The sequence below is a fragment of the Rhizobium terricola genome (genome assembly GCF_012927355.1).
Taxonomy (GTDB): domain Bacteria; phylum Pseudomonadota; class Alphaproteobacteria; order Rhizobiales; family Rhizobiaceae; genus Allorhizobium; species Allorhizobium terricola.
Genome location: NZ_JABBGK010000006.1, coordinates 115343 through 171547, shown reverse-complemented (window position 1 = coordinate 171547; position 56205 = coordinate 115343). Strand labels below are relative to the sequence as shown.

Genomic DNA, 56205 nt, shown 5'->3' with positions numbered 1-56205 from the left:
ATCCTTGCCCGGCAGCCCCGGCACGCGCCCGAAGCTCGGGCGGAAACCGACGACATTGTTGAACGCCGCCGGATTGCGCAGCGAACCCATCATGTCCGACCCGTCGGCGACCGGCACCAGGCGAGCCGCCAGCGCAGCCGCCGCGCCGCCACTCGATCCACCCGCGCTGCGGGTCGTGTCATGGGGATTGCGCGTCACGCCGAACACGGGATTGTAGGAATGCGAGCCGAAACCCCATTCCGGCGTATTTGTCTTGCCGATGAAGATCGCCCCGGCCGCCCGCATTCGCTCGACCTGGATGTCGTCGAAATCCGGCACGAAGTCGGCATGGAGCGGCGAACCATAGGTGCAGCGCACGCCCCTGACCTCGCTCAGATCCTTGACCGCGACCGGGAGGCCGTGCAGCCAGCCCGACCGCCGACCCGCCGCCAGTTCCCTGTCACGATCGCGTGCTTCGTTGAGAAGTGCGTCAGGATCCCGCAGACTGACAAGGGCATTGAGCCGCGGATTGTGGCGTTCGATCCGGGCGAGGTAAGCGCCCATCACCGCCTCGCAACTCAGCTCCCCTCTCGCAATCGCCGCGGAAAGCGCGACGGCGGACATCACGGTCGGATCAGTCATGGGAAACCTCGCATCGGACGGGAACGGATCGTACGGAGCATCAATCCGCCGCCCGCCATCTCAATGCCTGCCGCAGGCGCCGTCAAGGCGCCCGGACTGCGCTGACGACCGTTCCGGCTATGCCTTCAGCAAAAGCGTGGGGATGCCTGAAATAAAAATGGTCAAACGACCAATTTTGAGGCAACATGCCAAAATCCTGCCCTCGGGCTGGATCGGACTGGAGGGTCCGGAAGGAGAAGCGGCACCGCCGATCGCGTGGATTAAGATCGCGAACAGCAGGAAATGCCGCGGGGAACGGGAATGAACGGGAGGATCAGGTCATTTTGCAGCGCGTGGCACACTTATTGCGTCGTTCGTAACCGGTAAACGGAGCCGTTCCGCTCTCTTGTCGGAACCCGCCGGAAGTGAAACAGTGACGGAAATTCCATTAGAAATTGGGGATATTTCTTGAGTTCGACATCGAAGAAGGCCGCGATTGAAATCCGGGGCGTCAGTCGCGTCTACGGTTACGGCAACGCCCAGGTGACCGCATTGGACTCGGTCTTCCTGACCATCCGGGAAAACGAATTTTTCACGCTGCTCGGACCTTCCGGCTGCGGCAAGACCACCCTCCTCCGGCTGATCGCCGGCTTCGACTTCCCGACCAAGGGCGAAATCCTGCTCAACGGCGAGGACATCGCACCGCTGCCGCCGTTCAAGCGCCCGGTCAACACCGTCTTCCAGTCCTATGCGCTTTTCCCGCACATGACGGTGGCGGAGAACATCGGCTTCGGCCTGAAGATGCTCGGCCGGCCCGCAGCGGAGATCAAGGCGCGCGTCGACGAGATGCTCGCCCTCGTGCACATGGAACGGATGAAGGACAGGCAGGTCAGCCAGATCTCCGGCGGCCAGCAGCAGCGCGTGGCACTCGCTCGCGCGCTCGCCCCAAAGCCGAAGGTTCTCCTGCTCGATGAACCGCTTTCGGCCCTCGACTACAAGCTCCGCAAGGAAATGCAGATCGAACTGAAACGCGTCCAGGCCGAAACCGGCATCACCTTCATCTTCGTCACCCACGACCAGGAAGAAGCGCTGACCATGTCGGACCGCATCGCGGTCATGTCGAACGGCGAGGTCCGCCAGGTCGGTTCCGCACACGAGATCTACGAGCGTCCGGCCGATCGCTTCGTCGCCGACTTTATCGGTGAATCAAATTTCCTGGCCGGCGAGATCGTCGAACTCAAGGAAGAGACCGGCACCGTGCGGCTCGCCTCCGGTTCGGTCATCGATGCCTCGCTGCCCGGTGAAGGCTCGCCATCCGGCAAGGTCACGGTCGTCATCCGGCCGGAACACGCCTCGCTCGGCGATCCCGGTACCGGCAGCTTCGACGGCGAGCTGGTGGATGCCATCTATTTCGGCACGGACACCCATTTTCATGTCCGGCTCGACAACGGCGAGACCTTCGTCGTGCGCGAGCAGAACATGCGACAGGGCACGGTACCGCACGACAAGGGCTCGCGCGTCGCGGTTCGCCTCGGGCTGCGGGCAGCCCAGATCCTGAGGGACTGACGGTATGAGCACCGCAGCCGAAGCCGCTGCAGCGGCAAAACGCAAGGACATCGTCAATCGCTGGCTGCTGAGCACGCCGGCCCTGGCCCTGATCGCCATCGCCGGCGTCGGCCCCCTCCTCATCGTCCTGGTCTATTCCTTTCTCGCTCCCGGCAACTATGGCGACGTGAAATGGGAATTCTCGACGGAAGCCTGGTTCAAGGTTTTCCTCGAGCGCGACATCTTCGACAACACGCTGTCGCTCGCTGACGCCCATGTCAGCATCCTCTGGCGCTCGATCAAGCTGGCGACCGCCACCACGATCCTGTCGCTGGTTCTGGGTTTCCCGACGGCCTACTTCATCGCCAGCCGTCCGGCCCATCTGCGCCAGGTCTGGCTCTTCCTGATCACCATTCCGTTCTGGACCAACATGCTGATCCGCGGCTTCGCGATCCAGGAAATGATCCGCAACGAAGGCCTGGTGAACACCCTCCTGATGAAGCTCGGCATCATTTCCGCGCCGATCCAGATGCTCTACACCGACTTCGCCATCCTGCTCGGCATGGCCTATGTGCATCTGCCGCTGATGGTGCTGCCGCTCTATGCCAGCATGGAAAAGCTCGACTTCCGGCTCGTCGAAGCGGGCTACGACCTCTATGCGACCCGTTTCCAGGTGCTGCGCCGGATCATCATCCCGCTGGTCAAGCCCGGCATCATCGCCGGATCGATCCTGGTCTTCATCCCGGCGCTGTCGTCCTACGTCATTCCGCGCATCCTCGGCGGCGGCAAGAACCTGATGATCGGCAACCTGATCGAGCTTCAGTTCGGCCAGGGCCGCAACTGGCCACTCGGCGCCTCGCTCTCCATCACCCTCGTCATCATCGTGCTGGCAGCAATGCTCTACTACGTGAAGAATGCCGGAAAGACGGGAGGCGGCCATGCATAAGCGTTTCGACGTCCGCGTCCAGCCGGGCTTTGCCACCATCGCGATGATCTGCTTCGCGATCCTCTACGTGCCGATCTTCACCCTGGTCGTCTTTGCCTTCAACTCGGGCACGTCGATCGCCAAGTGGGAAGGCTTTTCGCTGCGCTGGTTCGCGGCGGCCTGGAACAACAGCCAGGTGATCGAATCCTCGATCCGCTCGGTCGAGATTGCCGGCATCGCCGCGATCGTCGCGACGGCCGCCGCCACGCTAGCGGCGATCGCCACGACCCGGACCGCGCCCTATCGCGGCCTGACCTTCAAGTATTCCTTCATCAACATGCCGCTGATGGTGCCGGAAATCGTCACCGCGGTCGCCCTGCTGATCTTCTTCTCGCGCATCAAGGTCTGGAGCGGCTATTCCGGCCTCGGCTACCTGATCATGGCCCATACGGCCTTCTGCATTCCCTTTGCCTATCTGCCGATCCGTGCCCGTCTCGAAAGCATGGATCTCGCCCTCGAACGGGCTGCAGCCGATCTCTACGCTACCCCGTTCAAGGTCTTCCGCTATGTCACCCTGCCGCTTCTCTGGCCCGGCATCCTCGCCGGCGTGATGCTGGCTTTCGTCATCTCGCTGGATGACGTGGTGATCACCGAATTCGTGAAATCCGGCGGTCAGGACACCCTCCCGACCTACATGCTGGGCCAATTGCGCCGGTCCATCACGCCGGAAATGAATGCCATCTCGACAGTGTTTCTGCTGCTGTCGCTGGCGGTTGTCACGATCTTCTTCTTCCTCAGCAGACCCAATCAAAAAACCGAGTAAACACAGGAGTGGGAACCATGAAGCATACCCTGAAGCTTGCCGCCAGCCTGGTGGCCCTGATGGCCTCCGCGGCGATCGCCCACGCGGACGGCGAACTCAACATCTACAACTGGGGCAATTACACCAACCCCGAGCTCATCAAGAAGTTCGAGGAGGCCTACAAGGTCAAGGTGACGCTTACCGACTACGACAGCAATGACACCGCGCTTGCCAAGATCCGCCAGGGCGGTCACGGCTTCGACATCGTCGTTCCCTCAGCCAGCGCCATGCCTATCTTCATCGGCGAAGGCCTGCTGCTCGAATCCCGTCCGGACCAGCTGGAAAACTTCAAGAATGTCGATCCGCAGTGGGTTGACGTGCCGTTCGATCCGGGCCGCCACTACTCGGTTCCGTGGCAGTGGGGCACGACCGGCATCGCCGTCGACAAGTCCGTCTACTCCGGCGACCCGAACACGTCTGCCATCTTCCTCGACCCGCCGGCTGAGCTGGTCGGCAAGGTCAACGTCGTTCCGGAAATGTCGGACGTCATGCACATGGTCGTCACCTATGCCGGCGGCGAGCCCTGCACCGGCGACCTGACCGTCCTGAAAAAGGCCCGCGACCTGCTGGTCGCCGCCAAGCCGAAGTGGATCTCGATGGACTACGGTACGGTCGAGAAGTACACGAAGGGCGACCTCGCCGCTTCGGTCGACTGGAACGGCGCAACCTTCCGCGGCCGTCTCGCCAACCCGAACATCGTCTACGGCTACCCGAAGGAAGGCTACCCGATCTGGATGGACAACGCCGCCATCCTGAAGGACGCCAAGAACGTCGACAACGCCAAGCTGTTCCTCAACTTCATCATGGACCCGGAAAACGCCGCCATGCTCTCGGCCTTCGCCCGCTATGCGAACGGCATCAAGGGCTCGGACGCTTTCATGCCGGAAGACATGAAGACCGCTCCGGAAGTCAACATTCCGGAATCGGCCAAGGCAGCAGGCAAGTTCAACCTCGCCTGCAAGCCGGAAGTCCAGGAACTCTACACCAAGATCTGGACCGAAGTTCAGAAGTAACCCGGCCCATATCGATATTTGCATGAAGACGGGGGAGCCTCGCGGCTCTCCCGTTTACGGGAACACGCTCCATGACCACCGAATTCAAGACGACCCACGGCTTCGAACGCCGCGACGTGACGATCGCCAACTGGCGCACCGCCCCGTTCAGCCGGTGGAGCTTCCAGAACCTGCGCGAGATGGTGCCGACCACCGAGATCCGCGCCGCTGCCGAAACGCCCGAAACAGCGCTTTCATCCTCTCCCTTGCTCGACCTGCCGCTCGAGACCGGGCTTGCCGGCACGACCAATGCCCGCGCCTTCCTCGACCACGCCCATACCGACGCCTTCGTGCTCATGAAGGGCGGCCGGATCGTCGCAGAACACTATGCGCCGCACGCCGACGTCAACGCCCGCCACATCGTCTTTTCCGTCAGCAAGTCGCTAACCGCCCTCGTCTCGGCCGGCCTTGAAGAACAGGGCATCGTCGATCCGGACCGCCCGGTCGTCGATCTGGTGCCCGAAGCGAAGGGCTCCGCCTATGGCGACTGCACCTATCGTGACGTGCTCGACATGCGCGTCAGCCTCGACTTCGACGAGGCCTACCTCAACAAGGACGGCGCCTTTGCCCGTTATCGTCGCTCGACGCTGTGGAACCCGTCCGAGCCGGGCGCTCCCGTCGAGACGCTCACCGAGTTCCTAATGACCCTGCAGAAGGCCGATCGCCCGCATGGTGGCCCCTTCTACTACGCATCGCCCAATTCCGACCTGCTCGGCATCCTGATCGAACGGGCGAGCGGCCGGCGCTATGCCGACCTGTTTTCGGACTTGCTCTGGAAGCCGCTCGGCGCGAAGAACCACGCCCTCGTCAGCGTCGACGGTGCGGGAACGGCCCGCTCGGCCGGTGGCGTCTGCGTCACGGCCCGCGATCTCGCCCGCGTCGGCCAGATGCTGCTCGACGGCGGCCGCGCCGAAGACCGTCAGGTCGTCTCTACGGCCTGGGTCGAGGACATGAAGACCGCCGGCGATCCGAAGGCCTGGGCCGCGAGCCAGCCGACGATGCTGCCGAACGGCCGCTACCGCAGCAAGTGGTACCAGACCGGGGAAGCGGACGGCGCCTTCTGTGCCATCGGCATTCACGGCCAGTGGCTCTATGTCGACCCGTCGACCGAGACTGTCATCGTCAAGCTCTCGTCGCAGCCCAATCCGCTCGATGACGAACTCAAGCAGGACAACTTCGCCTTCTTCCGCGCTCTCAGCCGCATCAGCGCCTGACCGCCAGACACCTATTCATCCAGGACTGACATCATGCCCAAGACCGCCGATCTCATCATCCGCAATGCCCGCGTGCTGACCATGGACGAAGCCGCCCCGAGAGCGGAGGCCGTCGCCCTTGCCGGCAATCGCGTCCTTGCCGTCGGCAGCAACGATGAGATCAGGGCGCTGGCCGGCCCTGAAACGCAAGTGATCGATGCCGGGGGCAAGACGGTCCTGCCGGGCTTCAACGAGGCCCACATGCACATCTTCCCGGGCTCGGTTTCGCTGCGCCAGCTCAACCTCCACGGTGTCCATGGCTTCGAGGCCCTGAAGGAAGCGATGCAGGCCTATGCCGCGGCCAATCCCGACGAGCCGCTGCTGATGGGCTTCTCGGCCGACTACTCGATCATCTCGCTTGACGAATCCGTCACTCGCCATCATCTCGACGCGATCCTGCCGGATCGCCCGTTCATGATGTTCGCCCCTGACCATCACACGGCCTGGGCCAACACCGCCGCGCTGGAAAAGGCCGGCCTGCTGCATGGCAAGGATGTCGGCGTCGGCAACGAGGTGGTGATGGGCGCCGACGGCATGGCCAGCGGCGAACTGCGTGAAGGCAACGCCTTCGGACCGGTGTCCGCACTCGCCTCGACCGGCGGCCGCGAGGAACTCGGCATGGTGACCGGCATGGATCCGGAAAACGTCACGCCCGAACAATATGCCCTCGACCGGGCGATCCTCAAGAGCGGCCTGGAATACTGCGCCTCCTGGGGCGTCACCTCGATCCAGAACTTCGACGGCAACCACTACCAGCTGCGCCTGATGCGCGACCTGGAGCAGTCGGGCGAACTGCCCTGCCGCATCCGCATTCCCTTCCACATGAAGAATTTCATGGATCTCGCCGAACTCGACAAGGCAGCGGAATGGAAGAAGGAGTTCGCCACCGACATGGTCCGCGGCGACTTCGTCAAGGTCTTCATGGACGGCGTCCTCGACAGCCAGACCGCCTTCATGCTGGAAGGCTACGGCGATCGTCCGGGCTACACCTACGAGCCGCTTTTCACCGCCGAGGCGTTCAATGCCATCGCCACGAAGGCTGATGCGCTCGGCCTGCAAATTGCCGTCCATGCGATCGGCAGCGCCGCCATCCGCCAGACGCTCGACGGCTACGAGGCCGCCATCAAGGCGAACGGCAAGCAGGATCTCCGCCACCGCATCGAGCACATCGAGATCATCGATCCGACCGACCTCCCGCGTTTCAGGGAGCTCGGCGTCGTGGCCTCGATGCAGCCGGTTCACGTCCCTGGCGGCACCTGCTTCCCGCTGGAGCCGACCGATGCCCGCATCGGCGAGGACCGCTGGGAATATGCCTATGCCTGGCGCACGATGAAGGAGGCCGGCGCGCCGGTCGTCTTCGCCTCCGACTGGCCGGTATCGCCGGTTTCGCCCTTCCAGTGCATCCAGGATGCCATGACCCGCAAGCTGTGGAAGGAAGGCCTCACCGACCAGCGCTTCACGCTGGAAGAGTCGCTCGAAGCCTATACCGCCATCGGCGCCTGGGTCGAATTCATGGAAGACCGCAAGGGCAAGCTGAAGCCCGGCTTCCTCGCCGACGTCGTGGTCCTCACCCACGACATCGAGCAGGTCGCACCGGAAAAGATCATGGACACGGTCCGCGCCGCGGTCACGATCTGCGACGGCCGCATCACCCACCAGGCGGCCTGACCGCCCGCGATCGGAGCACGGGATGCGTCACCGCTCCCGTCCCCGGCTGAATTGCCGCCATTGCGCGCGGCCGGCCCGGCGCGCCGCCGGAACAACAAGAAGAGACGAAACGGAACAGCGCCATGGATATCATCATTCGCAATGCCCGCGTGCTCACGATGGACGACGCCCTCCCCCGCGCGGAGGCCGTGGCGATTGTCGGAAACCGCATTGCGGCGATCGGCGGCAATGCCGAGATCGAGGCGATGGCGACACCGTCGACCCGGATCATCGATGCCAAAGGCGCAACCGTCATGCCGGGCTTCAATGAAGCCCACATGCACATCTTCGGCGGCTCCGTCTCGCTCAACGAATTGTCGCTGTTCGGGGTCAATGGTTTTGACACGCTGAAGGAAGCCGTCACCGCCTATGCCGCCGCCAACCCGGACCTCGAACTGCTGGTCGCGCAGACGGCCGACTACACCATCCTCTCCGAGGAGGAACGGGTTACCCGCCATCATCTCGACCGCATCATCCCCGATCGACCCTTCATGATGGTCGCGCCCGACCGCCATACCGCCTGGGCCAACACCATCGCGCTCGAAAGGGCCGGGATCCTGCACGGCCGTGACGTCGGCGTCGGCAATGAGATCGTCATGGGCGAAGACGGATTGGCCAACGGCGAATTGCGGGAATCCAACGCCATGCGCCCGGTTGCCGTGATGAGCCGGACCGGTGGCCGCGAGGGTCTCGGCGTCGGCACGGGCGGCGAGCCGGAAAGCGTGACGGCGGACCAGCGTGCCGGCGATATCGCCGTCCTGAAGCAGGGGCTCGCCTACTGCGCCTCGCTCGGCATCACCTCGTTCCAGAACATGGACGGCAATCTCTACCAGCTGGAACTGCTGAAGGAGATCGAGGAGACCGAAGGTCTTCCCGCCCGCGTGCGCATGCCCTTTCACATGAAGAATTTCATGCCGCTCACGGACATTGAGGACAAGGCCGCCGCCTGGCGCGCGCGGTTCGACAGCGACAAGCTGCGCTGCAACTTCGTCAAGGTCTTCATGGACGGCGTCACCGAAGGCGAGACGGCGGTCTTCGTCGACGACTATGCCCACAAGCCCGGCTGGAAAGGCGACCCGCTTTTCTCCGCCGAACACTTCAACCGGGTTGCCGTCGAGGCAGACCGTCTCGGGCTGCCGGTCGCGGTCCATGCGATCGGCGACGGCGCCGTGCGAATGGTGCTCGACGGTTACGAAGCCGCCCGCAAGGCCAATGGCCCGAGCGACCGGCGCAACCGCATCGAACACATCGAGGTCGTCCATCCGCAAGACGTTCCTCGCTTTGCCGAGCTCGGAACGATTGCCTCCATGCAGCCGACCCATCCGCCAGGTTCCGCCGGGCTTCCGCTCGAACCGTATCTGACATACATTGGCGAGGAACGCTGGCCGCATGCCTTCGCGTGGAAGACGCTTGTCGATGCCGGCGCCACGATCGTCTTTGCCACCGACTGGCCGGTCTCGCCCCTTCCGCCGCTGTCGTGCATTCGCGATGCGATGACGCGGACGCCGTGGCGCGAAGACATGCCGGACCACCGCCTGACACTGGATGAAACGCTGAAGGCCTATACCCGGACCAGCGCCTGGGTCGAGTTCATGGAAGACCGGAAAGGCGTGCTGAAGCCGGGTTACTACGCCGACGTCGTGGTTCTCTCGGGCGACATCGAGGATCGTCCCTCCGAGGGGATCGCCGACCTCGCGCCCGTGTTCACCATCTGCGACGGCCGCATCACCTATGAGGCGAACTGACACCAAGATGGACGACGACCCGACAGAGCCTCAGGCAGCCGCCCCCTCCCGCCCGGCGGGAGCGACCCGCAAGGGCGCAGAAACCCGTGCGCGCATCATCAAGGGCGCGCTCGAGGCGCTGGAAAACGGCGGCATGGAAGCGCTGACCACCCGAAAGATCGCCGCCAGCGCCGGCGTGCAGCTCGCCACGCTGCACTATTACTTCGACAGCAAGGAAAGCCTGCTGCTCGCCGTGCTCGAAGACCTGATCGAGGACATGGCTGCCACCTATCAGGCGGAAATCCCCAGTTCGCCGGATCCGGAAGAGCGGATTGAAACCGTCATCCGTTCGATGTGGCGTTACGTCCAGCGCACCCGCAACAAGCAGATCGCCCAGACCGAGCTGACGCTTTACGCGCTCCGGACGCAAGGGGCCGAGTGGCTCGCCAAGCGCCAGTACGATGCCTATATCGATTTCTACGCTAGGCTGATCTTCGACGGGGTTGGCGAGATCAGCGAAAACCACCAGCGCATCGGCAAGGCAGTCGCCGGCTTCATGCTGATCGGCATTGACGGCTTGATCCTGCAAAACTTCGCCCTGCATCACAACGAGGATGCTGAAGACGGCCTTGATGCGCTCGTCGTGGCGACACGCGACTATCTTCACCGTCTGCTCGCACAGGCTGCCCCGACGGCCGGCTGAGTGGGAATTGCGCGACCTGCGTGCTACAGGTCTGCACGAGACTCACCGAAAGCCAGAACCGAACCACCCATGCCCGCCGACCAGACTTCGTCGCTGCCGCGTCCCCGGCCGAACCGCGTTACGCCATTCGGCGTTCTGGAAGCCACCCCGATAAGGGGCGCCCTGATGGGCAACCGCGGCGACCTGCACGGCCCCGATGGCGACATTCGGAGGAACTATCTCGACAAGGCCTGGATCTGCTGCACCCTGGAAGCACGCAATGGCCGTCGCGTCACCTTCGACCGGAAGGGCCGTTACACGCCGCTGTTCTTCTGGGACGAGGCCGTTGCATTCGCCGCCGGCCACCGGCCCTGCGCCGAATGCCGCCGCGCCGACTTCAGACGTTTCAAGTCGTCGTTCAATCGGGCCCGGGGCGCTGAAGAAGACCATTTTGTGCCCGTCCGCGAAATCGACCGCCTGCTGCACGCCGATCGCCTCCACAGGAAAAAAAGCCAGCAGCGCTTCTCCGCTGCGCTCGGCGACTTGCCGTCCGGCACTTTCTTCGTCACGCACCGATCGCCGCAAACGCCTGCCTTGCTCTGGCAGGGCAAAGCCTATCCGTGGAGCCACCAAGGCTATGGTCCGGCAAGCCATGCCGATCTGCACGAGGAAGTCTCCGTACTGACGCCCCGGCTGCTCGTCGATGTGCTGCGTGCCGGCTATCAGGTAGAACCGAGGTTCTGACCAGCCGCAAGCGTCTTACTCAAAGGGCCGGCTCGCCCGAACGAAAAAGCCGGGCGTCTCCGCCCGGCTCCTTCAACGTCAGTGAAGGCGAATGCCTTACTTGATCATCGGCAGCAGTTCGGAAACCGACTTCTTGGCATCGCCGTAGAACATGCGCGTGTTGTCCTTGTAGAACAGCGGGTTCTCGATACCCGAATAGCCTGTGCCCTGGCCGCGCTTCGACACGAACACCTGCTTGGCCTTCCACACTTCGAGAACCGGCATGCCGGCGATCGGCGAGTTCGGATCTTCCTGTGCGGCCGGATTGACGATGTCGTTCGAGCCGATGACGATGACGACGTCCGTGTTCGGGAAGTCCTCGTTGATCTCGTCCATTTCCAGCACGATGTCATAAGGCACCTTGGCTTCGGCGAGCAGCACGTTCATGTGGCCCGGAAGGCGACCCGCCACCGGGTGGATGGCGAAACGCACTTCCTTGCCGGCCGCGCGCAGCTTGCGGGTCAGTTCCGAGACCGCCTGCTGTGCCTGGGCCACCGCCATGCCGTAGCCCGGCACGATGATGACCGAGTCCGCCTCGTTGAGGGCCGCAGCGACGCTTTCGGCGTCGATCGCCACCTGTTCGCCGGAAATCTCCATCGCCGGACCCGTAACGGTGCCGAAGCCGCCGAGGATGACCGAGATGAAGGAGCGGTTCATCGCCTTGCACATGATGTAGGACAGGATCGCACCCGAAGAGCCGACCAGCGCGCCGGTGACGATCAAGAGATCGTTGCCGAGCGTGAAGCCGATCGCCGCCGCCGCCCAGCCGGAATAGCTGTTCAGCATCGACACCACCACCGGCATGTCGGCGCCGCCGATGCCCATGATCAGGTGGTAGCCGATGAAGAAGGCGAGCAGCGTCATCAGGATCAGCGTCCAGATGCCGGCACCGCTGAAGAACATCACCAGAAGGATCAGCGAGCCGATCGCCGCACCGGCATTGAGCAGGTGCCCGCCGGGCAGTTTCTTTGCCTTGCCGTCAACCTTGCCGGCCAGCTTGCCGAAGGCAATGACCGAGCCGGTAAAGGTGACTGCACCGATGAAGACGCCGAGGAAGACCTCGACCTTGAGGATGGCCACCAGCGCTCCCGTGGGATCGGCCAGCTTGTGCGCGAGCACGGCGGCAAATCCGGTCAGCGCGTGGCGGGCGGCCTCGTCCATACCGGCGACCCGGCCGAGTTCGATCTCGGCATTGTAGCCGATGAACACGGCGGCGAGGCCGACGAAGGAGTGGAGTGCCGCAACCAGCTGCGGCATCTCGGTCATCTGCACGCGGCTGGCGACATAGTAGCCGAGCACGGAGCCGCCGGCGATCATCAGCAGGATGATGAACCAGTTGCCGACATCCGGTCCGAAGACGGTTGCCGCGACGGCAAGGCCCATACCGACGATGCCATACCAGACGGCGCGCTTGGCGCTTTCCTGGCCGGAGAGCCCGCCGAGCGAGAGGATGAAAAGAACGGCCGCGGCAATGTAGGCGGCGGAAACGATACCGATCGTCATGATTTAAATCCCCTCCCCGATCAGGATTTCTGGAACATGGCGAGCATGCGCCGGGTGACGAGGAAGCCGCCGACGATGTTGATCGTGGCGATCAGCACCGAGATTGCGGCGAGGATGACGACCAGCCAATTGCCGGAACCGACCTGCAGCAGCGCGCCGAGGATGACGATGCCGGAAATCGCGTTGGTCACGGCCATCAGCGGCGTGTGCAGCGAATGGCTGACATTCCAGATCACCGAGAAGCCGATGAAGCAGGCGAGCACGAAGACAATGAAATGCGCCATGAACTCGGACGGCGCATAAGCACCGACCAACGCCATCAGCAGGCCGCCGACCACGAGCAGGCCGACCTGGCTCCGGGTCTGCGCCTTGAAGGCGGCCGCTTCCTGGGCGCGCTTTTCCTCGGGCGTCAGTTCCTTGGCCTTCTCCTTCGGCTTCGCGGCCGCGATCGCCTGGATCTTCGGCGGCGGCGGCGGGAAGGTCACGGCCCCTTCGAAGGTGACCGTCGCACCACGGATGACGTCGTCTTCCATGTTATGGACGACCTTGCCGTCCTTGCCCGGCGTCAGGTCCGTCATCATGTGGCGGATGTTGGTCGAGTAGAGCGTGGACGCCTGGGCGGCCATGCGGCTCGGGAAATCGGTGTAGCCGACGATCGTCACGCCATTGTCCGAGACGATCTTCTGGTCGGGAACGGTCAGGTCGCAATTGCCGCCGCGCTCGGCGGCAAGGTCGATGACGACCGAGCCGGGCTTCATCGAAGCCACCATGTCGGCGAGCCAGAGCTTCGGCGCGTCGCGGCCAGGGATAAGCGCCGTGGTGATGACGATGTCGATCTCGGGCGCCAGCTCACGGAACTTGGCGAGCTGCTTCTCGCGGAACTCCGGCGAGGACGGGGCGGCATAACCGCCGGTGGCGGCGCCGTCCTGCGCGGCCTCGAATTCGAGATAGACGAATTCCGCGCCCATGCTCTCGATCTGTTCGGCCACTTCCGGACGGACGTCGAAGGCATAGGTGATCGCGCCGAGCGAGGTTGCCGTACCGATCGCCGCGAGACCCGCGACGCCGGCGCCGATGACCAGAACCTTGGCCGGCGGCACCTTGCCGGCGGCCGTCACCTGGCCGGTGAAGAAGCGGCCGAAATTGTTGCCGGCCTCGATCACCGCGCGGTAGCCGGCGATATTCGCCATCGACGACAGGGCGTCCATCTTCTGGGCACGCGAGATGCGCGGCACCATGTCCATGGCGATGACGTTGGCGCCCTTGTCCTTGGCCTGCTCGAGCAGGTCCTTGTTCTGCGCCGGATAGAAGAAGGAAATGAGCGTTTTGCCGGGGGCGAGCCTGTCGAGTTCCGCCGTTTCCGGCGGACGCACCTTGGCGATCACGTCGGCGGCCGCATAAAGCGCTGCGGCCCCCTCGACCACCGTCACGCCGGCGGCCCGATAGGCGTCGTCGGAAAAGCCGGCGGCCTTGCCCGCTCCCGCCTCGACGACGCATTCATAACCAAGCTTCTGTAGCTGAAGCGCGCTGTCGGGGGTCATGGCAACGCGTGCCTCCCCTGCAAACAGCTCCCGTGGCGAACCGATCTTCAAACCCATCTCCCATCTCGCATTAGGCTAAAGTCGAAATTTAGCGGCGTGAAACCGAGCAGAATGTGTGGTTACTGTCCAGCCCACTTTCCCCCTCAAGTGAAGGTTTCGCGCGCCGGAGGCGGCTCCGTCAACGATTAAATCGCTTACCGGGCCGCCTGCGGCGTTTGGCCGTTTTCACCGGCAGGCGCCGCAATGGAACAAATTGGCCCGGCTGTTGTTTACGACAGGAATTCGTAAACGGAGAACATCATGCTTCATTGGATCCTGATCTTCCTGCTGATTGCCGCCGTGGCCAGCCTTCTCGGCTTTCGTGGCGTGGCCGGCGCATCGGCAGGCATTGCCAAAATCCTGATTTTCATCGTGCTGGTGATCCTCATCATCGCGCTTTTCACGGGGGTGCTGGTCGTCGCCTGACGACCTCGCCTATCCAGATCTGTCCTCCCCACGAAAGGAAGGGCCGGTTCTCACGAACCGGCCCTTCTTTTATGCTGCAGCATCGCCACCATTCAGATGAACGGCCTGAGTTTGGGGTCGCCCGGGCTCCAGTTCGCCACCGCCTGGAGACCTTCCGGGTCGAGGACCTCGCAGCCGCGGTCGAGCCAGCGGATAAGTCCACGCTCGGCAAGTTTCTTCAGCGTCTTGTTGGTGTGCACGATGGAAAGACCGAGCGTGTCGGCGACATGCATCTGCGTCACGGGCACGTGGCGGCGCTCCTCGTCCAGAAGCCCGGCGACACGGCCACGCTCGAACAGAAAGGCGAGCAGGTAAGCCGCTCGTTCCGTGGCCGTCCGACGACCGATGCTGAGCAGATGCTCGTCGAGAATGCTCTCCTCGCGTGCCGCGAGCCACGTCAGGTCGAAGGCCAACCCGGCGTGTTTCTGGAACAGCGTGAACAGCCGGTTTCGCTCGAAGACACAGAGCGTGATCGGCGTCAGTGCCTCGACCGAATGCTGCATCTCCGACATCACGGCCCCCTGCAGCCCTACCATGTCACCCGGAACCACGTAGTTGAGGATCTGCCGACGGCCGTCCTCCAGGATCTTGTAGCGGAACCCCCAGCCTTGAAGCACCGTATAAAGGTGAGCGCTATGCGAGCCTTCGACCAGCACGGTCGACCCCGGATCTGCATTGAGCTCACCGCGCTTGAAATGGGAGACGAAGTCCAGCTCCTCGGAGGAGAAGGGACGGAAATGACTTCTCAGCCGGAGGGGACATTCATGGCAACTGACACGGACAGGATTGTTGCGGAATTCGCTCGCCATGCAATGTCCTCTTTTTGCGGTCAGGGTGCGGCCCGTGCCGGACCGCTCTCGATCACATGTCTTTTTTAAATGACGTTCTGCGCATGCGCGCCCATAACGCCACTCGGCAAAAAAGGAAAAGCCATGCACAACCCGTCGCTGCGTGTTCTCGTCGCGGAGAACCAGTACCTGATCGCGATGGAGGTCGAGCGCATTCTCCTCGACGCCTTCGGCTGCGACGTCACAATCACCCCGCTATCGCAACTCGAGCGGCAGCTTGCCATCTCCCGTTACGACCTTGTCGTCGTCGACAGCGCCCCGTCCGGAACGCTCAACCTCAAGCGCGCGGAGATGATCGCCACCGCCGGCGCCTCGGTGATCTTCCTCACTTCCTATGACGAGGAAGCCACGGAAAATCCGAATCTCCTCAGCTTTCCCGTCATCGAGAAGCCGATCCATCCCGAGGAATTGACGCGCGCCGTGCTTGCAGCCACGGCCCAGCCACGGGCCTGATCGGTCATACCGCGAAGGCGCGCTTGGTGACGGCTGAGCTGTGCGCGTCGGGGCCGTAGTCGCCCTCTCCGCTCACCCCGAGAAGCTCCTGAAGCTTGTTGCGCGCCCGGTTGATGCGGCTCTTGATCGTGCCGACCGCGCAACCGCAGATCTCCGCCGCTTCCTCATAGGCAAAGCCCGACGCTCCGACCAGGATGATTGCTTCGCGCTGGTCGCTCGGCAGTTGGTCGAGCGCCCGCTTGAAATCCTGGAGGTCGAGTGAGCCGTACTGTTGTGGATGGGTGGAGAGCTGTGCGGTGAAGATGCCGTCGCTGTCGGACACCTCGCGGCCGCGCTTGCGCATCTGGGAGTAGAATTCGTTGCGCAGGATGGTGAAAAGCCAGGCCTTCATGTTGGTGCCCGGCTCAAAATGGTCCTGCTTGGCCCAGGCCTTCATGATCGTGTCCTGCACGAGGTCGTCGGCAACATGATGGCGCCCGGTCAGGGAGACGGCGAAGGCACGAAGATTCGGAAGAGCAGCAAGCAGCTCTCGCTTGAACGAGCGTTCTACGGACGTTGCATCAGAGGTCATAGGGCGGAATCCTTGACGCGAACACTGGACTCGGCCTGCTTCTCAGCCTGATCGAGCTTTTCGAGCAGGCTGAGAAACCGGTCGGGAATTTCTTCATCCTGCACCGCTTGATAGAGTTCGCGCAACTGGGTGGCGATACCCGGATGAACACCAGCAAGGTTCATCTTCTGCAGGACTGATGGATCATTGTCGAATTTGGTCATGCTTTTCCATCGGGGTTGGGTTCGTTCGTTGCGTCACAACGGACAAACGGTCAGAAGGTTCCAAACTCCCGTATTATTTTGATTGTTATTTTGACGCCCACTACGAAAATCTGTGCCGTGACCATCGATGTTGGCCGATGGAACAAATTGTCGGTCCCGCCGTTTTCCTGCCATCGGAAAAAGGAGAGAAACCCATGCTGTATTACGCACTTGTCTTCCTCGTCGTCGCCCTGATCGCCGGTGTGCTCGGCTTCGGCGGCATCGCCGGTGCTTCGGCCGGTATCGCCAAGATCCTGTTCCTGGTCTTCATCGTGCTTTTCCTGATCTCGCTCGCGTCGCGCCTGTTCCGCCGCGCCTGATTCCCGAAGAATTGACCTGAAAGGAGCCAGCATCCCCGGCTCCTTTCTTGTACGCTCCGGACCACTCAGTCTAACGCCACGCAAAAAGGCCGCCCCTTAACGAGGCGGCCTTCTCCATGTCTATCGTATGGCGAGATACCAGTTGATCAGCGTTGAGCCGATCATGACCCCCAGCGCGGCGAGCACGAGGAGCAGGGCTATGATCGTTGCATTGGAGAAGCGGGGCGGAACTGCGGAAAGATCGGAATCCAGCTGCGCCTCGTTGGCGATTTCACGCATTTCCTTATCGATTGACCGATCACGTTCTCCGGGCGACACGGTCATCGGTTGGCCTCCCCGACCATACCCGGGACAGCGGGAAAGCGCGCAAAAGGATCCTCGACGAACGCCTTGGCGGTCACCCCGGCCGGGACAGCCGTCTTGAGCTCGGCGAGCCTGACCGGATCGATCGTTTGGCGGATCTCCCGGCCGGCGAGAAGGTCGGCATCAACGGGCACGCAGTCTCCATAGATCAGACCCGCCATCTTGCGGGCCTTTTCCATTTCGGACGGCAGGGCGGCACGGCAATCCGCACCGGAGCTGTAGGAAATCACGGCGACCGGCTCTTCCAGACAACTGGATTGCTGGGGATGGCAAGCAACGAGTACCATGAGTGCAGCAAGCGTGTTCATCGTCGTTCTCCTTGTGAAAAGGTTAACGTCAAAAGACGATGAATGTTCCTTAAACCCCGCAATTCCGGCCTTTTGGCTGACGATCGGAGTGCTTCACATGCTGGTCGCGCCGTGCACGAGGTTGTGCACGTATTGCAGCTTCTTGAACACCGGCACCGACAGTACAAAGGGGTAAAGGTCGCGCTGTCCCATGCTGCGGTTGATACTGTTGAGCGCGACCGTCAGCGGAACCCAGGCATCGACGAGCACCTTGGCGTCGACCGCTCGATAAGCGTCGAAGGTTGTGCTCAGCGTCAGTTCCGGAGAGGCGATTTCCGGCCGCGTCCGAAGGCCGAACGCATCGGCTGTGTCCAATGCATCGACGATGTGGAAATAGTGCGCCCAGGTCTCGGCGAAGTCCTCCCAAGGGTGGCTCGCGGCATAGGCGCTGATGTAGCTCTGTTCCCATCCCGCCATTGGCCCGTTGGCATAATGCAACTGCAGTGCCTCGCCATAGTCCCTCCGTTCGTCACCGAAGAGCGCGCGGAAAGACTCGAGGTCGCCGCGCTCCTGAACCAGCCGATCCCAGTAGTAATGGCCGATCTCGTGGCGGAAATGACCGACGAGCGTGCGGAACGGTTCTCCGAGTGACACGCGACGCGCTTCCCGCTCCGCATCGCTCGCCTCCGCGATGTTGAGCGTGATCAGTCCGTCGGCATGCCCCGTCAACACTTGCTGTCCGCTCGTGACGGCATCGTCTGCGAGAAACTCGAAGCCGAGCCCCGTTGCCGGATCCTCGGCTCTGGTGACCAGCGGCAGGCCGAAACGCAGCAGGGAATAGAAGACATATCGCTTGGCAGCCTCGATCCGCTGCCAGTTGGCGACATTCTCCTGCGTGGAAAGATCGGGAATGGTAAGGTTGTGGCGACAGGCAAGACAGAGGCCAGAGGCATGTCCATCCTCCACCAGCCAGTTGCATCCACCCGCTTCGGCATTGCCGCACGGCTGCAATAGGTTTGCCGGCTCCGCGGGATCGCGAAACATTGCGCCGTCGGCGGCTATCGCCACCATGTCGAACCGGCTCGGACGCCATGCAAGCCGCATCCCGCACGTCACGCAGCCCCCATTGTCGAAGTGGACGATGTTCGCGCAATTCGAACAGTTGAAGAGACGCATAAAAGGCTCCCTGCGCAGAGGCTTGTGATCGAACTCGTCATTTGCCCGCCGCAGCGGCGTGCAAGGTGCGTGGTCGGCGGCGGGAGAACGGTAAAATCCACAACTCGTTCCCGCGCTTGCCGGCGCCTACTCGAAGATTTCCTGAGGAAAGACGAGCTCGTAGCGGAGTTCCTTGTCGTCCAGCTGGTGCGTGGCGCGCCCGTTGACGGAGGACGGCACAACCCGTTCGAGCACCGTGCTGCCGAACCGGGCGCTACTGGCGGCGCTCAGCGCCTCCTTGTTGATGTTTCCGACCGGCTCGACCCAGCGGATACGGATCTGCGGTCCTGCGTCGGTCTGGAACCGCTCGCAGCTGACCTCGATCGGGCGGCGCCGCTGAAGGAAATCGCCATGGCTCACGGCATTGACGACGAGCTCGTGCAAGGCCAGGCCGATATGCAGCGATGCGTTCGGCGTCAGCATAACATCCTCGCCCGAGACATGCACAAGACTGCCGTTTTCCTGCACATAACGATCGACCTGCTGCTTCAGCAGGTCGCGGAAGTAGGCGCCGCGCCAGCTGGAGTCGGTGATCAGGTCCTGCGATTGCGAGAGCGCGTGCAGACGACCGCGGAACTTGCCGAGGAACGCGTCGAGCGTACCGGAATAGCGCGCGGTCTGGGACGCGATGCTCTGGATGATCGCGAGAAGGTTCTTGGAACGATGGCTGACCTCGCGCAGAAGCGCCCGCAACAGCCGCTCGCGCCGCCGGTCCTCCGTGCGGTCGAGAACCACCGTCATCAGGTTGATCTCGTGATTGCCCATCTCGACCATCCGGCAGCGGAACTCGAAGAAGGTGTCGTCGCCGGCCTCAATTTCCAGTTCAGCGCGGTCGCCCGGCTTGACCAAGCCGGCCTTCAATTCGCCGAGCCTTGTCCCAAGCTCGGGGCCGAAGATCGCCTCGTCGCTCGGCTCCACTCCGGGTTTCAGCATCCAGCGCGCGGGCAAAGTGGTGATGCAGATATACTTGCCCTGCTGATCCTGCAGAGTGAGGGTGGCACTCATGTCGATCAGGGCGGTAATGAAGAACTCACGGAGCTTGTCTTCAGCTCGCGCGGGTTCGAACCATGTCAACCGGTGTACCAACTTCTCACTCCGCCGCTGATCGGCAATCCGTAAATGACCCCCTTGGGCCTCGCTCCGAACGTGCGGAGCGGGACCCTTCCCCGGTACGCTCTTTCCTCGTCAGGCCTGCTCGACCACCCGCTCGTTGAAGAAGAGCGCCTGGCTGATCAGGGCCTTGACCATGTCGGGATTGAAGGGCTTCGTGACGAGGAAGGCCGGTTCGGGCCGTTCGCCGGTCAGGAGCCGCTCGGGAAACGCGGTGATGAAGATGACCGGCACGGAATCGACCTTGAGAATGTCGTTGACGGCGTCGATGCCCGAGCTCCCGTCCGCGAGCTGGATGTCGGCCAGCACCATCTTGGGATTCGTGCGGTTGTAGAGTTCGACGGCCTCGCCATGGGTGCGGGCAATGCCGGTAACCCTGTGTCCGAGATCTTCCACCATCTGTTCGATGTCGAGGGCGATCAGAGGCTCATCCTCGATGATCATGATGTCGGTCGCCACCTGGCGCGAGATCTCCACGGAAGCCTCGTTGAACAGCTTGTTGAACGCCGCCTCGTCGACGCCCAGCACTTCGGCGGCTTCGGAATTGGAAAAGCCCTCGACGGTGATCAGCAGGAAGGCATGGCGTGCACGCGTCGGAACGGACGCAAGGTTGGCGGCCGCGCGCTTCTCCCAGGCGAACGGCGATGAAACCGCGGGGATCTCCACATTGGTGCTGTCGAAAAGCTTGACGAAGAGCTTGTAGAGCGAGACGCGATCATTGGCGCCCTTCGGGAAGATGGAGATGTCCGCGATCAAGGCTTCGAGCACGGCCGCGACATAGGCATCCCCGGACGTCTGGGACCCGGTGACGGCTCGGGCATAGCGCCGCAGGTATGGCAGATGGACGGCAACGCGGGCAGTAAGAGACATGCGATTTCTCCAATTGGATACAATATGGGTGCGGACTCGGCGGAAAACGTGCCTCGCGGAAGAAAGTTCCCCCGGGGATGGAACTTTTTTACGTTGACCCACTTAATAGAATAATTTCAATTCCGCCTAGGGGAAGACCAGGGGTTTCATGCCATGCGCGGCAAGCAGAACGACGAGGGCGACTTGCCGGAAACGGCACAACCGGAGACGCAGAATGCGAACGCGCTGATCGCGATGAAGCTCCGGGGCTATTATGACAGCATCATCGAGGAAGGCACTCCACCACAATTCCTCGACCTGCTGGAACGCCTCGACAAGGCAGAACGCGGACAGAAGGACTGACGGCTGTCGACCATTCGTCTGCCTTTCCCCTCCAACCATCCTCCGCCCAGTCTTGAGATCATTGCTCTTCAGATCACGCCTTGGGCCTTCTTCCAAATCCCTGGCTGCGCGCCAGCACGTAGGCAAAGCTGCTCACCATGACAGCGGCGGCGATCGGGCTGGAGCGGATCATCGACGGCAGTTCCTGGACCAGGCGCGCCGTGAGCGGATCCGGCCGGGCCGCAGCAAGCGCCGCCTGGCGGGCGAGCACCAACTGCTCTGTCCGCCGATTGAGCACGGCGACGACAGCAAGCACCACCAGCGCGCCAGCCATGGCCGCGGCGGCGACAACGAGCGCTGCCGCGACCGCCCCGGCCTCCGTGGCAACGTAGAAGGCCAACGCCATCACCAGCGCCACATAGGCAGTCAGGAAGAATACGCCGGCGATCAGTCCGCCGACCGCCTTGCGTTTCACCTCGACCGCGGTGGAACTCATGTTGACGAGCCCCAGCCCGATCATCTGCTCGACCAACCCGCGCATCCGTCACCGCCGGCTGAGAACGGCTGCCAGGAAGCCGATGCCGGCCGCGACCGCAATCGACTGGAGCGGGCGACTGCGGATATGGGCCTCGAGATCCTGCTCGGCCGTCGCCAGGCTGGAGCGGGCGCTTTCGACATACTGGGCCGATACATCGGCGACATCGGCACCGAGCTGGGTCGCCCGGTTGCCTGCTTCCTTGAGCTTGCCGTTGCCGAACGATGCAAGGGCCTGCGTGAGAGCGGCTACGTCACGACGCAGGTTCTCCAGCTCCGCCTGGACGTCGCTCGCCGAAGCGCTCGACGAAGCCTCCACCTCATCGACCAGGCTGTCGGCCTTCGCACGCGCCTTTTCTGCCATGGATACGGTCGCCATCGGATGTCTCCTTGCTGATTGGTTCGACTTGAGAACGCCCGGAAGACCGATCGGTTCCCCGCTTTTTTTTGCAGCGCGCGGCGCCTTCACCGCCCCGTCGAGAGGAACTTCCGAGACGAACCGGCGTTTATCAATCCGAGGACAACGGCCTCTATCGCAACGAAACCAGGAAGGAGTTCGACATGAACTGGAATCAGATCGAAGGCAATTGGGAGCAGTTCAAGGGCAAGGCCCAGGCCCAGTGGGGCAAGCTCACCGGCGACGACATGGACGTAATCGCCGGCAACCGCAAGCAGCTCTCCGGCAAGATCCAGGAAGCCTATGGCAAGACCCAGGAAGAAGCCGACCGCGAGATCGACACCTGGATGAACAGCCGCCACTAAGGCGCTGGCCAGAGAATGCAAAAGCCCGGAACATGACGTTCCGGGCTTTTTTCCGTTATTCGAAGACCCGTCAACACAATCGCGTCAGCCACGTTCGGCGACTGCGCGTCTCCATTTCGCGCAATAGGCGGCAAGCTCAGGCTCCGGAACAATGAGGCGTTCCTCGCCGGGCGCAAGTGCGATCCCGGTCAGCAGCCCTGCACCCTGCGCGGTACCTGTCGGTGCGCCGCCCGGAAGAACGATCACGTCGCACCCGGCAGCGGTCGCGAGAGCGCGGAGATAGATCGCATTGCCGGCGAACGGCCCCTCGACGATGATCGGGCCACGATTGCCAATCAGGACGAGGCAGGTCGCGGTCATCAGCGCTGCATATAGGGAAGCGGCAACCTGCCGCTCGGCTGCCGTTTCGGCCACCCCCAGCCACTCGGTCTTCCGTCCCGGGAAAGGCCCGGAGCCTGATGCGATATTCGGAAGCACCATGACCCCTCGGCCGAGGACAGCGGCAAGCGCCTCTTCAAGCTCCATTGCGCTCGCCGGAGAGAGAGCCTCCGTCAGCATCTCGTATTCCCGTCCGCCCATGAAGCGGGCAGACGGAACAGCGCGACCATAGGCATCCACATTGGCCAGCGTGTCCCGCGTGGGGTCGAGCCCGTCGAGATCGCCGCCGACAGCAAAACACACCACCCAAGTCCCCGTCGAGACGACGGCAAACGGCGCCTCGCGGCGAAGGAGATGCGGTAGCAGCGAGGCGTTTGAATCGTGGATGCCGCAATGAACCGGCACTGGCGCGGCAAGGCCGATCCGGTCGCAGATTTCCGGCAGGAGCGGACCCAGCGCATCGAAGGCCGGACGCACCGGGGCCATCAGCGAACGAATGTCGAGCCGGTCGACGAGAGCGGAATACTGTCCCGCACCGGGCCGCCAGAGATCGGTATGGCAACCGAGCGACGTCGCCTCGTTGGCTGCAACCCCGGTCAGTCGGAAGGCCCAGTATTGCGGATAGGTCAGGATGGTGGCGACGTGGCCGAAATCTTCCGGAAAACTCGCCTTCTGGAAATGAAGCTGCGCCCCGAGATTAAGCCCGCCCGAAAGCCGCGGCGAACAGGTCTCGGCGAAATCCGGCCGAAGCCGGTCATAGTCGTCGCGGACGGCCTGCGGGTATTCGAACTCGTAGTCCAGCACCGGCAGTGCCAGTTCGCCTTTCGCGTGGAGAAGGGCGGCACTCGCGCCATGCGTGGTGATCGAGATGGCCTCGAAACCCGGTGTGGCGGCAAATTCCGCAAGCGATGCCAGAATGAAGGTCCACAGCGCCTCGACGTCGTAGTGCGGATAGTGCCCGGTCGCGACTACCTTGTTCGGAGTCTTGCGGACCGCGATCTCCGCGCCGGTCGCCCCGTCGAGCACGACCACCTTGGCATTGGTCTTGCCGATGTCGATCACGGCGACGCGGGCATGGTGCGGTGTGCTCATTTGAGGTGGAACACCGTAACGAGATCAACGGCAACGGGCGAGTTGTCCGGATTGCTTTCCATGATGTCGGCCATGTGCGCCCACCAGCGCTTCATCACCGGGTGATCCGGCAGGCTTGCCATGCCATGGTTCTTCGGCCGGCTGAGAACGCCGAAGAGCGTGTTGGTCTCGCGGTCGAGATGGATAGTGTAATCGCTCACGCCCGCGTCGTGCAGCAGGTCGACCAGCTCCGGCCAGATCTCGTCATGGCGCTTCCTGTATTCGGCCTCCATGCCCGGGAAGAGCTTCATCTTGAAGGCATGCCGTTCCACTTCGCTCATCTTGCGGTCCTCGCCTGCTTGATGCGACGGCCGATGATCGGCAGCGCGATGGTGACGATCAGAAGCAGGCCGATGAAGATCGACATGACGATGCCGGGCACGTTCAGAAGGCCGAGGCCGAAGGTCACGAGGCCCATGACGAAGGCCGCGATCACCACACCGGCGATCGTTCCGGCGCCGCCGAGGATCGATACGCCACCGAGGACCACCATGGTCACGACCTCGAGCTCCCAGCCTTGCGCGATCGAAGGCCGGGTCGAACCGAGACGCGAGGTGAGGCAGACGGCTGCAATGCCGCTCATCAGGCCGGTCAGCAGGAAGAGGATGAACTTCACCCGCTCGACCGGGATGCCGGAAAAGCGCGCGGCGAGCGGATTGTTGCCGATCACATAGACATGACGGCCGAAATTGGTCTTGTGCAGGAGGATGGCAAACAGGCCTGCCATCACGAGGAACAGCACGAACTCGAAGGAAAACACCCAGAAGACATAACCCTGGCCGAAATAGGCGAAATCGGCCGGATATTTCCCGTAGGCCTGGTCGCCGAGCACGATGTAGGAAATGCCGCGGAACAGGCTCATCGTGCCGATCGTGACCACGATCGACGGAAGCTTCAGGCCGGCGATCATCAGCCCGTTGAAGGCGCCGCAGGCAAGGCCGGTACCGATGCCGATCGCCACCAGCCCCGGCGCGCCGACGCCCATCTGCGCCGCGTAACCCATGGCGGTGGAGGCAAGCGCGATGATCGCGGCGACCGAGAGGTCGATCTCGCCGGCGATGATCAGCAGCGCCATGGCAAAGGCGATCATCGCCTTTTCGGTGAAGTTGAACGTGGCGTCCGAAAGATTCCACGCATCGAGGAAATAGGGCGAGGCCAGTGAATTGGCGATGAAGATCGCCACCGCCACGCCGAACAGAAGCACTTCCCAGCTTCCGAGCAGCCGCTTCAGCGGCGTGCCCAGACGATCGGGGATCTGGCGACGGGTTGACACGGTTTGAGACGTCGCGGTGCTCATGCGGCCACCTCCTGGCTGTCCTTGGCTGCGCGGTCGCGCAGGATGATACGGCCCTTCTTGGCCTCGGCACGGGCGTTGAAGATGACGGCGAGCACGATGACCACGCCGGAGATCGCCATCTGGGCGAACGGCGAGATGCCGATGACCGGCAGCGCGTTCTTGATCACGCCGAGGAACAGGGCGCCGAGAACCGTGCCGATCACGGTGCCGATGCCGCCGGCGATCGACACGCCGCCGATGACGTTGGCCGCGACGCTGTCGAGCTCGAAGCCGGCGGCGATGTCGACATAGGCGACCGCGTAGCGCGACACCCAAAGATAACCCGCGAGCCCCGCCAGCGCGCCCGACAGCACGAAGGCGAGGAACCGGGCCCGGCCGACATCGATGCCCGCATAGACCGCGGCGGTCGGATTGCCGCCCGCCGCATAGGTCGATCGGCCGAACGGCGTGCGGCTCAGCAGGAACCAGATGAGGAAGACGATCGCGATCGCCACCCATGACAGGATCGGCAGGCCGAGGACGGCGATGCGCGGCAGGTCGAGGAAGTCGGGCGTCATCTGGTGCGCGTTGACCCAGCTGCCTCCCGACAGCACGAAGGCCATGCCGCGATAGATGGTGAGCGTGCCGAGCGTCACGACGATCGGCGGGATCTGCAGGAGCCAGACGAGGAAGCCGTTAATGGCGCCGAGGGCCGCACCGATGCCGATCGCGAGAACGATCAGCAGTGCGAGCGGCAACCCCGGATAGGCGGCATCGAGCATCGCGACCGCCATGCCGGTGAAGGCGAGATTGGCGGCGACCGAAAGATCGATCGACTTGGTGAGGATGACCGTCATCTGCCCGAGCGCCAGGATGATCAGGATCGACGTGTCGTTGAAGATCGTCGCCAGATTGCCGGGCGTGGCGAAGTTCGACGCGCGCGTCGAGAAACCGGCGATCATCACGACGATGATCAGCGCCAGCAGGATTTCGCGGTTCTTGAGAAGCCGTTGCATGTGTTCAGTCCTTAACCATTGCCGGTCGCCGCGCGGACCAGCGTCTCGGCGGAGAGCACCTCGCGCGGATAGATGCCGGCCATCAGACCCTCGCGCATGACCATGACCCGGTCGGACATGCCGAGGATTTCCGGCAGTTCCGACGAGATCATGATGATCGAGAGCCCCTCGCCCGCGAGCTCCGAGATGAAGCCGTGCACGGCGGCCTTTGAGCCGATGTCGATGCCCTTGGTCGGCTCGTCGAGAATGATGACCTTCGGCCTGGTGGCGAGCCACTTGCCGATGACGACCTTCTGCTGGTTGCCGCCCGAAAGCGTGCCGACCGGCACGGAAAGGGCCGCCGCGCGCAGGTCGAGCCGTTCGGCATACTTGCGGGCGAGCGTGAATTCGTTGATCGCCTTCAGGAACCCGCGCGCCGAGGTGCGCGCGAGCGACGGCAGCGACATGTTCTGGTAGATCGGCATTTCGAGCGCCAGGCCGTGCCGTCCGCGTTCTTCCGGAACATAGACGATGCCGGCGGCGATCGCGTCGGCGGGCGTGCGGATCTCAATCTCGCGGCCCTCGAGCGAAAGGCGGCCGGAAGCGGGCGTCGTGATCCCGAACAGCGACTGGCAGAGCTCGGAGCGCCCGGCGCCGATCAGGCCGTAGACGCCCAGGATTTCGCCCTGCTTGAGGTCGAAGGAGATGTCGCGGAACTCGGTGTCGTGGCAATAGCCGTCGACAGACAGAACCGTCTTGCCGATGTTCACGGCAACCTTGGGGAAGACGTCGTGCACGTCACGGCCGACCATCAGCCGGACGATTTCGTCCTGCGGCGTCGTTTTCAGCGCGCCTGAACCGACCATCTTGCCGTCACGGAAGACGGCGTAGTTCTCGGCGATTTCATAAAGCTCGTCGAACTTGTGGCTGATGAACAGGATCGCCTTGCCCTGCTTCTTCAGTCCTTCGACGATGCGGAACAGGTCATCGATTTCCTTGCGCGACAGCGCGGCGGTCGGCTCGTCCATGATGACGATGCGCGCCTCGACCGACAGCGCGCGGGCAATGGCGACCAGATGGCGCTGCGCGATCGACAGGTCCTTCAGGCGGATGGTCGGATCGATATTGCTTTCGAGTTCCGCCAGCAGCTGGCGGGAACGCTGGTTGATGGTCTTCCAGTCGATCAGCCCGAAACGGGTACGCGGCGCGTGGCCGAGAAAGATGTTTTCGCCGACGGTCAGTTCGTCGAACAGCACGGTTTCCTGGTGGATCGCGGTCACGCCCGCGTCGATCGCGCCTTGCGCATTGGCAAAGGCGATCGGCTTGCCGTCGATCAGGATCTCGCCCTCATTGGGACGATAGATGCCGGTCAGGATCTTGACGAGCGTCGACTTGCCGGCGCCGTTCTCGCCGATCAGCGCGGTCACCTGGCCGGGATAAAGCGCGATGTTCACCCCGTCGAGCGCTTTCACGCCGGGAAATATCTGCGAAATGCCACGCATTTCGAGGATCGGCGTGACGGCGGCGAGCGGCGCGGTGTCGAGAGGTTTGGCTTGAACGGTCATGGTCTTTTCAGGTCCTGTAAGCCCCTCATCCGCCTGCCGGCACCTTCTCCCCGCAAGCGGGGCGAAGGACGCAAGCCACACGGCGTCATCCTATCATCGGGGCACGTTCCCTCTCCCCGCGTGCGGGGAGAGGGCTAGGGTGAGGGGCAACAGCCCCCGAACTCGGGAATGCAGGATCAGAAGATCTTCGAGAACTCGTCGATGTTCGACGAATTGTAGACGAACGGATCGGCCATGGCGGCTTCGCCGTTGTCGCCGACCTTGATCTTGCCCATGCGGCCGGCTTCGATTTCCGCGCCCGGCGCACCGTCGGTGTCGCCCTTTACCAGGTGATAGGCGATCTGGGTGGCCGAGTAACCGAGGTCGATCGGGTTCCAGATGGCGAATTCCTTGGTGGCGCCCGACTTGATGGCGCCGGCCATTTCCGACGGCAGACCGAGGCCGGTTACATAAACCTGGCCGATCTTGCCGGCATCCTTGACGGCCTGCGAGGCGGCGAGAACGCCGACGGTCGTCGGAGCGACGATGACCTTGACGTTCGGCGAGGACGACAGGAGGCCGTTGGCTTCGCGGTAGCTCTTGTCGGCCAGGTCGTCACCATAGACGGTCGTGGCGAGGTTGAGTCCCGGGAAATCCTTGAGCTGCTTCTTCATTTCCTCGATCCAGATGTTCTGGTTGGTCGAGGTCGTGGTCGCCGACAGGATGGCGAAGTCGCCCTTGCCGCCTTCGAGGTGGTTGGCGGCGAGCTGCAGGCACATCTTGCCGATCAGCTCGTTGGAAGACGGGTTGAGGTGCATGATGCGGCCTTCGGCGGCAACGCCCGAATCCCACGAGATGACCTTGATGCCACGCTGGGCGGCCTTCTTGAGCGCCGGAACGACGGCATCCGGGTCGTTCGCCGAGATCGCGATGGCATCGACGCCCTGGGCGATCAGCGAATTGATGACTTCGATCTGGCCTTCGGCCGTGGTCGTCGTCGGGCCGGTATAGATGATCTCGACGCCGCCGAGTTCCTTGGCGGCTTCCTCGGCGCCCTTGTTGGCGGCTTCAAAGAAGCCGTTGCCGAGCGACTTGACGACGAGTGCGATCTTCATGTCGGCCGCATTGGCCGCGGACGCCATTGCCATGGCGGCAAAGGCCACGCCGGCGAGCAGTGTCTTGGACAGTTTCATTTCGTCTTCCTCCCAGGTTGATAGACTGCTTTGAACTCCCCCACGCGGCCCGATCACATCACGCGACCGACGTGGAATCCTCCTTCTCGGCCGAAGCCATCGGCTTGACCGTTATGAGCTTTACGCCGGCGTCGGTGACCATGGCGGCCGCCTCGTCCGGAATCTTGTCGTCGGTGATGATCGTCGAGACGTTGTCGAGCGAACACAGGATCAGGCTCGAGCGCTTCGAGAACTTGCTGGAATCGACCATGATGATCAGTTCCTCGGCCTGGCGCACCAGCTTCTGTTCGCTCTGGATCACCAGCGCGTCGGACTCCATCACGCCGAGCGCATTGATGCCCTGCGCGCCGATGAAGATGCGCCGCGCATAGAAATTGCGGATCGCGTCGTTGTCGAAGGGCGACAGGATCAGGCTCTGGTCGCGGTAGATCGCCCCGCCCGGCACCGATACGGTGCACTTCGAATGCTTGACCAGATGCTCGGCGATGGCGAACGAATTGGTCATGACCTGCAGGCGGCGCGCCGACATGAAATGCACCATCTGGAAGGTAGTCGTGCCCCCGTTGATGATGATCGAATCGCCTTCTTCGCAGAGATCGACCGCGGCGCGCGCAATTGCGCGTTTCTTGTCGATATTGACCGATTCCGAAACGCGGAACGGTCGTGCGGCCAGATTTCCGAGCTGCGGCGGATGCACCGCTTCGGCACCGCCACGGACCCGGCGGAGCTTTCCCTGCACGTGAAGCGCGGCGATGTCGCGGCGGATCGTGGCTTCGGAAGCCTCGGTCAGCTCGGCGATGTCCTGCACGGTGATGACCGGCTTTTCCTGGATCGCGCTTAATATGATGCGATGACGTTCGCGTTCGTGCATGGGCTCCTCCTGAGCGTGATTTATTCGGATTGCGTTTACGCTGTCAATCACAAACGATCAAAAAAGATAATGTTGCGTCGCACAATGAATGTTTGTGATCGAAATTGATTGACAAGCGTCGGACGGATGCGCGATACCGTGCACCAGAAGGAGATGGGTCGCCAGCCGGCAACCCGTGAATCGACACGCACAGGGAGGAAGCAATGACGGGCCAAACCCGCCTTCTCGAAAACCGTTGGGACGACGCTTACGCCGCAAAGCTCGATGAGCCGGGCAAGCTGCTCTACCGCTCCAATCTCTTGGGCGCCGACAAGCGCATCACCAATTACGGTGGCGGCAACACCTCCGCGAAAGTGCTCGAAACCGATCCGCTCACCGGCGAAAAGGTCCGCGTCATGTGGGTCAAGGGTTCCGGCGGCGACGTCGGCACCATCAAGCTCGACGGTTTCTCCACCCTCTACATGGACAAGCTCGAGGCGCTGAAGACCCTTTACAAGGGCGTCGAGGACGAGGACCGCATGGTCGGCTTCCTGCCCCACTGCACCTTCAACCTGAACCCGCGTGCCGCCTCGATCGACACGCCGCTGCACGGTTTCGTGCCGTTCACCCATGTCGACCACATGCATCCGGACGCGATCATCGCGATCGCCGCATCGAAGAACTCCAAGGAACTGACGCAACGGATCTTCGGCGCCGACATCGGCTGGCTGCCCTGGCGCCGTCCCGGCTTCCAGCTCGGCCTCGATCTCGAAGCTTTCGTCAAGGCAAACCCGACCGCCAAGGGCGTCGTGCTGGAAAGCCACGGCTTGTTCACCTGGGCGAACGACGCCAAGGAATGCTACCTGCTGACGCTCGAGATCATCAACAAGGCGATCGAGTGGTTCGCGAAGGAAACCGAAGGCAAGACGATCTTCGGCGGTGCCGTCGCCAAGAGCCTGCCGGAAGCCGAACGCCGCGCGATCGCCGCGAAGCTGATGCCGGAAATCCGTGGCCGGATCGGCAAGACTGAGCGCAAGCTCGGCCACTTCGACGACCAGACCGCCGTACTTGAATTCGTCAATTCAAAGGACCTGCAGGCGCTCGGCGCCCTCGGCACGTCCTGCCCCGACCACTTCCTGCGCACCAAGATCCGTCCGCTGATCGTCGATTTCGATCCGGCGAAGCCCGATGCCGATGCCGTGATCGCCGGCCTCGACAAGGCGCTCGAAGACTACCGCGCCGACTACACGCGCTATTACGAGACCTGCAAGCACGCCAATTCGCCGAAGATGCGTGACCCGAACCCGGTCATTTTCCTCGTGCCCGGCGTCGGCATGCTGTCCTTCGCCAAGGACAAGGCGACCGCCCGCATCGCCGGCGAATTCTACGTCAACGCCATCAACGTCATGAAGGGTGCCTCGACGGTTTCCGAATATCAGGGCCTGCCCGAACAGGAAGCCTTCGACATCGAATACTGGCTGCTCGAGGAAGCCAAGCTCCAGCGCATGCCGAAGCCGAAATCGCTCGCCGGCCGCGTGGCCTTCGTCACCGGTGGCGCCGGCGGTATCGGCCGGGCAACGGCCGAACGCCTGATGTCCGAAGGCGCCTGCGTGGTGCTCGCCGACATCGACGCCAATGCGCTCGCCGACACGATGGCCGACTTCTCCAAGCGTCATGGCGCTGACAGCGTTCGCTCCGTCACTCTCGACGTGACGAAGGAAGAGGCCGTCGCCTCGACCTTCGCGGAAGCCTGCGTCGAGTTCGGCGGCGTCGACATTCTCGTTTCCAATGCCGGCATCGCATCTTCCGCTCCGGTCGAAGACACCACGCTTGCCATGTGGAACAAGAACATCGACATCCTGGCGACGGGCTATTTCCTCGTCTCCCGCGAGGCTTTCCGCCTGTTCCGCCGTCAGGCGATCGGCGGCAACATCGTCTTCGTCGCCTCGAAGAACGGCCTCGCCTCCTCGCCGAACGCATCCGCCTATTGCACCGCCAAGGCCGCCGAGATCCATCTCGCCCGCTGCCTGGCGCTGGAAGGTGCGGATGCCGGCATCCGGGTCAACACGGTCAACCCCGATGCCGTTCTACGCGGCTCCAAGATCTGGAACGGCGAATGGCGCGAGCAGCGGGCGGCATCCTCGAAGATCGAGGTCACCGATCTGGAGGAGCACTACCGCAAGCGTTCGATGCTGAAGCTCAATGTCTTCCCGGAAGACATTGCGGAAGCGATCTACTTCCTCGCCTCCGATCTCTCGGCCAAGTCGACCGGCAACATCATCAATGTCGATGCCGGCAACGCCCAGAGCTTCACGCGCTGACATCCGCTTGAGATAATGCCTGCTGCCGGTGTCTCCCAAGACCGGCGGCAGGCCCTTCGGGTTTTCAAAAAGTCGCAGCCTTGCCCTCGCCCCGATCGAGGTCCTGATGCAAGCACCTGCGCGGGGAGGAAGACAATGACCGATCAGAAAGTCGCCGCCGACGTCATCGCGGCCGAAAATGAAAAGCGCGCAGCCGCGCTCAAGTCCGATTATGCGGCGCTCGGCGAGAAGCTCGCCCGCACCGGCATCGACATCGACGCCGTCACCAGCGAGGTCGCCGAATTCTTCGTTGCCGTTCCCTCCTGGGGCGTTGGCACCGGTGGCACCCGCTTTGCCCGCTTCCCCGGCCTCGGCGAGCCGCGCCATATCTTCGACAAGCTGGAAGACTGCTCGGTCATCAACGAACTGACCCGCGCCACGCCGACCGTGTCGCTGCACATTCCGTGGGACAAGGCCGATCCGAAGGAGCTCAAGGCAAAGGGCGACGCGCTCGGCCTCGGCTTCGACGCGATGAACTCCAACACCTTCTCGGACGCGCCCGACCAGGCCCATTCCTACAAATATGGCTCGCTCAGCCACGTCGATGCGGCCACCCGCGCCCAGGCCGTCGAGCACAACATCGAATGCATCGAGCTTGGCAACGCGATCGGCTCGAAGGCGCTCACTGTCTGGATCGGCGACGGTTCGAACTTCCCCGGCCAGACGAACTTCACCCGTCAGTTCGAGCGCTACCTCGCCTCCATGGCCGACATCTACAAGGCCCTACCCGACGACTGGCGGCTGTTTTCCGAACACAAGATGTACGAACCGGCCTTCTATTCGACCGTCGTGCAGGACTGGGGTTCGAACCTGCTGATCGCCCAGACGCTCGGTGAAAAGGCCTTCTGCCTCGTCGACCTCGGCCATCACGCGCCGAACACCAATATCGAGATGATCGTTGCCCGCCTGATCCAGTTCGGCAAGCTTGGCGGTTTCCATTTCAACGACTCGAAATACGGCGACGACGACCTCGACGCCGGCTCAGTCGAGCCCTACCGCCTGTTCCTCGTCTTCAACGAGCTGGTCGATGCCGAACATCGTGGCGTGAAGGGTTTCCACCCGGCCCATATGATCGACCAAAGCCACAATGTCACCGACCCGATCGAAAGCCTGATCTCCAGCGCCAACGAGATCCGCCGCGCCTATGCCCAGGCCCTGCTGGTCGACCGTGCAGCGCTTGAAGGCTTCCAGGACGGTAATGACGCACTGATGGCGACGGAGACCCTGAAACGCGCCTATCGCACCGATGTCGAGGCGATCCTCGCCGAAGCCCGCCGCCGCGCCGGCGGCGCGATCGATCCGGTCGCCACCTATCGCGCCAGCGGCTACCGCGCCCGGGTCGCCTCCGAGCGCCCGGCCGTCAAGGGCGGCTCCGGCGGCATCGTCTGATCGCCGGACGCCCGCGAAAATCCTGATCACGATGCCGGGCTCGTCCCGGCATCTTTCGTTTTGTCGGGACGGGTCGTTTGCCCCCCGAACCGGACTTGCCATGCCGCCCGCCCCTATTTCTAATGCACCCTCAAGAAGTGAGGAGTGCCCCCTAGCCATGCTGAAGATCGTCTTTCTCGACCGCGACACGCTTTCCCCCGAAACCGTGCTGCGCGCGCCGGCCTTTCCCCACGAGCTGATCGTTCATGATCGAACCGCACCGGACGAAGTTGCCGAGCGGATCGCCGACGCCGACATCGTCATCTCCAACAAGGCACCGCTCCGCCGCGAGAGCCTGGGCCGCGCAAGTCGGCTGAAGATGATCGCCGTTGCCGCGACCGGGACGGACATCGTCGACTTGGCCGCCGCCTGCGAACAGGGCATCACCGTCTCCAACATCCGCAATTACGCAAAACACACCGTTCCGGAACACACCTTTGCGCTGATGCTGGCCCTGCGTCGCTCGATCCTGCCCTATCGCCAGTCGGTGCTCGACGGCCGCTGGCAGCAGGCCGCGCAATTCTGCTTCTTCGACCACCCGATTGCCGACCTCGGCGGCTCCACCCTCGGCATCATCGGCAATGGCACCCTCGGAAAGGCCGTCGGCCGCATCGCCGAAGCCTTCGGCATGACCGTGCTGGTCGCCGGACGCCGGGGCTCAAACGAAGTCAAACCCGGCCAGACACCGTTCGACGAAGTGATGCGCCGCGCCGACGTCATCACCTTGCACTGCCCGCTCAACGCCGAGACCCGCGGCATCATCGGGACACGCGAATTCGCCTTGATGGAACGCAAGCCGATCCTGATCAACACCGGCCGTGGCGGGCTGGTCGATGAAGAGGCGCTTGAGCAGGCGCTGGACGACGGCCCGATCGCCGCCGCCGGCTTCGACGTCACCGATGGCGAACCGCCAGCCGCCGACAGCCCGATGATGCGCATCGCCGCCCGCCCCAACGTCATCCTCACACCCCACGTCGCCTGGGCCAGCCGCGAGGCGATCCAGGCGCTCGCCGACCAGCTGATCGAAAACATCGAACTCTTCGTCGCCGGCACTCCGAGGAATGTAGTGGGCTGAGTACGAAGCGGCGCCATTGCCGGATGTTTCCGCGCGGACGGCCCCTGCGGAGGCGATTTCGTGATTTGTCAGGCGTTTGCCCCTCATCCGCCTGCCGGCACCTTCTCCCCGCGAGCGGGGAGAAGGCACAAGTGGCACCGCCGCGGCCGTCCCCTCTCCCCGCACGCGGGGAGAGGGTCAGGGTGAGGGGCAGATGGCAAACGCGCCTGAAAGATCGCATGCTTCCTTTTCGCAACCCCGACTTTCGACCGGGATGATTGCCCGCCGGAAGCTGTGCTAAGCCGGTCGGCAATGAAACGGCGCGGGCGAGGAGGTCCGCACCGATCTCGTGGAGGAGACCCATGGATTTCACCCTGAGCGACCAGCAGCAGGCCTTTGTCGACATGGCGGCCGATTTCGCCGCCGAGGAACTGGCGCCCTTTGCGCTCGACTGGGACCAGAACAAGCATTTTCCCGTCGACACCCTGAAGAAGGCCGGCAGCCTCGGCCTCGGCGCGATCTGCGTCGCCGACGATGTCGGCGGCTCCGGCCTTGGCCGGCTCGACACCGCGCTGATCATCGAGGCTCTGGCGACCGGCTGCCCGACGGTTGCCGCCTATATCTCGATCCACAACATGTGCGCGACGATGATCGACCGCTATGGCACGCCGGAACAGCGCGAGGCGCATCTCCCTGCGCTTGCCACCATGGATGCCCTTGCGAGCTACTGCCTGACGGAGCCCGGCTGCGGCTCCGATGCGGCAGCGCTCAAGACCCGCGCGGTGCGCGACGGCGACGACTATGTGCTGACCGGCCAGAAGCAGTTCATCTCCGGCGCCGGAGCGAGCGCGCTTTACCTCGTGATGGCCCGCACCGGCGAGGACGGCCCGAAGGGTATTTCGGCCTTCCTCGTCCCGGGCGACGCCAAGGGGCTGACCTTCGGTGCCAACGAGAAGAAGATGGGCTGGAACGCCCAGCCGACCCGTGCCGTGATGATGGACGGCGTGCGGGTGCCCGCCGAGAACCGTCTGGGCGCCGAGGGCGAAGGCTTCCGGATCGCCATGTCCGGCCTCGACGGCGGGCGCCTCAACATCGCAGCCGCCTCGCTCGGCGGCGCGCGCTCTGCCTTCGACAAGGCGGTCGCGTACATGAAGGACCGCAAGGCCTTCGGAAAGCCGATCGCCGAGTTCCAGGCGTTGCAGTTCGAGCTCGCCGACATGGCGACAGACCTGGAGGCGGCTCGCACCTTCCTCTGGCGCGCGGCAAGCGCCCTCGACGACAAGGCGCCCGACGCGACCCGGCTCTGCGCTATGGCCAAGCGTCTCGTCACCGATCGCTGCTTCGAGGTGGCCAACCGCGCCTTGCAGCTGCATGGCGGCTATGGCTATCTCGCCGAATACGGCATCGAGAAGATCGTCCGGGACCTGCGCGTCCATCAGATCCTCGAAGGCACCAACGAGATCATGCGGGTGATCGTCGCCCGCTCGGTGATCGGCAATTGAGGAGACGTCCATGCACTATCTGACCACGACGGACCTTGCCGGCGAGGACGTGCTATCCGGACGAAACGGCGCGCTCGGCGTGATCCTGCTCAACCGGCCCCGGGTGCTGAACAGCCTGTCGCTTGCCATGGTGCAGGCGATCGACGCCGCCCTCGACCGTTTCGAACCCGATCCGGCGGTTGCCGCCGTTCTGATGACCGGCGAAGGCGAGCGCGGCCTCTGCGCCGGCGGCGACATCCGCACCTTCTACGAAAGCGGCAAGGCCGGCGACGGCCGCGCTGCCGACTTCCTGCGCGCTGAATACCGCATGAACGCCCGCATCGCGGCCTTCCCGAAGCCCTATGTGGTCTTCATGGAAGGCATCACCATGGGCGGCGGCGTCGGCGTCTCCAGCCACGGCAGCCACCGTGTCGTCACTGGCACGACGAAGCTCGCAATGCCCGAGACCGGCATCGGCTTCTTCCCCGACATCGGCGCCACCTGGCTGCTGGCGAAGGCGCCCGGCGAACTCGGCACCCTGATGGGTCTCACCGGCGAGGCCGTCGCCGCTGCCGATGCGATCGAGGCCGGCTTCGCCGACTGGTTCGTTCCCGCCGAAGCGCTCGGCACCCTTGCCGAACGCCTCACGGCGCTTGGCACCGGCGCCGGAGCCGCCGAGGTATCCGCCCTCATCGGGGAGTTCGCAACGCCTGCGCCCGGCGGGGAGTTCGCCGAGAACCGCGCTCTGATCGACCGCTGCTTCGGCTTCGATACCGTGGAGGAGATCGAAGCAGCACTGGCGGCCGAGACATCTCCCTTTGCGACGAAGGTGCACTCCGCGATGCTCGCCAAGTCGCCGACCAGCCTCAAGGTGACACTGGCCCTCCTGCGTGCGGCCCGCCGGTCGCCGGATCTTGAGACCTGCCTGGAGCGCGAATTCGCCGCGACCGCCCAGATCCTCCACACGCCTGACTTCTACGAAGGCATCCGCGCCGCGATCATCGACAAGGACCGCAATCCGAAATGGTCACCGGCAAGCCTCGACGCGATCGGCCCGGACATCGTCGCCCCCTTCTTCCGCCCGCATCCGAAGCCACTCTTCGGGTAGTGTGTCGAAAGGGCGGTCACGCCCCGTCCGACACTCACCCAGGATTCGCACGATCCGTGCCTTTAGTCCGGCAGGCGAACGGTCATTTCCATCTCGATCTGCAGGTCGGGCCCGGCAAGGGCGGCAACACCGATGCCCGTAAGGCTCGGCTGCGCACCGTCAAAGAAGGCGCCGAGATGCGTCATGGCCTCCCCCACCCGCTCAGGCGTCAGGTCGGTCACGTAAACGCGCACCAGGGCGATATCCCGCGGGGTCGCACCGATCGCATCGAGCGCCGCCTTGGCATTGACGCAGACGAGCCGCGTCTGCTCGCCAAGATCCGCCGGCACGGGTCCGCCATCGGCCTGCCAGGCGACCTGGCCGGAGACAAAGGCAAGCCTGCCCGGCTCCATCGTGGTGATCTGCGAATAGCCAAGCGCGCCTGCATCCGGCAGGGTCGGCGGGTTCAAACGGTGAAGTGTTTGTGCCATGTCTCTTCCTTCCTTGTGGTCCGTGCATCTGCGGGCTTGAACAGCCGCGAAGCCCGATCGCTATAACCCTTTGATTGGCGAATGGGCGTCGACACAGAAACGAAGAAACGGACTGAGTTCATGCTGCGTGCAAACCTCAACGATATCCAGGTCTTCATGGCGGTGGTCGATGCCGGTAGTTTTATCGCCGGCGGCAAGGCGATGGGCCTCTCGCGCTCGGCCGCCGGCAAGGCCGTTATGCGGCTCGAGGACCGGCTCGGTGTGCGTCTCCTCCATCGCACGACGCGCATGATCGGCGTCACCGAGGAGGGAAGACTGCTCTACGAACGCGGATTGCAGATCCTCGCCTCTGTTGACGAAGCAGAAGCAAGCGTGGCGGGGAAAAGCGGCCTGCCACGCGGCGTGTTGAGACTGACCCTGCCCGACGCCTACGGCCGGCGCGTGCTTTTGCCGGTCGTCGCCGCTTATATGAAGACCTGGCCTGAGGTTCAGGTGGAGGTGAGCTTCACCGACCGCATCGCCGACATTGTCGAGGATGGCTTTGATCTTGCGGTCCGCATCGGTGTCACAAGCCAGGATTCAAGTTTCGTCTCGCGGGTGGTGGCGCGCTGCCGCGCCATGCTGTGCGCCTCCCCCGCCTACATTGCCGAACGGGGAGACCCGGCAGACCTTGATGAACTCATGGACCATGACTGTCTCGTCCACACGAGCCGCAACCAGCGCCAGGCCTGGCGTTTCCCGGTCGGGCAAGGTGGCTCCGTCAAGGCGCAAGGGCGCAGCCGTCTGCGGCTCGACAGCGGCGAGGCACTTCTCGACGCCGCACGCGCCGGCCTCGGCATCGCCTACCTCCCGGATTTCCTCATCGCCGAAGACCTGGCGGCCGGTCGTCTGCGTCGAGTTCTCCCCGAACAGGACTCGGGCGATGTCCCGATCCTTGCCCTTTACCCCGACAAGCGCCTGCTTGAACCCCGGGTCAGGCGGTTCATCGATCTGATGGTGGAGAAACTGGGGGCTTGAGTTGGCGCCTGGCCGTGCAGGAATCTCTCCGGAACAGACGACATAGGGAGCCCACTTCGAAGCAACCTCAAACGCGTCGCTCACTCGATCTCGTACGGGGTCGCATTCCGCACGCTGTGATCGACCACAAGCCGGCGCTTCAGCGGCGGCACGGCGCGGCTGCTGCATTTGACCCGTTCGCAGATCCGGCAGGAAATGCCGATCGGGTCGAAGGCGGCGCGGTTGGAGAGGTCGAGATCGTCGGCATAGACGAAGGAGTCGGCATAGGAGATTTCGCAGCCGAGCGCCAGCGCATAGCGCGGCTGGGCTGCGCGGAAGCCGAGCGTCCCCTTGTTGACCTGCATGGCGAGACAGAGATAGCGCACCCCGTCCGGCGTCTCGGCGAGCTGCCGGATGATGCGGCCCGGGGCCTCGAAGGCCTGGTGCGCATTCCACAGCGGACAGGCCGCGCCGAAGCGGGCGAACTGCAGGCGGGCCGCGCTGTGCCGCTTGGTGATGTTGCCCGCCCGGTCGATGCGGGCAAAGAAGATCGGTACGCCCTTGAGGCCTGGCCGCTGCAGCGTCGAGAGCCGGTGACAGACCTGCTCCAGCGAGGCGCCGAAACGGGCGGCCATCAGCTCGATGTCGTGTCGCAGCTCGCGCGCCGCCTGGAGGAAAGTGCGATAGGGCAGGATCAGCGCGCCGGCAAAATAGTTGTGCAGCCCGATCCGGCAGACCTCGACGGCTTCCTCGGTGCGGAAGCCGGCCTGCTTCAACACCTGCTCGATCTTCTCGCCCGCATGCAGCTGGGCGATCTGCGTGGCGACCTGGAAATCGCGGGTTGGTGCCGAGGCGTAGCGACTGAGTGTCAGCACGCGGCTTTCCGGATCGAAACGACGGATCGCATCGTCACCTGCGTCACCGCGCACGACACGCACCCCGTATGTCTTTTCCAGGAACGCGGTCAACGCCGCGTAGTTGTCGCCGTCTCCGAGCTTCAGGCGCCCGGCCAGGCTTTCGGCCATCGTGTCGATGTCGTGGATGTAGTTGTCGACGAAGTGGAAGAAGTCGCGCACCTCTTCATAGGACGTCGTCTCGTTCAGCTGCGGTGCGCCGAAGCGGTCGTCATAGCTCGCCAGCTGCTCGCTGTTGCGGCGATAGGCCTGGTGGCAGGTGATTAGCGCATGCGCGAGCCCCGGCGCGTTCTGGCTGATCAGCTTGAGTTCCTGAAGGCTCGGCGTGTAGGTTTCGAACAACGGATCGCTGAGCGCTTCCGACAGCGCCGACATCAGCCGGTCGTTCTGCCCGGAGGAAAGCTCGGTGATGTCGATGCCGAACTTTTCCGCGAGCGCCAGAAGCACGGTCGCGGAGACCGGTCGCTGGTTGTTCTCGATCTGGTTGAGATAGCTGGTCGAGATGCCGATCATGTCGGCGAAATGGCTCTGCGTGGCCCCATTCGCCTGACGGATTTCGCGCACCTTGCGGCCGATGAAGAGCTTGCCGATCGCCATTTGCAATTTCGCATTTTTCAGTTTGCAAATTTATAAATCCACAAATGCACCTGTTCAACCATTTTCTTTGGGCGGTCCGGTGCTAAAGAGCCGTGACCAAACACTTGCGCCCTATAAATCGTGGGAGGAAGCATGCGACTGATATTGGACCAGCTGGAGGCGCGCCGCGCCGAAGCACATCTCGGCGGCGGCAAGCGCCGCATCGACGCCCAGCATGCCAAGGGCAAGCTGACCGCCCGCGAACGCATCGAAGTGCTGCTCGACGAGGGCTCCTTCGAAGAATACGACATGTATGTCACCCACCGTTGCACCGACTTCGGCATGGCGGACCAGAAGGTCGCCGGCGACGGCGTCGTGACGGGCTGGGGCACGATCAACGGTCGTCAGGTCTATGTCTTCTCGCAGGACTTTACCGTGCTTGGCGGCTCGCTGTCCGAAACCCATGCCCAGAAGATCTGCAAGATCATGGACATGGCGCTCAAGAACGGCGCCCCCGTCATCGGCCTCAACGACTCGGGCGGCGCCCGCATCCAGGAAGGCGTCGCCTCGCTCGCCGGTTATGCCGACGTGTTCAAGCGCAATGTCGATGCCTCCGGCGTCGTGCCGCAGATCTCGGTCATCATGGGCCCCTGCGCCGGTGGCGCGGTCTATTCGCCGGCCATGACCGACTTCATCTTCATGGTGCGTGACTCATCCTACATGTTCGTGACCGGCCCCGACGTCGTGAAGACGGTCACCAACGAGATCGTCACGGCCGAGGAACTCGGCGGCGCCGGCACTCACACGAAGAAGTCCTCGGTCGCCGACGGCGCCTTTGAGAACGACATCGAGGCGCTCGAACAGGTCCGTCTGCTCTTCGACTTCCTGCCGCTCAACAACCGCGAAAAGCCGCCGGTCCGTCCGTTCCACGACGATCCGGCCCGCATCGAGAACCGCCTCGACACCCTGATCCCGGATTCGTCGAACAAGCCCTACGACATGAAGGAGCTGATCTACGCTCTGGCCGACGAGGGTGATTTCTTCGAGATCCAGGAAGCCTTCGCCAAGAACATCATCACCGGCTTCCTGCGCATGGAAGGCCAGACGGTCGGTGTCGTCGCCAACCAGCCGATGGTACTCGCCGGCTGCCTCGACATCGATAGTTCCCGCAAGGCTGCCCGCTTCGTCCGTTTCTGCGATGCCTTCAATATCCCGATCCTAACGCTGGTCGACGTTCCCGGCTTCCTGCCCGGCACCAGCCAGGAATATGGCGGCGTCATCAAGCACGGCGCAAAGCTCCTCTTCGCCTACAGTCAGGCAACCGTGCCGATGGTGACCCTGATCACCCGTAAGGCCTATGGCGGCGCCTATGACGTCATGGCCTCCAAGCATATCGGCGCCGACATCAACTATGCCTGGCCGACCGCCGAAATCGCCGTCATGGGTGCCAAGGGCGCGACGGAAATCCTCTATCGTTCCGAACTCGGCGACGCGGAGAAGATCGCCGCTCGCACGAAGGAATACGAGGAGCGTTTCGCCAACCCCTTCGTCGCCGCCGAACGCGGCTTCATCGACGAGGTGATCATGCCGCATTCCTCGCGCCGCCGTATCGCCCGCGCCTTCGCATCGCTGCGCAACAAGCAGGTCGGCACGCACTGGAAGAAGCACGACACGATCCCGCTTTAAGGAAGGATGCCGATGGCCAAGCTTCCCGAAATGACGAAACATCGTGGCTTCCCCTCCGGCCTCAGCGGCACGGGGTGGCAGTTCACGATCCGTCGCGCGAACCCGAATGGCGTGGCCCCGCTCACCGAGCGCCCCCGCCATCTGAGCCGCGACAAGACCGAGAGCCTGGCGGACGCGGCCTTCCTGCATGCCGCCTGGCATTATTTCGGCGCCGAACCCTTCGTGCGCGGCAATCTCGACGCGGGTCGTCTGTCGCGGCTGTTCGGGCGTGAAATCATTCCGGCGGAAAAGCCTTTCGATCCCGCCTCCTACGAGGCGATGCTGAAAATCAATGAGCGAGTGGCCCGGGAAAGCTTTCCCCAAGCCTTCGACGACATAATGGAAGTTTGAAAACCATGATCTCCAAACTCCTCATCGCCAACCGTGGCGAAATCGCCTGCCGGGTCATCAAGACCGCCAGGAAGATGGGCATCAAGACCGTCGCCGTCTATTCCGACGCCGACCGCGACGCCCTGCATGTGAAGATGGCCGACGAGGCCGTCCATATCGGTCCGGCCCCGTCCAACCAGTCCTATATCGTCATCGAGAAGATCCTCGAGGCGATCCGCCAGACCGGCGCCGACGCCGTGCACCCGGGCTACGGCTTCCTCTCGGAAAACGCCGTCTTCGCCGATGCGCTCGCCAATGCCGGCATCACCTTCGTCGGCCCGCCGGTCGGAGCGATCCAGGCCATGGGCGACAAGATCACCTCCAAGAAGCTCGCGGCAGAAGCCGGCGTCTCCACGGTTCCGGGCCATATGGGCCTGATCGAGGATGCCGACGAGGCCGTCAAGATCTCCGACCAGATCGGCTACCCGGTCATGATCAAGGCATCCGCCGGCGGCGGCGGCAAGGGCATGCGCATCGCCTGGAACGCCGAAGAGGCCCGCGAAGGCTTCCAGTCGTCCAGGAACGAGGCGAAGAACTCCTTCGGCGACGACCGCATCTTCATCGAGAAGTTCGTCACCGAGCCGCGCCACATCGAAATCCAGGTGCTCGGCGACAAGCACGGCAACGTGCTCTATCTCGGCGAACGCGAATGCTCGATCCAGCGCCGCAACCAGAAGGTCATCGAGGAAGCCCCCTCGCCCTTCCTCGACCCGGCCACCCGCAAGGCCATGGGCGAACAGGCCGTGGCGCTCGCCAAGGCCGTCGGCTATCACTCCGCCGGTACGGTGGAGTTCATCGTCGATGGCAAGCAGAACAAGTTCTACTTCCTCGAAATGAACACCCGTCTCCAGGTGGAACACCCGGTCACCGAACTCATCACCGGCCTCGACCTCGTCGAGCAGATGATCCGCGTCGCCTCGGGCGAAAAGCTTTCCTTCGGCCAGGACGACGTCAAGCTCAACGGCTGGGCGATCGAAAGCCGCCTCTACGCCGAAGACCCCTACCGCAACTTCCTGCCCTCGATCGGCCGCCTCACCCGCTACCACCCGCCGGTCGAAGGCAAGCAGGACGACGGCACGATCGTGCGCAACGATACCGGCGTCTACGAAGGCGGCGAGATCTCGATGTATTACGACCCGATGATCGCCAAGCTCTGCACCTGGGCTCCGGATCGCCTGACCGCGATCGACGCCATGTCGAAGGCGCTGGACAACTTCCAGGTCGAGGGCATTGGCCACAACCTGCCCTTCCTCTCCGCCGTGATGCAGCAGGAGCGCTTCCGCTCCGGCAAGATCACCACCGCCTATATCGCCGAGGAATTCAAGGACGGCTTCACCGGCGTGGCACCGGACGCCGCTTCCGCCCGCAAGCTTGCCGCAATCGCAGCCGTCATCAACCAGACGCTCCAGGACCGTGCGGTTCAGATCTCCGGCACGATCGGCAATCACCAGCGCAAGGTTGGCAAGGACTGGATTGTCACCCTCGCCGGCTTTGAATTCCCGGTCACCCTGTCGACCGGCGTCGACGGCATGGCGGTCGCCTTCGCCGATAACGGCAAGTGCGCGGTTACCGGCGGCTGGCTGCCCGGCCAGCTGCATTCGGTCTTCCACGTCGACGGCGAGACCATCGGCGTGAAGATCAACCTCGTCGGAGCGGCCGTCCGCCTGCGCTGGCGCGGCATGGATGTCGTGGCCCGCACCCGCTCGCCGCGCGTCGCCGAGCTTGCCAAGCTGATGCCGGAAAAGCTGCCACCGGACACCTCGAAGATGCTGCTCTGCCCGATGCCGGGCGTCATCACTTCAGTTGCTGTGAAGGAAGGCGATCAGGTCGAGGCCGGCCAGGCGCTCGCCACCGTCGAGGCCATGAAGATGGAAAACATCCTCAAGGCGGAAAAGCGCAGCGTGGTGAAGAAGGTCGCGGTCAAGGCCGGAGACAGCCTCGCCGTCGACGAACTTATCATGGAATTCGAGTGATGTCGGCAGGGGCCGCCCTACCCCCCTCTGCCCTGCCGGACATCTCCCCCTCAAGGGATGAGATCACGGAGGGAGCGGCCCCGCCAGCAAGATATGTCGCATTCGCAGAGAAAAAGCTGACGATACCCCGCAAGGCCATAAGTTGGGCGCCAGGCCGCCTCCAGCCGATCTCCCCCCTTGAGGGGGAGATGCCCGGCAGGGCAGAGGGGGGTGTCTCGACCACGTACACCGAGGAGACTGTCCAATGACCGAGAAGACCATCAAGGACTGGGAAGCACTGGCCGAGAAGGAGCTGAAGCGCCCGGCCGACAGCCTCGTCTGGCAGACGCCGGAAGGTATTCCGGTCAAGCCGCTCTACACGGCCGACGACCTCGAAGGCATCGACCATCTCGGTTCGCTTCCCGGCTTCGCCCCCTTCGTCCGCGGACCGCGCGCCACCATGTATGCCGGCCGCCCCTGGACCATCCGCCAGTATGCCGGCTTCTCCACGGCCGAAGAGAGCAACGCCTTCTACCGCAAGGCGCTCGCCGCCGGCCAGCAGGGCGTCTCAGTCGCCTTCGACCTCGCCACCCATCGCGGCTATGACTCGGACCACCCGCGCGTCGTCGGCGACGTCGGCAAGGCAGGCGTGGCGATCGACAGTGTCGAGGACATGAAGATCCTGTTCGACGGCATCCCGCTCGAAGACATCTCCGTCTCCATGACCATGAACGGCGCCGTCATTCCGATCCTCGCCAACTTCATCGTCACCGGCGAGGAACAGGGCGTGTCCCGCGAGAAGCTTTCCGGCACCATCCAGAACGACATCCTCAAGGAGTTCATGGTCCGCAACACCTACATCTACCCGCCGGCCCCCTCGATGCGCATCATCGCCGACATCATCGAGTACACGGCAAAGGAGATGCCCAAGTTCAACTCCATCTCGATTTCCGGCTATCACATGCAGGAAGCCGGCGCGACGCTGGTGCAGGAACTGGCCTTCACGCTCGCCGACGGCCGGGAATATGTCCGTGCGGCACTCGCCAAGGGCCTCAACGTCGACGATTTCGCCGGCCGCCTGTCCTTCTTCTTCGCCATCGGCATGAACTTCTTCATGGAGGCCGCAAAGCTCCGCGCCGCCCGCCTGCTCTGGACCCGCATCATGCAGGAATTCGAGCCGAAGAAGGCCTCCTCGCTGATGCTGCGCACCCACTGTCAGACTTCGGGCGTCTCGCTGCAGGAACAGGATCCCTACAACAACGTCATCCGCACCGCCTACGAGGCTCTCTCGGCAGCGCTCGGCGGCACGCAGTCGCTGCACACCAACGCGCTCGATGAAGCCATCGCGCTGCCGACCGAATTCTCGGCCCGCATCGCTCGCAATACCCAGCTCATCCTGCAGAACGAGACCGGCGTCACCAAGGTCGTCGATCCGCTCGCCGGTTCCTACTATGTCGAGAGCCTGACCAACGACCTGGCGGAGAAGGCCTGGGCCCTGATCGAGGAAGTGGAAGCCATGGGCGGCATGACCAAGGCGGTCGATGCCGGCCTGCCGAAGCGCCTGATCGAGGAAGCCGCGACCCGTCGCCAGGCGGCCGTCGACAAGGGCGAGGAAGTCATCGTCGGCGTCAACAAGTTCCGTCTCGAGAACGAAGCGCCGATCGACATTCTCGACATCGACAACACCGCCGTTCGCGCCTCGCAGATCAAGCGTATCGAACAGACCCGGCGCCAGCGCGATCCCAAGGCCGTCGAAAAAGCACTCGCCCGCATCACGGACTATGCCCGCAGCGGTGAGGGCAACCTGCTGGAAGCCGCCGTCGAGGCCGCCCGTGCCCGCGCCACCGTCGGCGAGATCTCGGATGCCATGCGCGTGGTCTACGGCGACCATGCCGCGACCCCCATCGTAGTGCACGACATCTACGGCAAGGCCTATGAGGGCGACCCGGAAATGCAGATGCTTTCGGGCCGTCTGACCGACTACTCCAAGAAGGCCGGCAAACCGCGCATCATGGTCGCCAAGCTCGGCCAGGACGGTCACGACCGCGGCGCCAAGGTCATCGCGTCCGCCTTCGGCGACATCGGTTTCGACGTCGTCGCCGGCCCCCTCTTCCAGACCCCGGATGAAGCGGCCGACCTCGCCGTCGCCGAAAAGGTCCAGGTGGTCGGCATGTCCTCGCTCGCCGCCGGCCACAAGACGCTGGCGCCACAGCTGGTTGAGGCGCTGAAGGCCAAGGGAGCGAAGGACGTGATCGTCGTCGTCGGCGGCGTCATTCCGCGCCAGGACTATGACTACCTTCTGGAACACGGTGTCTCGGCCGTCTTCGGCCCCGGCACCAACGTCCTGGATGCCGCCCGCACCGTGCTCGACCTGATCGAAGGACGCCTGCGCAACGACTGAGCGTCGGAGCTCCGCTTACGATGCCGGACGGCTTGCCACAGGCCGTCCGGTGAACGATCCACCGCTCCCATGGACGACATCCCGCAGGAATTCGATCACCGTGCGCACCCGCGCCACCTGCCGCAGATCGTGATGGCAGGCGATCCAGTAGTGGCGGCAGAGATCGACGTCGTCCTCCAGCACCACCTGCAGTTCCGGATACTGCTCGGCAATGAAGATCGGCAGCACGCAGAGCCCGAGCCCGCTGCGCGTCGCAGTGAGCTGCGAGAAGATGCTGGAACTCTGGAAGTTCGGCCGGATGCGCGGATGGATGTCGCCGAGATAGTCGAGCCCCGGCGCGAAGATCATGTCTTGGATATAGCCGATGAAGGCATGTTCCAGCAGATCGTCGCGCGTCCTCGGCTCGCCGCGCCGGGCGAGATAGTCACGCGTGCCGTAGATCTTCAGGTGGTAGTCGGTGAGCTTTTCGGAAAAATAGGGACCACCCTTCGGCGCATCGAGCACCACGGCGACGTCGGCCTCCTTGCGCGACAGCGCCATGATCTGCTGGATCGTCACCAGTTCGAGTGAGATGCTCGGATGGCGACCGGTGAAATCCGGCAAGGTGTGCGTGAAGAAGAAGTTGGAAAACCCCTCCGGAGCCGACAGGCGGACGACGCCACGCTGCCCCGTCGCACCGCCGGCGAGATCGGCCTGCAGACGCTCGGTCTCCTGCTCGATCTTTTCCGCCGTCTCGATGAAGCGCTGCCCCATCGTCGTCAGCACATAGCCGCGCGGATTGCGTTCAAACAGCTTGACCTTCAAGGCAAACTCGAGCCGGTCGATCCTTCGCGATACCGTTGCATGGCTGGATCTCAGCTGCCGCGCCGCGGTGGATAGCTGTCCTGTCCGCGCCACAGCAAGGAAGAACTGCAGATCGTCCCAGGTGAAACTCGCATTGCTCATGATTCCTCCCTCTGTTCAAAAATGAACAGACCCTGTTTGCAATTAGTTAAGCTCTGCGCTTGCGTCAACCCAACTATTCCGGGATCATGCCGCATGACATGCCGTTCTGAGGAGTACGGCTGGTCAATTTTGAACAGGTTCGCGACCTGCACTCTGGGAGGAGATCAAATGCGCAACAAGCTCATCGCGTCCATGGCTATCGTATTGGCGTCAAGCACGGCGGTTCTCGCCGAGCCGTCGGACGGCAAGGTGAAGATCGGCATCCTGAACGACCAGTCCGGCGTCTATGCCGACTTCGGCGGCAAGTTCTCCTACGAAGCCGCCAAGATGGCGGTCGAGGACTACGGCGGCAAGGTTCTCGGCGTCCCGGTCGAGGTCGTCACCGCCGACCACCAGAACAAGGCGGACATCGCTTCCAACATCGCTCGCCAGTGGTACGACACCGAGCAGGTCGATACCATCATGGAGCTCACCACCTCTTCGGTCGGCCTCGCCGTGCAGGCGCTCTCGAACGAGAAGAAGAAGATCACCATCAACACCGGTGCTGCTTCCACCGACCTGACCGGCAAGCAGTGCACCCCTTATGGCTTCCACTGGGCCTATGACACCCACGCCCTCGCCGTCGGTACCGGCGGCGCCATCGTCGACCAGGGCGGCGACAGCTGGTTCTTCCTGACCGCAGACTACGCCTTCGGCTATTCGCTCGAAGAGAACACCAGCGGCGTCGTCAAGGAGAAGGGCGGTCAGGTGCTCGGTTCCGTTCGCCACCCGCTGGCGACCACCGACTACTCCTCGTTCCTGCTGCAGGCGCAGTCCTCCGGCGCAAAGGTCGTCGGCCTCGCCAATGCCGGCATGGACACCCAGAACGCCATCAAGCAGGCAGCTGAATTCGGCATCGTCACCGGGGGACAGCGCCTGGCAGCACTGCTCTTCACTCTCGCGGAAGTTCACGGCCTCGGACTTGAAGCCGCTCAGGGGCTGACGCTCACCGAAGCCTTCTACTGGAACCGCGACGACGAAAGCCGCGCTTTCGGCAAGCGCTTCTTCGAACGCACCGGCGCCATGCCGAACATGGTCCATGCCGGCACCTATTCGGCCGTCACGTCCTACCTGAAGGCCATCGAGGCCGCCGGCACCGACGAGACCGAGGCGGTCGCCGCCAAGCTGCATGAACTTCCCGTCAACGACGTCTTCGCCAAGAACGGCAAGGTCGGCCCGAACGGCCGCATGATCCACGACGTCTACCTGATGGAAGTGAAGAAGCCGGGCGAGAGCGACATTCCGTGGGACTACTACAAGGTCCTCGCGACCATCCCCGGCGACAAGGCCTTCAAGGATCCGGCCCAGTCCGGCTGCCCCCTGGTCAAGTAAGCAACCGAAGAACGCGGACGAATAGATGAGCAATGATCCTGTGCACCAGCAGGACGAGCCGCGGGTGGTCCTTTCCGCCCGCGGTCTTGGCAAGGACTTCTTCGGCTTCACCGCCGTGAACAACGTCGACCTCGACGTCCACCACGCCCGTATCCATGCCCTGATCGGGCCGAACGGCGCCGGCAAGACGACGGTGTTCAACCTCCTGACCAAGTTCCTGCAGCCCACCCGGGGAAAGATCACCCTTCTCGGCACCGACATCACCAACACCAAGCCCGACAAGATCGCGCGCATGGGCATGGTGCGGTCGTTCCAGATCTCGGCCGTCTTTCCGCACCTGACCGTGCTCGAAAACGTCCGCGTCGCCCTCCAGCGGCCCAATGAACTGGCGGTCCAGTTCTGGCTGCCGCTCTCTTCGCTCGACCGTCTCAACGGCCGGGCGGAAGTCCTGATCGACGAACTCGGTCTCACGCCCTATCGCAACACCCGCGCCGCCGACCTGTCCTATGGCCGCAAGCGCGTGCTGGAGATCGCAACGACCCTTGCGCTCGACCCTGAAGTCCTGCTGCTCGACGAACCGATGGCCGGCATGGGCCAGGAAGACGTGCGCATGGTGGCCGACATCATCCGCGAAGTCGCCCGCCATCGCGCCGTGCTGATGGTCGAGCACAATCTCTCGGTCGTCGCCGACATCTGCCACCACGTCACCGTCCTGCAACGCGGCGAGATCATCGCCGAAGGCGACTACGCCACCGTCAGCCAGGATCCGCGCGTGCGCACCGCCTACATGGGCACGGAGGACTAATGGCACCGCTCTTGAACGTTGCCGGGCTTCAGGCCTGGTATGGCGAAAGCCACGTCCTTCACGGCGTCGATCTCTACGTCAACGAAGGCGAAATGATCTGCATTCTCGGCCGCAATGGCATGGGCAAGACCACGACGCTCAGGACCATTATGGGCATCCTGCGCAAGCGGTCGGGCGAAGTGACCTTTGCCGGCCAGGACATGATGTCGATCCCGCTGCACAAGACGGCCCGCGCCGGGCTCGGCTTCGTGCCGGAAGAGCGCGGCATCTTCGCGACGCTCTCGGTCGAGGAAAACCTGATGCTCCCCCCCGTTGTCGCCAAAGGCGGGATGAGCCTCGAGGAAATCTACGAACTCTTCCCCAACCTCCAGGAACGCCGCAACAGCCCGGGCACCAAGCTGTCCGGCGGCGAACAGCAGATGCTGGCCATGGCCCGCATCCTGCGCACCGGCGCCCGCTGCCTCCTGCTCGACGAACCGACCGAAGGCCTTGCCCCGGTCATCATCCAGCGCATTGGCGAGGTTCTCGTGAAACTCAAGGAGCGCGGCATGACCGTCGTGCTCGTCGAGCAGAACTTCCGCTTCGCCTCCAAGGTCGCCGACCGCTTCTACCTCATGGATCACGGACAGATGGTCGCCGAATTCCCGGTCGGCCTGCTACCCGAGCGCATGGACATGCTCAACAAGGTTCTGGGGGTCTGAGACAATGACTATGATATTTGGCATTCCCCTGCAGGCCTTCCTCGGCCAGCTTCTGATCGGCCTGATCAACGGTTCCTTCTATGCGCTCTTGAGCCTCGGCCTCGCAGTCATCTTCGGCCTGTTGCGGGTCATCAACTTCGCCCATGGCGCGCAATACATGCTCGGCGCCTTCGTCGCGCTGCTGCTTCTGACCAAGGGCGGTGCGAGCTACTGGGTCGCGCTCGTCGCAGCGCCGGTCATCGTCGGGCTGGTCTCCGCGGCGATCGAACGCACGATGCTATCCAGGCTCTACAAGCTCGACCATCTCTACGGCCTGCTCTTCACCTTCGGCCTCGCGCTGACGATCGAGGGCACGTTCCGCTACTTCTTCGGCGCCTCCGGCCAGCCCTATCCGGCTCCGTCGCAGCTCCAGGGCGCCGTCAACCTCGGCTTCATGGTGCTGCCGATCTACCGCGGCTGGGTCGTCATCCTGTCGATGCTCGCCTGCTTCGCGACCTGGCTGCTGATCGAAAAGACCAAGCTCGGCGCCTATCTGCGCGCCGCGACCGAAAACCCGGTCCTCGTGCAGTCCTTCGGCATCAACGTGCCGCTGCTGCTCACGCTCACCTACGCACTCGGCGCAGCGCTTGCCGCCTTCGCTGGCGTGCTCGCGGCCCCGATCTACCAGGTCTCGCCGCTGATGGGCACGAACATCATCATCGTCGTCTTTGCCGTGGTCGTCGTCGGCGGCATGGGCTCGATCATGGGGGCGATCGTCACCGGCTATATGCTCGGCATCGCGGAAGGCCTGACCAAGGTGTTCTATCCCGAAGCCTCCAACATCGTGATCTTCGTGATCATGGCCATCGTACTGATCCTGCGTCCGGCAGGCCTCTTCGGGAAGGATGTCTGACATGTCCCACCACGCACCCGCCGTCTCGGACGCAAACACCGTCGCCGCCCACCCGCAGGCCCTGCTGCTGCGCAATGCGCTTCTCGCCATCATGCTGGTGCTGCTCGTCGTGGCGCCCTTCCTGGTCTATCCGATCTTCGTGATGAAGCTTCTGTGCTTCGCCCTCTTCGCCAGCGCCTTCAACCTGCTTCTCGGCTATACCGGGCTCCTGTCCTTCGGCCATGCCGCCTTCTTCGGCGGGGCGGCCTACTTCACCGCCCATGCGGTCAAGGAATGGGGTGTGCCGCCGGAAGTCGGCATTCTGATCGGCGTCGCGGGGGCATCGTTCCTCGGTCTGCTGATGGGCCTGATCGCACTCCGCCGCCAGGGCATCTACTTCACCATGATCACGCTGGCACTGGCGCAGATGTTCTTCTTCTTCTGCCTCCAGTCGAGCTTCACCCATGGCGAGGATGGCATCCAGTCGGTGCCGCGCGGCCACCTGTTCGGCGTGATCGATCTCTCGGTGACCACCAACATGTATTATTTCGTGCTGGCTGTCTTCCTTGTCGCCATGGCCGTGATCTGGCGCTTCATCAACTCTCCCTTCGGCATGATCCTGAAGTCGATCCGCGAGAACGAGAACCGCGCCATCTCGCTCGGCTACTCGGTCGTCCACTACAAGCTCGGCGCTTTCGTCATGTCGGCGGCTCTGGCCGGCCTCGCCGGCGGGGTCAAGGCACTGGTCTTCCAGTTCGCCACCCTGACCGACGTCACCTGGCAGATGTCCGGCGAAGTCGTGCTGATGACCCTGCTCGGCGGCATCGGCACCATCATCGGCCCGATCTTCGGCGCCGGCATGGTCGTTGCGCTGCAGAACTTCCTCGCGACCTCCGACTTCCCCGTGACCGTGATCACCGGCGTGGTCTTCATGGTCTGCGTGCTGCTCTTCCGACGCGGCCTGATCGGCGAGTTCTACGGATCGCGGCTCGGCCGCAAGCTGGGCTTCGACCACCGCGTCTGAGCGCGGCCGATCGACGCCCGAAACAGTATTTGAAATTGCGAAATGACAATTCTCGGCCTTCGGGCCGGGAACGGTGTCCCTCGGGGTAAGACATGGAAAGCTTCGACTATATCGTCATCGGCGCCGGCACGGCCGGCTGCGTCATGGCCAATCGGCTTGCCGCCGACCGCACGACCCGCGTCCTGCTGCTTGAGGCCGGCGGCAGCGACAACTACCACTGGATCCACATTCCCGTCGGTTATCTCTATTGCATCAACAACCCGCGCACCGACTGGTGCTTTTCCACCGCGAAGGAAGAGGGCCTGAACGGACGCTCGCTCAGCTATCCGCGCGGCAAGGTGCTCGGCGGCTGTTCCTCGATCAACGGCATGATCTACATGCGTGGTCAGGCCCGTGACTATGACCAGTGGCGCCAGATGGGCTGCGAGGGTTGGGGCTGGGACGAGATCCTGCCCTTCTTCCGCAAATCGGAGGACTTCTACAAGGGCGCCGACGACATGCACGGCGCGGGCGGCGAATGGCGGGTCGAAAAGGCCCGCGTCCGCTGGGTCGTCCTGGAGGCCTTCCAGCAGGCGGCCAGGGAAGCGGGCATTCCCGAGACCGCCGACTTCAACCGCGGCACCAACGAAGGTTCCGGATACTTCGACGTCAACCAGCGTTCCGGCATCCGCTGGAACACCGCCAAGGCCTTCCTGCGCCCTGCCGTCAAGCGTGGCAACCTGACCGTCCTCACCAAGGCCCATGTCAAGCGCCTCGTCATCGCCGATGGCGCCGTCACAGGGGTCGAGGTCCATCATGACGGTGTGACGAAGCGCTTTGTCGCACGGCGCGAAACCGTGCTCTGCGCCGGCGCGATCGGCTCGCCCCATATCCTCGAACTCTCCGGCATCGGCCGCGGCGAGGTCCTTCAGAATGCCGGCATCGAGGTGGCCAAGGAAGTCCGCGATGTCGGAGAGAACCTGCAGGACCACCTCCAACTCCGCCTCGCCTTCAAGGTCACCGGCGTACCGACGCTCAACGAGAAGGCCTCGAGCCTTATCGGCAAGGCCTCGATCGGGCTGGAATATCTGCTGAAGCGTTCCGGACCCATGGCCATGGCGCCGAGCCAGCTCGGCATCTTCACCCGCTCTGGGCCCGACAAGGAAACGCCGGACCTGCAATACCACGTCCAGCCCGTCACGCTCGAAAAGTTCGGCGAGCCGGTCCATCCCTTCCCGGCGATGACGGCAAGCGTCTGCAACCTCAGGCCAGAAAGCCGCGGTTCTGTCCACGCAACTGCCCCGGACTTCGCCGCCCAACCCGTCATAGCGCCCCGTTATCTCTCCGCGCCCGCCGACCGCGATGTCGCGGTCCGGTCGATCCGGCTGACCCGCAAAATCGCCAGCCAACCTTCGTTCGCGCGTTACCGGCCGGAGGAATTCAAGCCGGGCCCGGCTTACGAGACCGACGAGGACCTGGCGCGCGCCGCCGGCGACATCGGCACGACGATCTTCCACCCGGTCGGCACCTGCCGCATGGGTTCGGACGACCAGAGCGTCGTCGATCCGCGGCTGAGGCTTCGGGCACTCAAGGGGCTCCGGATCGCCGACGCCTCGATCATGCCGACGATCACCTCCGGCAACACCAATTCCCCCACGATCATGATCGCCGAAAAGGCGGCGGCCATGATCCTGGAAGACAATCGCTGACGCGAAGGACCAAGGAGACCAAGATGGCCACTATTGCATTCATCGGACTAGGCAACATGGGCGGGCCGATGGCCGCCAACCTCGTAAAGGCCGGCCATTCTGTGAAGGGCTTCGACCTGTCGGCCGATATCCTGAAGACCGCCGCCGGAAACGGCATCTCACCCGTAACTTCACTCGACGAGGCCGTCGCCGGCGCCGATGCCGTCGTCACCATGCTTCCCAAGGGCGCGCATGTGCTGTCTGTCTGGGGCGCACTCGTCAAGGCCGCGACTGCCGGAACCCTGCTGATCGACTGCTCCACCATCGACGTCGAAAGTGCCCGCAAGGCCCATGAGCTCGCCGCGGGTGCCGGTTGCCTGTCGCTCGACGCACCGGTTTCCGGCGGTACCGGCGGAGCGTCAGCCGGGACCCTCACGTTCATGGCCGGCGGCAGCGACGCGGCCTTCGCGAGCGCCAAACCCTTGCTCGAAGCCATGGGGCGGAAGATCGTCCATTGCGGCGGCGACGGCGCAGGACAGGCGGCCAAGATCTGCAACAACATGATCCTCGGCATTTCGATGATCGGCGTCTGCGAGGCCTTCGCGCTCGGCGAAAAACTCGGCCTCAGCCACCAGGCGCTGTTCGACGTGGCCTCGACCTCGTCCGGCCAGTGCTGGTCGATCAACACCTACTGCCCGGTGCCTGGCCCGGTGCCGACCTCGCCCGCCAACAATGACTACAAGCCCGGCTTTGCCGCAGCGCTGATGCTGAAGGACCTGAAGCTGGCGCAGGAAGCAGCCCTTGCCGCCGGCGCGGCGACCCCGCTCGGCGCTGAAGCGGCCCAGCTCTTCGACCTGTTCGACAAGCAGGGCAATGGCGGGCGCGACTTCTCTGCGATCATCGAAATGCTGCGCGGCTGATGCTCCCCCTCCCCCGCGCTGGCGTTGCGGCCGATGGATTGGGTTCCATCGGCCGCAATGCTTTTGGGAGGTGGGAGGAGCGCGACTCTTGGGGGTGGGGTGTGCCGCACTCCTCCCGCGATACCTGTCGAGATCTTGAACCGTCCGGCATGGGGGGCGGGACGGTTCCGACAGGTACCGCAACGGTCCCGGAGGGACCGATCTGGTAAACTATCGGGATCCCGGCGCGATGCGCTCGGTTTCAGTCGCTAACGGGCCTGAAGCCCGAAGCGTCGCGGTGGAATATCGTGACTGTAGGGATGCGCTGATGCGGCGCGCCAGAGGCTGCGCCATCCGGTCCCGGACCAAGCCGGACCGACACGACAAGCGTCTATCCGCTCTGATCGCGGACAATTCAATGCACGTCATGTGCCCATTCCCATCTCTCATTTTCCGCGACGTCATGCGCAGAATTCCTCTTGGAACAGGCAAAGGGTTAGACCCCAGGTGTAAAGAACTGCTTAACGGAAATGGTCGCATTTGCCGCTGTCGCCACGCTCTCCACAGGTGCGCAAACCAACCTGGGGACAAGTCGGATTTTCAAGATTCGTCCGGCATGGGGATGACGACAGCCGAACCGTCCGCGCCGGTATCGGTCGTCCTTTCCGGCTGTGCCGTGGCCGCGATCGATCCTGCGACGCTGTTGGTGGGCGCAGGGTCGATCCCGGCGACAGGCGCCGCCGCAATGTCCTGTGCCTGTTCGAGCGCGAGCGGCATGCCGCCGGAGCCCTCGGCGAAGGCCAGTGTCTCGATGGTCCGCCCGTTCACCGGCTTCAACTGCAGACCGGCCATCAGCACGGCGAGACGCTCCGCGCCGAGTTTGGGGTCGCAGAAACGGAGCCGGATGCGCATGCCGTACCCCTTGCCGATCGCCTCCGGTCCGACCTGCTGCCAGGCGAACACGCAGGCCTCGCCCCGGCCGGTCGCACCGGTGGCGAGACCATAGACGCCATAGCCGTTCTGGTGCGCGACACCGTCGAAGGTCAGTCGGGCGTCCGGCAGGGCCAGCTGCATCTCGCGCTGCAGTTCCGACTGGCTGGGACCACGGCGGTAGCGCTGCGAA

55 protein-coding genes (2 of these 55 only partly in view) are annotated in these 56205 nt (G+C 63.6%); 31 read left to right on the top strand and 24 right to left on the bottom strand.

Annotation, left to right across the window (positions count from 1 at the left end; all coding sequences use genetic code 11):
• Positions 1-621: the 5' end (the start) of an amidase gene (locus tag HHL25_RS20545; protein ID WP_169595100.1), read on the bottom strand. It extends 804 nt beyond the left edge of the window; the window shows 621 of its 1425 coding nt (coding positions 1-621); the start codon lies at positions 619-621; the stop codon falls past the left edge of the window.
• A gap of 447 nt (positions 622-1068) precedes the next feature.
• Here HHL25_RS20545 and HHL25_RS20540 point away from each other — a divergent pair, with 447 nt between their 5' ends.
• The 9 genes from HHL25_RS20540 to HHL25_RS20500 all read left to right on the top strand — a co-directional run bounded on the left by HHL25_RS20540 (position 1069) and on the right by HHL25_RS20500 (position 11094).
• Positions 1069-2166, top strand: coding sequence for an ABC transporter ATP-binding protein (locus HHL25_RS20540; protein ID WP_169595099.1), 1098 nt, complete (start codon positions 1069-1071; stop codon positions 2164-2166).
• A 4-nt stretch (positions 2167-2170) separates the two neighbouring features.
• Positions 2171-3091, top strand: a complete 921-nt coding sequence (locus HHL25_RS20535) for an ABC transporter permease (protein WP_169595098.1) — start codon at positions 2171-2173, stop codon at positions 3089-3091.
• Positions 3084-3893, top strand: a complete 810-nt coding sequence (locus tag HHL25_RS20530; protein ID WP_169595097.1) for an ABC transporter permease — start codon at positions 3084-3086, stop codon at positions 3891-3893. The genes HHL25_RS20535 and HHL25_RS20530 overlap by 8 nt, the downstream gene beginning before the upstream one ends.
• A gap of 17 nt (positions 3894-3910) precedes the next feature.
• Positions 3911-4945, top strand: coding sequence for an extracellular solute-binding protein (locus HHL25_RS20525; protein WP_169595096.1), 1035 nt, complete (start codon positions 3911-3913; stop codon positions 4943-4945).
• Between the two features lie 71 nt (positions 4946-5016).
• Positions 5017-6198, top strand: coding sequence for a serine hydrolase domain-containing protein (locus HHL25_RS20520; RefSeq protein WP_169595095.1), 1182 nt, complete (start codon positions 5017-5019; stop codon positions 6196-6198).
• A gap of 33 nt (positions 6199-6231) precedes the next feature.
• Complete coding sequence (locus tag HHL25_RS20515) at positions 6232-7905, top strand: amidohydrolase (protein ID WP_169595094.1); 1674 nt, start codon at positions 6232-6234, stop codon at positions 7903-7905.
• 122 nt (positions 7906-8027) lie between these two features.
• Complete coding sequence (locus tag HHL25_RS20510; protein ID WP_169595093.1) at positions 8028-9689, top strand: amidohydrolase; 1662 nt, start codon at positions 8028-8030, stop codon at positions 9687-9689.
• Between the two features lie 7 nt (positions 9690-9696).
• Positions 9697-10371 (top strand): TetR/AcrR family transcriptional regulator, encoded by a 675-nt coding sequence (locus HHL25_RS20505; RefSeq protein WP_169595092.1) that lies wholly within the window; start codon positions 9697-9699, stop codon positions 10369-10371.
• Positions 10372-10440: 69 nt separating this feature from the next.
• On the top strand, positions 10441-11094 hold the full coding sequence (locus HHL25_RS20500) for a hypothetical protein (protein ID WP_169595091.1): 654 nt from the start codon (positions 10441-10443) through the stop codon (positions 11092-11094).
• Between the two features lie 96 nt (positions 11095-11190).
• Here the strand turns inward: HHL25_RS20500 and HHL25_RS20495 are convergent, their stop codons facing one another.
• Complete coding sequence (locus HHL25_RS20495) at positions 11191-12636, bottom strand: NAD(P)(+) transhydrogenase (Re/Si-specific) subunit beta (RefSeq protein WP_169595090.1); 1446 nt, start codon at positions 12634-12636, stop codon at positions 11191-11193.
• Between the two features lie 20 nt (positions 12637-12656).
• Positions 12657-14228 carry a Re/Si-specific NAD(P)(+) transhydrogenase subunit alpha gene (locus tag HHL25_RS20490; RefSeq protein WP_169595142.1) on the bottom strand — a complete coding sequence of 524 codons (1572 nt, stop codon included), beginning with the start codon at positions 14226-14228 and terminating at the stop codon, positions 12657-12659.
• 249 nt (positions 14229-14477) lie between these two features.
• Here HHL25_RS20490 and HHL25_RS20485 point away from each other — a divergent pair, with 249 nt between their 5' ends.
• Positions 14478-14642 (top strand): DUF1328 domain-containing protein, encoded by a 165-nt coding sequence (locus tag HHL25_RS20485; RefSeq protein WP_169595089.1) that lies wholly within the window; start codon positions 14478-14480, stop codon positions 14640-14642.
• A gap of 92 nt (positions 14643-14734) precedes the next feature.
• Here the strand turns inward: HHL25_RS20485 and HHL25_RS20480 are convergent, their stop codons facing one another.
• Positions 14735-15490 carry a Crp/Fnr family transcriptional regulator gene (locus tag HHL25_RS20480; protein ID WP_169595088.1) on the bottom strand — a complete coding sequence of 252 codons (756 nt, stop codon included), beginning with the start codon at positions 15488-15490 and terminating at the stop codon, positions 14735-14737.
• A gap of 123 nt (positions 15491-15613) precedes the next feature.
• Here HHL25_RS20480 and HHL25_RS20475 point away from each other — a divergent pair, with 123 nt between their 5' ends.
• Entirely contained in the window at positions 15614-15982 is a 369-nt protein-coding gene (locus HHL25_RS20475) for a hypothetical protein (RefSeq protein ID WP_169595087.1), read from the top strand.
• Positions 15983-15986: 4 nt separating this feature from the next.
• Here the strand turns inward: HHL25_RS20475 and HHL25_RS20470 are convergent, their stop codons facing one another.
• Both HHL25_RS20470 and HHL25_RS20465 read right to left on the bottom strand, forming a co-directional pair.
• On the bottom strand, positions 15987-16553 hold the full coding sequence (locus HHL25_RS20470; RefSeq protein WP_169595086.1) for an RNA polymerase sigma factor: 567 nt from the start codon (positions 16551-16553) through the stop codon (positions 15987-15989).
• Positions 16550-16717, bottom strand: a complete 168-nt coding sequence (locus tag HHL25_RS20465; RefSeq protein WP_246701923.1) for a NepR family anti-sigma factor — start codon at positions 16715-16717, stop codon at positions 16550-16552. Before HHL25_RS20465 ends, HHL25_RS20470 begins: the two co-directional genes overlap by 4 nt.
• A 233-nt stretch (positions 16718-16950) precedes the next feature.
• On the opposite strand from HHL25_RS20465, the gene HHL25_RS20460 reads away from it, so the two are divergent.
• Positions 16951-17115: a DUF1328 domain-containing protein gene (locus tag HHL25_RS20460; RefSeq protein WP_169595084.1), complete on the top strand. Its 165-nt coding sequence runs from the start codon at positions 16951-16953 to the stop codon at positions 17113-17115.
• Positions 17116-17235: 120 nt separating this feature from the next.
• Here HHL25_RS20460 and HHL25_RS20455 read toward each other — a convergent pair whose 3' ends face one another.
• From HHL25_RS20455 to HHL25_RS20435, 5 genes are all read right to left on the bottom strand, one after another.
• Positions 17236-17394: a hypothetical protein gene (locus HHL25_RS20455; RefSeq protein ID WP_169595083.1), complete on the bottom strand. Its 159-nt coding sequence runs from the start codon at positions 17392-17394 to the stop codon at positions 17236-17238.
• Positions 17395-17435: 41 nt separating this feature from the next.
• Positions 17436-17786, bottom strand: coding sequence for a hypothetical protein (locus HHL25_RS20450; RefSeq protein ID WP_169595082.1), 351 nt, complete (start codon positions 17784-17786; stop codon positions 17436-17438).
• 93 nt (positions 17787-17879) lie between these two features.
• Positions 17880-18941 (bottom strand): zinc-binding metallopeptidase family protein, encoded by a 1062-nt coding sequence (locus HHL25_RS20445; RefSeq protein ID WP_169595081.1) that lies wholly within the window; start codon positions 18939-18941, stop codon positions 17880-17882.
• Between the two features lie 126 nt (positions 18942-19067).
• Positions 19068-20066: a sensor histidine kinase gene (locus tag HHL25_RS20440; protein ID WP_169595080.1), complete on the bottom strand. Its 999-nt coding sequence runs from the start codon at positions 20064-20066 to the stop codon at positions 19068-19070.
• A 99-nt stretch (positions 20067-20165) separates the two neighbouring features.
• On the bottom strand, positions 20166-20960 hold the full coding sequence (locus HHL25_RS20435; protein ID WP_169595079.1) for a response regulator: 795 nt from the start codon (positions 20958-20960) through the stop codon (positions 20166-20168).
• Between the two features lie 153 nt (positions 20961-21113).
• On the opposite strand from HHL25_RS20435, the gene HHL25_RS20430 reads away from it, so the two are divergent.
• A complete protein-coding gene (locus tag HHL25_RS20430; RefSeq protein ID WP_169595078.1) occupies positions 21114-21302 on the top strand; it encodes a NepR family anti-sigma factor in 189 nt (62 codons plus the stop codon).
• Positions 21303-21375: 73 nt separating this feature from the next.
• Here HHL25_RS20430 and HHL25_RS20425 read toward each other — a convergent pair whose 3' ends face one another.
• A complete protein-coding gene (locus HHL25_RS20425) occupies positions 21376-21822 on the bottom strand; it encodes a hypothetical protein (protein ID WP_169595077.1) in 447 nt (148 codons plus the stop codon).
• A gap of 3 nt (positions 21823-21825) precedes the next feature.
• Entirely contained in the window at positions 21826-22194 is a 369-nt protein-coding gene (locus tag HHL25_RS20420) for a DUF883 family protein (protein WP_169595076.1), read from the bottom strand.
• Between the two features lie 182 nt (positions 22195-22376).
• Here HHL25_RS20420 and HHL25_RS20415 point away from each other — a divergent pair, with 182 nt between their 5' ends.
• On the top strand, positions 22377-22577 hold the full coding sequence (locus HHL25_RS20415; protein ID WP_169595075.1) for a CsbD family protein: 201 nt from the start codon (positions 22377-22379) through the stop codon (positions 22575-22577).
• Positions 22578-22661: 84 nt separating this feature from the next.
• Here the strand turns inward: HHL25_RS20415 and HHL25_RS20410 are convergent, their stop codons facing one another.
• The 7 genes from HHL25_RS20410 to HHL25_RS20380 form a co-directional block, all read right to left on the bottom strand.
• A complete protein-coding gene (locus HHL25_RS20410; RefSeq protein ID WP_169595074.1) occupies positions 22662-24047 on the bottom strand; it encodes an FGGY-family carbohydrate kinase in 1386 nt (461 codons plus the stop codon).
• Positions 24044-24367, bottom strand: a complete 324-nt coding sequence (gene rhaM, locus HHL25_RS20405; RefSeq protein WP_169595073.1) for an L-rhamnose mutarotase — start codon at positions 24365-24367, stop codon at positions 24044-24046. Before rhaM ends, HHL25_RS20410 begins: the two co-directional genes overlap by 4 nt.
• Positions 24364-25383 (bottom strand): ABC transporter permease, encoded by a 1020-nt coding sequence (locus HHL25_RS20400; protein ID WP_169595072.1) that lies wholly within the window; start codon positions 25381-25383, stop codon positions 24364-24366. The genes rhaM and HHL25_RS20400 overlap by 4 nt, the downstream gene beginning before the upstream one ends.
• Positions 25380-26378 carry an ABC transporter permease gene (locus HHL25_RS20395; RefSeq protein ID WP_169595071.1) on the bottom strand — a complete coding sequence of 333 codons (999 nt, stop codon included), beginning with the start codon at positions 26376-26378 and terminating at the stop codon, positions 25380-25382. Before HHL25_RS20395 ends, HHL25_RS20400 begins: the two co-directional genes overlap by 4 nt.
• A gap of 11 nt (positions 26379-26389) precedes the next feature.
• Positions 26390-27922: a sugar ABC transporter ATP-binding protein gene (locus HHL25_RS20390; RefSeq protein WP_169595070.1), complete on the bottom strand. Its 1533-nt coding sequence runs from the start codon at positions 27920-27922 to the stop codon at positions 26390-26392.
• Between the two features lie 176 nt (positions 27923-28098).
• Complete coding sequence (gene rhaS / locus HHL25_RS20385) at positions 28099-29094, bottom strand: rhamnose ABC transporter substrate-binding protein (protein ID WP_129333013.1); 996 nt, start codon at positions 29092-29094, stop codon at positions 28099-28101.
• Positions 29095-29152: 58 nt separating this feature from the next.
• Entirely contained in the window at positions 29153-29965 is an 813-nt protein-coding gene (locus tag HHL25_RS20380) for a DeoR/GlpR family DNA-binding transcription regulator (RefSeq protein ID WP_169595069.1), read from the bottom strand.
• A gap of 203 nt (positions 29966-30168) precedes the next feature.
• Here HHL25_RS20380 and HHL25_RS20375 point away from each other — a divergent pair, with 203 nt between their 5' ends.
• From HHL25_RS20375 to HHL25_RS20355, 5 genes are all read left to right on the top strand, one after another.
• On the top strand, positions 30169-32265 hold the full coding sequence (locus HHL25_RS20375) for a bifunctional rhamnulose-1-phosphate aldolase/short-chain dehydrogenase (protein WP_169595068.1): 2097 nt from the start codon (positions 30169-30171) through the stop codon (positions 32263-32265).
• A gap of 135 nt (positions 32266-32400) precedes the next feature.
• Complete coding sequence (gene rhaI / locus HHL25_RS20370; protein ID WP_169595067.1) at positions 32401-33693, top strand: L-rhamnose catabolism isomerase; 1293 nt, start codon at positions 32401-32403, stop codon at positions 33691-33693.
• Between the two features lie 157 nt (positions 33694-33850).
• Positions 33851-34807, top strand: coding sequence for a D-2-hydroxyacid dehydrogenase (locus HHL25_RS20365; protein ID WP_169595066.1), 957 nt, complete (start codon positions 33851-33853; stop codon positions 34805-34807).
• A 341-nt stretch (positions 34808-35148) separates the two neighbouring features.
• A complete protein-coding gene (locus HHL25_RS20360) occupies positions 35149-36288 on the top strand; it encodes an isobutyryl-CoA dehydrogenase (RefSeq protein ID WP_169595065.1) in 1140 nt (379 codons plus the stop codon).
• Between the two features lie 10 nt (positions 36289-36298).
• Positions 36299-37375, top strand: coding sequence for an enoyl-CoA hydratase/isomerase family protein (locus tag HHL25_RS20355; RefSeq protein ID WP_169595064.1), 1077 nt, complete (start codon positions 36299-36301; stop codon positions 37373-37375).
• Positions 37376-37437: 62 nt separating this feature from the next.
• Here HHL25_RS20355 and HHL25_RS20350 read toward each other — a convergent pair whose 3' ends face one another.
• Positions 37438-37845, bottom strand: a complete 408-nt coding sequence (locus HHL25_RS20350) for a RidA family protein (RefSeq protein ID WP_169595063.1) — start codon at positions 37843-37845, stop codon at positions 37438-37440.
• 120 nt (positions 37846-37965) lie between these two features.
• Here HHL25_RS20350 and HHL25_RS20345 point away from each other — a divergent pair, with 120 nt between their 5' ends.
• Positions 37966-38862: a LysR family transcriptional regulator gene (locus HHL25_RS20345; protein WP_169595062.1), complete on the top strand. Its 897-nt coding sequence runs from the start codon at positions 37966-37968 to the stop codon at positions 38860-38862.
• An 80-nt stretch (positions 38863-38942) separates the two neighbouring features.
• Here HHL25_RS20345 and HHL25_RS20340 read toward each other — a convergent pair whose 3' ends face one another.
• Positions 38943-40352, bottom strand: coding sequence for a helix-turn-helix domain-containing protein (locus HHL25_RS20340; protein WP_169595061.1), 1410 nt, complete (start codon positions 40350-40352; stop codon positions 38943-38945).
• Between the two features lie 132 nt (positions 40353-40484).
• Here HHL25_RS20340 and HHL25_RS20335 point away from each other — a divergent pair, with 132 nt between their 5' ends.
• The 4 genes from HHL25_RS20335 to scpA all read left to right on the top strand — a co-directional run bounded on the left by HHL25_RS20335 (position 40485) and on the right by scpA (position 46799).
• Positions 40485-42017 carry an acyl-CoA carboxylase subunit beta gene (locus HHL25_RS20335; protein WP_169595060.1) on the top strand — a complete coding sequence of 511 codons (1533 nt, stop codon included), beginning with the start codon at positions 40485-40487 and terminating at the stop codon, positions 42015-42017.
• A gap of 12 nt (positions 42018-42029) precedes the next feature.
• Positions 42030-42407: a hypothetical protein gene (locus HHL25_RS20330; RefSeq protein WP_169595059.1), complete on the top strand. Its 378-nt coding sequence runs from the start codon at positions 42030-42032 to the stop codon at positions 42405-42407.
• Between the two features lie 5 nt (positions 42408-42412).
• Positions 42413-44419: an acetyl-CoA carboxylase biotin carboxylase subunit gene (locus HHL25_RS20325; protein ID WP_169595058.1), complete on the top strand. Its 2007-nt coding sequence runs from the start codon at positions 42413-42415 to the stop codon at positions 44417-44419.
• A 244-nt stretch (positions 44420-44663) separates the two neighbouring features.
• Positions 44664-46799, top strand: a complete 2136-nt coding sequence (gene scpA / locus HHL25_RS20320; protein ID WP_169595057.1) for a methylmalonyl-CoA mutase — start codon at positions 44664-44666, stop codon at positions 46797-46799.
• A gap of 15 nt (positions 46800-46814) precedes the next feature.
• On the opposite strand, the gene HHL25_RS20315 is transcribed toward scpA, so the two are convergent.
• A complete protein-coding gene (locus HHL25_RS20315; protein ID WP_169595056.1) occupies positions 46815-47744 on the bottom strand; it encodes a LysR family transcriptional regulator in 930 nt (309 codons plus the stop codon).
• Between the two features lie 168 nt (positions 47745-47912).
• On the opposite strand from HHL25_RS20315, the gene HHL25_RS20310 reads away from it, so the two are divergent.
• The 7 genes from HHL25_RS20310 to mmsB all read left to right on the top strand — a co-directional run bounded on the left by HHL25_RS20310 (position 47913) and on the right by mmsB (position 55103).
• Positions 47913-49115: an ABC transporter substrate-binding protein gene (locus HHL25_RS20310; RefSeq protein ID WP_169595055.1), complete on the top strand. Its 1203-nt coding sequence runs from the start codon at positions 47913-47915 to the stop codon at positions 49113-49115.
• 25 nt (positions 49116-49140) lie between these two features.
• Positions 49141-49920, top strand: a complete 780-nt coding sequence (locus tag HHL25_RS20305) for an ABC transporter ATP-binding protein (RefSeq protein WP_169595054.1) — start codon at positions 49141-49143, stop codon at positions 49918-49920.
• On the top strand, positions 49920-50621 hold the full coding sequence (locus HHL25_RS20300; RefSeq protein ID WP_169595053.1) for an ABC transporter ATP-binding protein: 702 nt from the start codon (positions 49920-49922) through the stop codon (positions 50619-50621). The genes HHL25_RS20305 and HHL25_RS20300 overlap by 1 nt, the downstream gene beginning before the upstream one ends.
• Before the next feature lie 4 nt (positions 50622-50625).
• Positions 50626-51513 carry a branched-chain amino acid ABC transporter permease gene (locus tag HHL25_RS20295; protein WP_169595052.1) on the top strand — a complete coding sequence of 296 codons (888 nt, stop codon included), beginning with the start codon at positions 50626-50628 and terminating at the stop codon, positions 51511-51513.
• Positions 51514-51604: 91 nt separating this feature from the next.
• Positions 51605-52516 (top strand): branched-chain amino acid ABC transporter permease, encoded by a 912-nt coding sequence (locus HHL25_RS20290; RefSeq protein WP_246701922.1) that lies wholly within the window; start codon positions 51605-51607, stop codon positions 52514-52516.
• 92 nt (positions 52517-52608) lie between these two features.
• The gene (locus HHL25_RS20285) at positions 52609-54204 is read left to right on the top strand and encodes a GMC family oxidoreductase (protein WP_169595050.1); all 1596 of its coding nucleotides are present in this window, start codon (positions 52609-52611) and stop codon (positions 54202-54204) included.
• 23 nt (positions 54205-54227) lie between these two features.
• Positions 54228-55103: a 3-hydroxyisobutyrate dehydrogenase gene (mmsB, locus tag HHL25_RS20280; protein ID WP_169595049.1), complete on the top strand. Its 876-nt coding sequence runs from the start codon at positions 54228-54230 to the stop codon at positions 55101-55103.
• Positions 55104-55682: 579 nt separating this feature from the next.
• Here the strand turns inward: mmsB and bcsN are convergent.
• Positions 55683-56205 carry the 3' portion of a cellulose biosynthesis protein BcsN gene (gene bcsN / locus HHL25_RS20275; protein WP_169595048.1) on the bottom strand. The gene runs 296 nt beyond the window's last position, so the window shows 523 of its 819 coding nt (coding positions 297-819); the start codon falls outside the window, past its right edge — the gene reads right to left on this strand; its stop codon occupies positions 55683-55685.

Bases quoted from the DNA above. Each gene is read 5' to 3' on its own strand.
- HHL25_RS20535 (WP_169595098.1), top strand. From the start codon at position 2,171: ATGAGCACCGCAGCCGAAGCCGCTGCAGCGGCAAAACGCAAGGACATC.
- HHL25_RS20530 (WP_169595097.1), top strand. From the start codon at position 3,084: ATGCATAAGCGTTTCGACGTCCGCGTCCAGCCGGGCTTTGCCACCATC.
- HHL25_RS20525 (WP_169595096.1), top strand. From the start codon at position 3,911: ATGAAGCATACCCTGAAGCTTGCCGCCAGCCTGGTGGCCCTGATGGCC.
- HHL25_RS20520 (WP_169595095.1), top strand. From the start codon at position 5,017: ATGACCACCGAATTCAAGACGACCCACGGCTTCGAACGCCGCGACGTG.
- HHL25_RS20515 (WP_169595094.1), top strand. From the start codon at position 6,232: ATGCCCAAGACCGCCGATCTCATCATCCGCAATGCCCGCGTGCTGACC.
- HHL25_RS20510 (WP_169595093.1), top strand. From the start codon at position 8,028: ATGGATATCATCATTCGCAATGCCCGCGTGCTCACGATGGACGACGCC.
- HHL25_RS20505 (WP_169595092.1), top strand. From the start codon at position 9,697: ATGGACGACGACCCGACAGAGCCTCAGGCAGCCGCCCCCTCCCGCCCG.
- HHL25_RS20500 (WP_169595091.1), top strand. From the start codon at position 10,441: ATGCCCGCCGACCAGACTTCGTCGCTGCCGCGTCCCCGGCCGAACCGC.
- HHL25_RS20495 (WP_169595090.1), bottom strand. From the start codon at position 12,636: ATGACGATCGGTATCGTTTCCGCCGCCTACATTGCCGCGGCCGTTCTT.
- HHL25_RS20485 (WP_169595089.1), top strand. From the start codon at position 14,478: ATGCTTCATTGGATCCTGATCTTCCTGCTGATTGCCGCCGTGGCCAGC.
- HHL25_RS20480 (WP_169595088.1), bottom strand. From the start codon at position 15,490: ATGGCGAGCGAATTCCGCAACAATCCTGTCCGTGTCAGTTGCCATGAA.
- HHL25_RS20475 (WP_169595087.1), top strand. From the start codon at position 15,614: ATGCACAACCCGTCGCTGCGTGTTCTCGTCGCGGAGAACCAGTACCTG.
- HHL25_RS20470 (WP_169595086.1), bottom strand. From the start codon at position 16,553: ATGACCTCTGATGCAACGTCCGTAGAACGCTCGTTCAAGCGAGAGCTG.
- HHL25_RS20465 (WP_246701923.1), bottom strand. From the start codon at position 16,717: ATGAACCTTGCTGGTGTTCATCCGGGTATCGCCACCCAGTTGCGCGAA.
- HHL25_RS20460 (WP_169595084.1), top strand. From the start codon at position 16,951: ATGCTGTATTACGCACTTGTCTTCCTCGTCGTCGCCCTGATCGCCGGT.
- HHL25_RS20455 (WP_169595083.1), bottom strand. From the start codon at position 17,394: ATGCGTGAAATCGCCAACGAGGCGCAGCTGGATTCCGATCTTTCCGCA.
- HHL25_RS20450 (WP_169595082.1), bottom strand. From the start codon at position 17,786: ATGAACACGCTTGCTGCACTCATGGTACTCGTTGCTTGCCATCCCCAG.
- HHL25_RS20445 (WP_169595081.1), bottom strand. From the start codon at position 18,941: ATGCGTCTCTTCAACTGTTCGAATTGCGCGAACATCGTCCACTTCGAC.
- HHL25_RS20435 (WP_169595079.1), bottom strand. From the start codon at position 20,960: ATGTCTCTTACTGCCCGCGTTGCCGTCCATCTGCCATACCTGCGGCGC.
- HHL25_RS20430 (WP_169595078.1), top strand. From the start codon at position 21,114: ATGCGCGGCAAGCAGAACGACGAGGGCGACTTGCCGGAAACGGCACAA.
- HHL25_RS20425 (WP_169595077.1), bottom strand. From the start codon at position 21,822: ATGCGCGGGTTGGTCGAGCAGATGATCGGGCTGGGGCTCGTCAACATG.
- HHL25_RS20420 (WP_169595076.1), bottom strand. From the start codon at position 22,194: ATGGCGACCGTATCCATGGCAGAAAAGGCGCGTGCGAAGGCCGACAGC.
- HHL25_RS20415 (WP_169595075.1), top strand. From the start codon at position 22,377: ATGAACTGGAATCAGATCGAAGGCAATTGGGAGCAGTTCAAGGGCAAG.
- HHL25_RS20410 (WP_169595074.1), bottom strand. From the start codon at position 24,047: ATGAGCACACCGCACCATGCCCGCGTCGCCGTGATCGACATCGGCAAG.
- rhaM (WP_169595073.1), bottom strand. From the start codon at position 24,367: ATGAGCGAAGTGGAACGGCATGCCTTCAAGATGAAGCTCTTCCCGGGC.
- HHL25_RS20400 (WP_169595072.1), bottom strand. From the start codon at position 25,383: ATGAGCACCGCGACGTCTCAAACCGTGTCAACCCGTCGCCAGATCCCC.
- HHL25_RS20395 (WP_169595071.1), bottom strand. From the start codon at position 26,378: ATGCAACGGCTTCTCAAGAACCGCGAAATCCTGCTGGCGCTGATCATC.
- HHL25_RS20390 (WP_169595070.1), bottom strand. From the start codon at position 27,922: ATGACCGTTCAAGCCAAACCTCTCGACACCGCGCCGCTCGCCGCCGTC.
- rhaS (WP_129333013.1), bottom strand. From the start codon at position 29,094: ATGAAACTGTCCAAGACACTGCTCGCCGGCGTGGCCTTTGCCGCCATG.
- HHL25_RS20380 (WP_169595069.1), bottom strand. From the start codon at position 29,965: ATGCACGAACGCGAACGTCATCGCATCATATTAAGCGCGATCCAGGAA.
- HHL25_RS20375 (WP_169595068.1), top strand. From the start codon at position 30,169: ATGACGGGCCAAACCCGCCTTCTCGAAAACCGTTGGGACGACGCTTAC.
- rhaI (WP_169595067.1), top strand. From the start codon at position 32,401: ATGACCGATCAGAAAGTCGCCGCCGACGTCATCGCGGCCGAAAATGAA.
- HHL25_RS20365 (WP_169595066.1), top strand. From the start codon at position 33,851: ATGCTGAAGATCGTCTTTCTCGACCGCGACACGCTTTCCCCCGAAACC.
- HHL25_RS20360 (WP_169595065.1), top strand. From the start codon at position 35,149: ATGGATTTCACCCTGAGCGACCAGCAGCAGGCCTTTGTCGACATGGCG.
- HHL25_RS20355 (WP_169595064.1), top strand. From the start codon at position 36,299: ATGCACTATCTGACCACGACGGACCTTGCCGGCGAGGACGTGCTATCC.
- HHL25_RS20350 (WP_169595063.1), bottom strand. From the start codon at position 37,845: ATGGCACAAACACTTCACCGTTTGAACCCGCCGACCCTGCCGGATGCA.
- HHL25_RS20345 (WP_169595062.1), top strand. From the start codon at position 37,966: ATGCTGCGTGCAAACCTCAACGATATCCAGGTCTTCATGGCGGTGGTC.
- HHL25_RS20340 (WP_169595061.1), bottom strand. From the start codon at position 40,352: ATGGCGATCGGCAAGCTCTTCATCGGCCGCAAGGTGCGCGAAATCCGT.
- HHL25_RS20335 (WP_169595060.1), top strand. From the start codon at position 40,485: ATGCGACTGATATTGGACCAGCTGGAGGCGCGCCGCGCCGAAGCACAT.
- HHL25_RS20330 (WP_169595059.1), top strand. From the start codon at position 42,030: ATGGCCAAGCTTCCCGAAATGACGAAACATCGTGGCTTCCCCTCCGGC.
- HHL25_RS20325 (WP_169595058.1), top strand. From the start codon at position 42,413: ATGATCTCCAAACTCCTCATCGCCAACCGTGGCGAAATCGCCTGCCGG.
- scpA (WP_169595057.1), top strand. From the start codon at position 44,664: ATGACCGAGAAGACCATCAAGGACTGGGAAGCACTGGCCGAGAAGGAG.
- HHL25_RS20315 (WP_169595056.1), bottom strand. From the start codon at position 47,744: ATGAGCAATGCGAGTTTCACCTGGGACGATCTGCAGTTCTTCCTTGCT.
- HHL25_RS20310 (WP_169595055.1), top strand. From the start codon at position 47,913: ATGCGCAACAAGCTCATCGCGTCCATGGCTATCGTATTGGCGTCAAGC.
- HHL25_RS20305 (WP_169595054.1), top strand. From the start codon at position 49,141: ATGAGCAATGATCCTGTGCACCAGCAGGACGAGCCGCGGGTGGTCCTT.
- HHL25_RS20300 (WP_169595053.1), top strand. From the start codon at position 49,920: ATGGCACCGCTCTTGAACGTTGCCGGGCTTCAGGCCTGGTATGGCGAA.
- HHL25_RS20295 (WP_169595052.1), top strand. From the start codon at position 50,626: ATGACTATGATATTTGGCATTCCCCTGCAGGCCTTCCTCGGCCAGCTT.
- HHL25_RS20290 (WP_246701922.1), top strand. From the start codon at position 51,605: ATGCTGGTGCTGCTCGTCGTGGCGCCCTTCCTGGTCTATCCGATCTTC.
- HHL25_RS20285 (WP_169595050.1), top strand. From the start codon at position 52,609: ATGGAAAGCTTCGACTATATCGTCATCGGCGCCGGCACGGCCGGCTGC.
- mmsB (WP_169595049.1), top strand. From the start codon at position 54,228: ATGGCCACTATTGCATTCATCGGACTAGGCAACATGGGCGGGCCGATG.